The 55,012-nt window shown below is 67.7% G+C and carries 57 protein-coding genes (2 of these 57 only partly in view); 15 read left to right on the top strand and 42 right to left on the bottom strand.

Features of this window, described 5'->3' with window-relative positions:
• Positions 1-388: the 3' end of an RNA polymerase sigma factor RpoH gene (rpoH, locus tag QPK29_RS09250; RefSeq protein WP_056122746.1), read on the top strand. 503 nt of this gene lie to the left of the window's left edge; only the last 388 of its 891 coding nucleotides appear in the window; its start codon lies off the left edge, out of view; the stop codon is at positions 386-388.
• A 47-nt stretch (positions 389-435) separates the two neighbouring features.
• Here rpoH and QPK29_RS09255 read toward each other — a convergent pair whose 3' ends face one another.
• On the bottom strand, positions 436-1,041 hold the full coding sequence (locus QPK29_RS09255) for a UbiX family flavin prenyltransferase (RefSeq protein ID WP_371768705.1): 606 nt from the start codon (positions 1,039-1,041) through the stop codon (positions 436-438).
• 182 nt (positions 1,042-1,223) lie between these two features.
• Here QPK29_RS09255 and QPK29_RS09260 point away from each other — a divergent pair, with 182 nt between their 5' ends.
• Entirely contained in the window at positions 1,224-2,795 is a 1,572-nt protein-coding gene (locus tag QPK29_RS09260; RefSeq protein ID WP_371768706.1) for a UbiD family decarboxylase, read from the top strand.
• Between the two features lie 117 nt (positions 2,796-2,912).
• Here the strand turns inward: QPK29_RS09260 and QPK29_RS09265 are convergent, their stop codons facing one another.
• The 14 genes from QPK29_RS09265 to QPK29_RS09330 all read right to left on the bottom strand — a co-directional run bounded on the left by QPK29_RS09265 (position 2,913) and on the right by QPK29_RS09330 (position 17,426).
• Positions 2,913-3,635: an enoyl-CoA hydratase/isomerase family protein gene (locus tag QPK29_RS09265; RefSeq protein WP_371768707.1), complete on the bottom strand. Its 723-nt coding sequence runs from the start codon at positions 3,633-3,635 to the stop codon at positions 2,913-2,915.
• Positions 3,628-5,949, bottom strand: coding sequence for a xanthine dehydrogenase family protein molybdopterin-binding subunit (locus tag QPK29_RS09270; RefSeq protein ID WP_371768708.1), 2,322 nt, complete (start codon positions 5,947-5,949; stop codon positions 3,628-3,630). Before QPK29_RS09270 ends, QPK29_RS09265 begins: the two co-directional genes overlap by 8 nt.
• Positions 5,946-6,428: a (2Fe-2S)-binding protein gene (locus tag QPK29_RS09275; protein ID WP_056122734.1), complete on the bottom strand. Its 483-nt coding sequence runs from the start codon at positions 6,426-6,428 to the stop codon at positions 5,946-5,948. The genes QPK29_RS09270 and QPK29_RS09275 overlap by 4 nt, the downstream gene beginning before the upstream one ends.
• 32 nt (positions 6,429-6,460) lie before the next feature.
• A complete protein-coding gene (locus tag QPK29_RS09280; RefSeq protein ID WP_371768709.1) occupies positions 6,461-6,970 on the bottom strand; it encodes an SRPBCC family protein in 510 nt (169 codons plus the stop codon).
• Positions 6,971-6,995: 25 nt separating this feature from the next.
• Positions 6,996-7,796 (bottom strand): FAD binding domain-containing protein, encoded by an 801-nt coding sequence (locus tag QPK29_RS09285; protein ID WP_056122728.1) that lies wholly within the window; start codon positions 7,794-7,796, stop codon positions 6,996-6,998.
• Positions 7,797-7,806: 10 nt separating this feature from the next.
• Positions 7,807-8,592, bottom strand: a complete 786-nt coding sequence (locus QPK29_RS09290) for an alpha/beta fold hydrolase (protein WP_371768710.1) — start codon at positions 8,590-8,592, stop codon at positions 7,807-7,809.
• Positions 8,589-9,929 carry a fumarylacetoacetase gene (fahA, locus tag QPK29_RS09295; protein ID WP_371768711.1) on the bottom strand — a complete coding sequence of 447 codons (1,341 nt, stop codon included), beginning with the start codon at positions 9,927-9,929 and terminating at the stop codon, positions 8,589-8,591. Before fahA ends, QPK29_RS09290 begins: the two co-directional genes overlap by 4 nt.
• A 1-nt stretch (position 9,930) precedes the next feature.
• Positions 9,931-10,458 (bottom strand): VOC family protein, encoded by a 528-nt coding sequence (locus QPK29_RS09300; RefSeq protein ID WP_056122720.1) that lies wholly within the window; start codon positions 10,456-10,458, stop codon positions 9,931-9,933.
• Positions 10,459-10,480: 22 nt separating this feature from the next.
• On the bottom strand, positions 10,481-11,671 hold the full coding sequence (locus QPK29_RS09305) for an FAD-dependent monooxygenase (protein WP_056122717.1): 1,191 nt from the start codon (positions 11,669-11,671) through the stop codon (positions 10,481-10,483).
• Between the two features lie 121 nt (positions 11,672-11,792).
• Positions 11,793-12,746, bottom strand: coding sequence for a LysR family transcriptional regulator (locus QPK29_RS09310; protein WP_056122714.1), 954 nt, complete (start codon positions 12,744-12,746; stop codon positions 11,793-11,795).
• Between the two features lie 61 nt (positions 12,747-12,807).
• On the bottom strand, positions 12,808-13,458 hold the full coding sequence (gene leuD, locus QPK29_RS09315; protein ID WP_160409643.1) for a 3-isopropylmalate dehydratase small subunit: 651 nt from the start codon (positions 13,456-13,458) through the stop codon (positions 12,808-12,810).
• Positions 13,458-14,879: a 3-isopropylmalate dehydratase large subunit gene (leuC, locus tag QPK29_RS09320; protein WP_371768847.1), complete on the bottom strand. Its 1,422-nt coding sequence runs from the start codon at positions 14,877-14,879 to the stop codon at positions 13,458-13,460. The genes leuD and leuC overlap by 1 nt, the downstream gene beginning before the upstream one ends.
• On the bottom strand, positions 14,876-16,270 hold the full coding sequence (locus QPK29_RS09325; RefSeq protein WP_371768712.1) for an MFS transporter: 1,395 nt from the start codon (positions 16,268-16,270) through the stop codon (positions 14,876-14,878). Before QPK29_RS09325 ends, leuC begins: the two co-directional genes overlap by 4 nt.
• 31 nt (positions 16,271-16,301) lie before the next feature.
• Positions 16,302-17,426 (bottom strand): porin, encoded by a 1,125-nt coding sequence (locus QPK29_RS09330; RefSeq protein WP_371768848.1) that lies wholly within the window; start codon positions 17,424-17,426, stop codon positions 16,302-16,304.
• 399 nt (positions 17,427-17,825) lie between these two features.
• Here QPK29_RS09330 and QPK29_RS09335 point away from each other — a divergent pair, with 399 nt between their 5' ends.
• Entirely contained in the window at positions 17,826-19,415 is a 1,590-nt protein-coding gene (locus QPK29_RS09335) for a methyl-accepting chemotaxis protein (RefSeq protein ID WP_371768713.1), read from the top strand.
• 37 nt (positions 19,416-19,452) lie between these two features.
• Here QPK29_RS09335 and QPK29_RS09340 read toward each other — a convergent pair whose 3' ends face one another.
• Positions 19,453-20,337: a dienelactone hydrolase family protein gene (locus tag QPK29_RS09340; protein WP_371768714.1), complete on the bottom strand. Its 885-nt coding sequence runs from the start codon at positions 20,335-20,337 to the stop codon at positions 19,453-19,455.
• Positions 20,338-20,375: 38 nt separating this feature from the next.
• Positions 20,376-21,515, bottom strand: a complete 1,140-nt coding sequence (locus QPK29_RS09345) for an acyltransferase family protein (protein WP_371768715.1) — start codon at positions 21,513-21,515, stop codon at positions 20,376-20,378.
• Positions 21,516-21,648: 133 nt separating this feature from the next.
• Here QPK29_RS09345 and QPK29_RS09350 point away from each other — a divergent pair, with 133 nt between their 5' ends.
• The 3 genes from QPK29_RS09350 (at position 21,649) to ggt (ending at position 24,489) form a co-directional block, all read left to right on the top strand.
• Entirely contained in the window at positions 21,649-22,245 is a 597-nt protein-coding gene (locus QPK29_RS09350) for a glutathione S-transferase (protein ID WP_371768716.1), read from the top strand.
• A gap of 79 nt (positions 22,246-22,324) precedes the next feature.
• Positions 22,325-22,729, top strand: coding sequence for a hypothetical protein (locus tag QPK29_RS09355; RefSeq protein WP_371768717.1), 405 nt, complete (start codon positions 22,325-22,327; stop codon positions 22,727-22,729).
• Positions 22,726-24,489, top strand: coding sequence for a gamma-glutamyltransferase (gene ggt / locus QPK29_RS09360; protein WP_371768718.1), 1,764 nt, complete (start codon positions 22,726-22,728; stop codon positions 24,487-24,489). The genes QPK29_RS09355 and ggt overlap by 4 nt, the downstream gene beginning before the upstream one ends.
• 13 nt (positions 24,490-24,502) lie before the next feature.
• On the opposite strand, the gene QPK29_RS09365 is transcribed toward ggt, so the two are convergent.
• From QPK29_RS09365 to QPK29_RS09395, 7 genes are all read right to left on the bottom strand, one after another.
• On the bottom strand, positions 24,503-25,930 hold the full coding sequence (locus QPK29_RS09365; RefSeq protein WP_371768719.1) for a hypothetical protein: 1,428 nt from the start codon (positions 25,928-25,930) through the stop codon (positions 24,503-24,505).
• Positions 25,927-26,799 (bottom strand): ABC transporter ATP-binding protein, encoded by an 873-nt coding sequence (locus QPK29_RS09370; protein ID WP_371768720.1) that lies wholly within the window; start codon positions 26,797-26,799, stop codon positions 25,927-25,929. Before QPK29_RS09370 ends, QPK29_RS09365 begins: the two co-directional genes overlap by 4 nt.
• On the bottom strand, positions 26,796-27,188 hold the full coding sequence (locus QPK29_RS09375) for a GntR family transcriptional regulator (protein ID WP_371768721.1): 393 nt from the start codon (positions 27,186-27,188) through the stop codon (positions 26,796-26,798). The genes QPK29_RS09370 and QPK29_RS09375 overlap by 4 nt, the downstream gene beginning before the upstream one ends.
• Positions 27,189-27,362: 174 nt before the next feature.
• Positions 27,363-27,944 (bottom strand): TerD family protein, encoded by a 582-nt coding sequence (locus QPK29_RS09380; RefSeq protein WP_056122682.1) that lies wholly within the window; start codon positions 27,942-27,944, stop codon positions 27,363-27,365.
• 20 nt (positions 27,945-27,964) lie between these two features.
• A complete protein-coding gene (locus QPK29_RS09385; RefSeq protein ID WP_056122679.1) occupies positions 27,965-28,660 on the bottom strand; it encodes a TIGR00266 family protein in 696 nt (231 codons plus the stop codon).
• A 172-nt stretch (positions 28,661-28,832) separates the two neighbouring features.
• Positions 28,833-29,408, bottom strand: a complete 576-nt coding sequence (locus QPK29_RS09390) for a TerD family protein (protein ID WP_056122676.1) — start codon at positions 29,406-29,408, stop codon at positions 28,833-28,835.
• Positions 29,409-29,451: 43 nt separating this feature from the next.
• The gene (locus QPK29_RS09395; RefSeq protein WP_056122673.1) at positions 29,452-30,522 is read right to left on the bottom strand and encodes a DUF475 domain-containing protein; all 1,071 of its coding nucleotides are present in this window, start codon (positions 30,520-30,522) and stop codon (positions 29,452-29,454) included.
• Positions 30,523-30,644: 122 nt separating this feature from the next.
• On the opposite strand from QPK29_RS09395, the gene QPK29_RS09400 reads away from it, so the two are divergent.
• Positions 30,645-31,559, top strand: a complete 915-nt coding sequence (locus QPK29_RS09400; RefSeq protein ID WP_056122671.1) for a LysR family transcriptional regulator — start codon at positions 30,645-30,647, stop codon at positions 31,557-31,559.
• 48 nt (positions 31,560-31,607) lie between these two features.
• Positions 31,608-32,954 carry a hemolysin family protein gene (locus QPK29_RS09405; RefSeq protein WP_056122668.1) on the top strand — a complete coding sequence of 449 codons (1,347 nt, stop codon included), beginning with the start codon at positions 31,608-31,610 and terminating at the stop codon, positions 32,952-32,954.
• A 21-nt stretch (positions 32,955-32,975) separates the two neighbouring features.
• On the opposite strand, the gene QPK29_RS09410 is transcribed toward QPK29_RS09405, so the two are convergent.
• Both QPK29_RS09410 and QPK29_RS09415 read right to left on the bottom strand, forming a co-directional pair.
• Positions 32,976-33,269 carry a hypothetical protein gene (locus QPK29_RS09410; protein WP_056327996.1) on the bottom strand — a complete coding sequence of 98 codons (294 nt, stop codon included), beginning with the start codon at positions 33,267-33,269 and terminating at the stop codon, positions 32,976-32,978.
• 154 nt (positions 33,270-33,423) lie between these two features.
• Complete coding sequence (locus QPK29_RS09415) at positions 33,424-34,248, bottom strand: AraC family transcriptional regulator (protein WP_056327999.1); 825 nt, start codon at positions 34,246-34,248, stop codon at positions 33,424-33,426.
• Positions 34,249-34,333: 85 nt separating this feature from the next.
• On the opposite strand from QPK29_RS09415, the gene QPK29_RS09420 reads away from it, so the two are divergent.
• Complete coding sequence (locus QPK29_RS09420; protein WP_160409649.1) at positions 34,334-34,951, top strand: glutathione S-transferase family protein; 618 nt, start codon at positions 34,334-34,336, stop codon at positions 34,949-34,951.
• Here QPK29_RS09420 and QPK29_RS09425 read toward each other — a convergent pair.
• Positions 34,884-35,810, bottom strand: coding sequence for a DMT family transporter (locus QPK29_RS09425; protein ID WP_400189752.1), 927 nt, complete (start codon positions 35,808-35,810; stop codon positions 34,884-34,886). The two genes, QPK29_RS09420 and QPK29_RS09425, sit on opposite strands and share 68 nt — an antisense overlap.
• Positions 35,810-36,868: a TlpA family protein disulfide reductase gene (locus QPK29_RS09430; RefSeq protein ID WP_371768723.1), complete on the bottom strand. Its 1,059-nt coding sequence runs from the start codon at positions 36,866-36,868 to the stop codon at positions 35,810-35,812. The genes QPK29_RS09425 and QPK29_RS09430 overlap by 1 nt, the downstream gene beginning before the upstream one ends.
• Positions 36,869-36,933: 65 nt before the next feature.
• Here QPK29_RS09430 and pdxR point away from each other — a divergent pair, with 65 nt between their 5' ends.
• The 5 genes from pdxR to QPK29_RS09455 all read left to right on the top strand — a co-directional run bounded on the left by pdxR (position 36,934) and on the right by QPK29_RS09455 (position 41,865).
• Positions 36,934-38,307: a MocR-like pyridoxine biosynthesis transcription factor PdxR gene (gene pdxR / locus QPK29_RS09435; RefSeq protein WP_371768724.1), complete on the top strand. Its 1,374-nt coding sequence runs from the start codon at positions 36,934-36,936 to the stop codon at positions 38,305-38,307.
• A gap of 102 nt (positions 38,308-38,409) precedes the next feature.
• Positions 38,410-38,880, top strand: a complete 471-nt coding sequence (locus QPK29_RS09440) for a nuclear transport factor 2 family protein (RefSeq protein WP_371768725.1) — start codon at positions 38,410-38,412, stop codon at positions 38,878-38,880.
• Between the two features lie 11 nt (positions 38,881-38,891).
• Entirely contained in the window at positions 38,892-39,971 is a 1,080-nt protein-coding gene (locus QPK29_RS09445) for a sensor histidine kinase (RefSeq protein WP_371768726.1), read from the top strand.
• Positions 39,968-40,696 carry a LytR/AlgR family response regulator transcription factor gene (locus QPK29_RS09450; RefSeq protein ID WP_371768727.1) on the top strand — a complete coding sequence of 243 codons (729 nt, stop codon included), beginning with the start codon at positions 39,968-39,970 and terminating at the stop codon, positions 40,694-40,696. The genes QPK29_RS09445 and QPK29_RS09450 overlap by 4 nt, the downstream gene beginning before the upstream one ends.
• The gene (locus tag QPK29_RS09455; RefSeq protein ID WP_371768728.1) at positions 40,693-41,865 is read left to right on the top strand and encodes an acyltransferase family protein; all 1,173 of its coding nucleotides are present in this window, start codon (positions 40,693-40,695) and stop codon (positions 41,863-41,865) included. Before QPK29_RS09450 ends, QPK29_RS09455 begins: the two co-directional genes overlap by 4 nt.
• Before the next feature lie 126 nt (positions 41,866-41,991).
• Here QPK29_RS09455 and QPK29_RS09460 read toward each other — a convergent pair whose 3' ends face one another.
• The 8 genes from QPK29_RS09460 to QPK29_RS09495 all read right to left on the bottom strand — a co-directional run bounded on the left by QPK29_RS09460 (position 41,992) and on the right by QPK29_RS09495 (position 50,422).
• Positions 41,992-42,612, bottom strand: coding sequence for a PEP-CTERM sorting domain-containing protein (locus tag QPK29_RS09460; RefSeq protein ID WP_371768729.1), 621 nt, complete (start codon positions 42,610-42,612; stop codon positions 41,992-41,994).
• Positions 42,613-42,641: 29 nt separating this feature from the next.
• On the bottom strand, positions 42,642-45,146 hold the full coding sequence (locus QPK29_RS09465) for a cellulose binding domain-containing protein (protein ID WP_400189753.1): 2,505 nt from the start codon (positions 45,144-45,146) through the stop codon (positions 42,642-42,644).
• A gap of 168 nt (positions 45,147-45,314) precedes the next feature.
• Positions 45,315-46,394: an AI-2E family transporter gene (locus QPK29_RS09470; protein WP_371768731.1), complete on the bottom strand. Its 1,080-nt coding sequence runs from the start codon at positions 46,392-46,394 to the stop codon at positions 45,315-45,317.
• 30 nt (positions 46,395-46,424) lie between these two features.
• Positions 46,425-47,024: an SCO family protein gene (locus tag QPK29_RS09475; RefSeq protein ID WP_160409759.1), complete on the bottom strand. Its 600-nt coding sequence runs from the start codon at positions 47,022-47,024 to the stop codon at positions 46,425-46,427.
• Between the two features lie 8 nt (positions 47,025-47,032).
• Positions 47,033-47,932, bottom strand: coding sequence for a heme o synthase (cyoE, locus tag QPK29_RS09480; RefSeq protein WP_371768732.1), 900 nt, complete (start codon positions 47,930-47,932; stop codon positions 47,033-47,035).
• Positions 47,929-49,086, bottom strand: coding sequence for a COX15/CtaA family protein (locus QPK29_RS09485; RefSeq protein WP_056122631.1), 1,158 nt, complete (start codon positions 49,084-49,086; stop codon positions 47,929-47,931). The genes cyoE and QPK29_RS09485 overlap by 4 nt, the downstream gene beginning before the upstream one ends.
• 6 nt (positions 49,087-49,092) lie before the next feature.
• Positions 49,093-49,722 (bottom strand): SCO family protein, encoded by a 630-nt coding sequence (locus QPK29_RS09490; RefSeq protein ID WP_056122628.1) that lies wholly within the window; start codon positions 49,720-49,722, stop codon positions 49,093-49,095.
• Entirely contained in the window at positions 49,700-50,422 is a 723-nt protein-coding gene (locus QPK29_RS09495) for an SURF1 family protein (protein ID WP_371768733.1), read from the bottom strand. The genes QPK29_RS09490 and QPK29_RS09495 overlap by 23 nt, the downstream gene beginning before the upstream one ends.
• Before the next feature lie 40 nt (positions 50,423-50,462).
• Here QPK29_RS09495 and QPK29_RS09500 point away from each other — a divergent pair, with 40 nt between their 5' ends.
• The gene (locus QPK29_RS09500) at positions 50,463-50,663 is read left to right on the top strand and encodes a twin transmembrane helix small protein (RefSeq protein WP_056122623.1); all 201 of its coding nucleotides are present in this window, start codon (positions 50,463-50,465) and stop codon (positions 50,661-50,663) included.
• A 150-nt stretch (positions 50,664-50,813) separates the two neighbouring features.
• Here the strand turns inward: QPK29_RS09500 and QPK29_RS09505 are convergent, their stop codons facing one another.
• The 6 genes from QPK29_RS09505 to coxB all read right to left on the bottom strand — a co-directional run.
• Complete coding sequence (locus QPK29_RS09505; RefSeq protein ID WP_056122619.1) at positions 50,814-51,671, bottom strand: cytochrome c oxidase subunit 3; 858 nt, start codon at positions 51,669-51,671, stop codon at positions 50,814-50,816.
• 68 nt (positions 51,672-51,739) lie between these two features.
• On the bottom strand, positions 51,740-51,961 hold the full coding sequence (locus QPK29_RS09510) for a DUF2970 domain-containing protein (RefSeq protein ID WP_056122616.1): 222 nt from the start codon (positions 51,959-51,961) through the stop codon (positions 51,740-51,742).
• Entirely contained in the window at positions 51,961-52,539 is a 579-nt protein-coding gene (locus QPK29_RS09515) for a cytochrome c oxidase assembly protein (RefSeq protein ID WP_160409655.1), read from the bottom strand. Before QPK29_RS09515 ends, QPK29_RS09510 begins: the two co-directional genes overlap by 1 nt.
• A gap of 7 nt (positions 52,540-52,546) precedes the next feature.
• The gene (locus QPK29_RS09520) at positions 52,547-52,666 is read right to left on the bottom strand and encodes a cytochrome oxidase small assembly protein (RefSeq protein WP_229411904.1); all 120 of its coding nucleotides are present in this window, start codon (positions 52,664-52,666) and stop codon (positions 52,547-52,549) included.
• 7 nt (positions 52,667-52,673) lie between these two features.
• The gene (gene ctaD, locus QPK29_RS09525) at positions 52,674-54,281 is read right to left on the bottom strand and encodes a cytochrome c oxidase subunit I (RefSeq protein ID WP_371768734.1); all 1,608 of its coding nucleotides are present in this window, start codon (positions 54,279-54,281) and stop codon (positions 52,674-52,676) included.
• Between the two features lie 96 nt (positions 54,282-54,377).
• On the bottom strand, positions 54,378-55,012 hold the 3' portion of the coding sequence (coxB, locus tag QPK29_RS09530) for a cytochrome c oxidase subunit II (RefSeq protein WP_056122610.1). Its footprint extends 559 nt past the window's final position; 635 of the gene's 1,194 nt are visible here — the last part of the coding sequence; its start codon lies off the right edge, out of view; it ends in the stop codon at positions 54,378-54,380.

The raw sequence follows: 55,012 nt of genomic DNA on the forward strand, positions 1-55,012 counted from the left end.
CAAGATGCTCGACGTGAAGCGCGAAGAAGTGATCGAGATGGAAACGCGCCTGTCCGGCCGCGACATCGCGCTGGAAGCGCCGACCGACGACGAAGACGACAAGTTCTCGCCGATCGCCTACCTGTCCTCGGACCAGCAGGAACCGACCAAGGTCCTGGAAGCCGAAGAAGTGGTGCGCCTGCAATCGGAAGGCCTGGAAACGGCCCTGTCGAAACTCGACCCACGCTCGCGCCGTATCGTGGAAGCGCGCTGGCTGGCCAACGACGACGGCTCGGGCGCCACGCTGCACACGCTGGCCGAGGAATTCGGCGTGTCGGCCGAGCGCATTCGCCAGATCGAATCGGCCGCGCTGAAGAAGATGAAAACCGCGCTGGCGGCTTACGTGTAAGCCATCCTGTCGGCTACCAACAAAGGCACCTTCGGGTGCCTTTTGTTTTATTGGTCACCCTCGCGGGCGGGATGGTTGCGCGGCGGGTTCCAGCGCGTCACCGTCTGCGTGTCGAGGCCGAACAGGTCGAGCACGCGTCCCAGGGTATGGTCGACCATCTGGTCGAGCGACTGCGGCCGCGCATAGAAGGCCGGCACCGGGGGATACACGATGGCGCCGGCTTCGGTGACCGTCGTCATGGTGCGCAAGTGACCCAGGTGCAGCGGGGTTTCGCGCAGCATCAGGACGAGGCGCTTGCGCTCCTTCAGCATCACGTCGGCCGCGCGCGCCAGCAGGCTGCCCGTCACGCCGGTCGCGATCTCCGACATCGTCTTGATCGAACAAGGCGCCACGATCATCCCTTGCACCTTGAACGAACCGCTGGAGATCGCCGCGCCGATGTCGGTGTTCGCGTGGGTGACGTCGGCGAGCGCCCGCACGTCGGCCACGCTCAGGTCCGATTCATAGGCCAGCGTGACCTGGGCCGACTTGCTCATCACGAGGTGTGTTTCGACGTCGAGTTCGCGCAACAACTGCAGCAGGCGGATGCCGTACACCACGCCGGAGGCGCCGCTGATGCCGACGATGAAACGGGGACGGGTTGACGCATGCATGATTGATGATCGCTGGTGAATAATCGATGGAAGCGCCGATGGTAGCAGACCGTTGCACACCACGGACGACCACCGAAATTAATTAGATTTTTCGATGAATCGATCATTTATTGTTGCTTCAGTTCTATGCGCGGGTGCATTAGATTCGCTGTGATAGCCACCATGACCCTCTGGAGACCACAGTGAATTCCCATTCCGATTTCAGCACGTCCGCTCAACGGCCGGCCGGCCCCGGTCCGGACCTCGAGCGTTTCGACCTGCGCCGCTTCGCCGCCTCGCTCGATGCGAGCGAGTTCGAGCGCCATGCCGGGCCGGTCGAGCTGGCCGACGTTGCCCGCCTCCTCGAAGGCAACCCGAAAGCCGTGCTGTTCGAACAACCCGGCGCCGACGCGATCCCGCTGTGCGGCAACCTCGCGGGCAGCCGGCAGCGCCTCGCCGCCGCCTTCGGCACGACCACCGACAAGCTGCTGGCGGAAGTGCTCGCACGCTTGCGCAAGAAAGCCGCCATCGAGCAGGTGTCGCGCACGGCGGCGCCGGTCCAGCAGGTGGTCCTGACCGGCGGCGACTGCGATTTCACGAAGCTGCCCGTCCACCTGCAGCACGGTCTCGACGGCGCCCCCTACATCTCCTCCTCGATCGACTTCACGGTCGACAGGACGACGGGCTGGACCAACGTCGGCGTGCGCCGCCTGATGCTGCGCGGCCGCCGCACCGCCGGCATCGACCTGATCGCACCGTCGGACCTGCGCGCGATCTACCTCGAGCACGCCGCGCGCGGGGAACCGCTGCCGATCGCCTTCGCCGTCGGCACGCACCCGATCGACCACGTCGCGGCGACGATGCGCTTGCCGACCGACGAACTCGAACTGCTGGCCTCCCTGCGCGGCGAGACGCTGGGCGTCGTCAAGTGCGTGACCAACGACCTGCTGGTACCGGCCGACGCGCAATTCATCCTCGAAGGCTACCTTGACCCGAACGGCCACGTCGAACCGGAAGGCCCGTACGGCGAGTTCCTGGGCTACTACGGCGGCGTCAAGCGCAACCCGCTCTTTCACCTGACCGCGATCACCCATCGCCGCGACGCCGTGTTCCAGACGTCCACGATCAGCGGCCGCGACATGGACACCACCGATACCGCCCAGCTGTGCGCCCTGCGCACCGAGGTGACCGTGTGGCGCGCGCTGGAAGTCGCCGTGCGCGAAGTGAAGGCGGTGTACGCCAGCGCCGCCAACGGCGGCATGTTCAACGTGCGCATCGCCATGCGGCAGCGCGTCCCGGGCGAGGCGCGCAACGCCATCGCCGCCGTGTTCGCATGCCTCGCCAACGTCAAGCACGTGTTCGTCGTGGATCCCGACATCGACGTCTTCTCGGACCGGCAAATGGACTGGGCGCTGGCCACGCGCTTCCAGGCCGACCGCGACCTGGTCGTGCAGGACCGCATGCGCGCGATGCCGCTCGACCCGTCGCTCGCCGGCACCCATCACACGGCGAAGGCCGGCTTCGACCTGACCCTGCCCTTCCTGCGCCCGGGCACGAGCCGCTCGATCGAGCACCGCGTGCCCGCTGCGCCGACCTTCGAGGGCGCGCGCTTCGATTCGCTCGACGCGGCGCTGCGGCACGGTCCCAAGCTGTTCGCGGAACTGATGGCTGCCGTCGGCAGCCGCGACGGCCGCGAGATCGTGCGCTGGCTCGAAGACACGGGCGCGACCCGCGCCATCGGCCGCGACGACGAGGGCCGCTACCACTACGCCTGACCGCCACCGCCCGCCTCGGCCGTCCGGCAAAAACCGGACGGCTTTTTTGCGTCCGCACGGGACGAAAAAAGCCCCATACGCTCGCGCGCACGGGGCTCAAGGCACTACCGGGGGAAGTTAGAACCGGATCGACAGCGCCGTCGCCGCCAGGTGACCGGCGAAGGCGCTGGCACTGGCCGGCGGCATGCCCGGCGCGGCGGCCAGGAACTGTTTCACGGCGCGCAGGGTGACCGCGCTGTTGCCCAGCATGGTGTCGGCCAGCGCGGCGGCGGCGGCATCCAGCCGGGCCGCGGGGACCACGTGCGACACCAGCCCGGCCGTACGCGCATCCGCGGCGTCCAGCGGCGCGCGGCCATATACCATGTGCGCCAGCGTCTTGACGGGCACGCGGTCCGCCAGCGCCGCCATCACCAGCGTCGGCGGAATGTCGCGCTCCATCTCGGGAATCTGGAACACGGCGTCGTCCGCGCACACCACCAGGTCGGCCACGCACGCCAGCGCGCAGCCCGCGCCCACGGCGCGCCCGCGCACGACGGCGATGACGGGCACCGGCACCGCCTTGATGGCGTCGTAGAGTTCGAGCGGCGGCAGCGCGACCTTCTGGCGCACCGTCTCGGCCGACGGCCTGGCGCCCAGCGTCGGGATCGGCGAATCGCGGCCGGTGCAGAAATCGGGGCCGGCCGCGCCGAGGCGGACGAGCTTGACATCGTCGTCGATGCCGCGCAGCGCGGCGACGATCGCCGCGCCCATCGGGGCGGTCAGCGCGTTGCCCTTGTCGGCGCGGTCGAGGAGGATGTCGAGGACGGCGCCGTCGCGCCGGATGTGGACGTGTTCACTCATGTGCAGGACTTTCTCGGTGGATGGCATTCCAGATGACCGCCGGCGTGGCGGGCATGTCCAGTTCCTCGGGGGCGTCCTCGCCGAGCGCGTCGGCCAGGGCGTTGAAGATGACTGCGGTGGCCGGCGTGATGCCGCTCTCCCCGCCCCCCTTCACGCGCAGCGGATTGCCGGCGGTCGGGTCCTCGGCGAATACGAGCGAGACCGGCGGCACGCGGCCGGCGCGCGGCACGCCGTAGTCCATGTACGAGCCGGACATCACCTGCCCGCTGTCGCGGTCGACGTAATACCCCTCCGACAGCGCCTGCCCGATACCCTGCGCCAGGCCGCCGTGCACCTGGCCCTCGACGATCAGCGGATTGATCGGCTGGCCCACGTCGTCCACGGACGCGTAGTGCAACAGTTCGACCTCGCCCGTATCCGGGTCGATCTCCAGTTCCATCACCGCGGCGCCGGTCGGATGCGCCGCCATGCGGCCGTTGAACTCGGCGTCGGACGCGAGCGGGGGCTTGCCCGCGCTTTCCAGCCTGGCCGCCAGTTCGAACAGGCCCAGGCGCGTGTCGCCGGCAATGAACGTCCCGTCCTCGAAGCGGACGGTTGCCACGTCGACGCCGAGCAGGTCCGCCAGCGCCGCCTTGCCCTGCGCCACGACATGGGCCGCGTTCTGCACGATCAGGGTGCCGCCCAGGCGCATGCTGCGGTCCGAGTGCGTACCGCCGCCGACGCTCACGAAAGCGGTGTCGCCCGTGCGCAGCCGCACGGATTCGGGCGGCACGCCCAGCTGCGCCGCCACGACCTGGGCGAACGTGGTCGCGTGGCCCTGGCCCTGCGTCTGCGTGCCGGACACCAGATCGACCACGCCCTCGGCGAGTACCCGCATCTCGATACGCTCGCGCGGCGCGCCGACGGGGGCCTCGACATAGTTGGCCAGGCCGATGCCGCGCAGCCTGCCGCGCGCGGCCGACGCGGCGCGGCGCGCCGCGAAGCCGTCCCAGTCGGCCAGTTCCAGCACGCGTTCCATGTTGCCGATGAAGTCGCCGCTGTCGTACGTCAGGCCCATCGCGCTGCGGTACGGCAACCGGCTGCGCGGCACCATGTTGCGGCGGCGGATCTCGACCCGGTCGATGCCGAGGCGGTGCGCGGCCAGGTCGAGCAGGCGCTCCATCATGTGGTGCGCTTCCGGCCGGCCGGCGCCGCGGTAGGGCGCCGTCGGCGCCGTGTTGCTGAGCGCCGCGCGGATGTGCACGGCCGCTACCGGCACGTGGTAGACGGTCGTCATGATGCGGGTGCCGTTCGACATCGGCACGTACGACACGGTGTGCGCGCCCACGTTGCCCAGCCACTCGTGGTCGGTGGCGAGGATGCGGCCCTCGGCGTCGAAGGCCATGGCGGCGCGCAGGACGGCGTCGCGGCCCTGGTAATCCGCCAGGAACGCCTCGCTGCGGTCGCTCGTCCACTTGACCGCGCGGCCGCAGCGGCGCGCCGCCCAGACCACCGCCAGCTGCTCGACGTTGACCGAGCTGCGCGGGCCGAAGCCGCCGCCGACGTCCGGACAGATCACGCGCACCTTGTCGGCCGGTGCGCGCAGCGCGCCCACGAGCGACATCTTCTGGCGCACCGCGCCCTGGCTGCCCGAGATCAGCGTGTAACTGCCCTCGGCGGGATCGTACACGCCGATCGCGGCGCGCGGCTCCATCTGGCAATTCACCACGCGGCTGTTATGGAAATCGCGGCGCACGACGAGGTGGGCATCGGCGAACAGCCGCTGCGCGGCCGCGCGGTCGCCCAGCTGCACCTCGAAGCACAGGTTGCCCGGCGCATCGTCGTACAGCTGCGGCGCGCCGGGGGCCAGTGCGTCGTCGGCGCGCACGACGGCGTCGAGCACGTCGTAGTCGACCATGATCATCTCGGCGGCGTCGCGTGCGCGGGCCGCCGTGTCGGCGACCACCATCGCCACGGCCTCGCCGACGTGGCGCACGTTGTCCACGGGGAGCGGCAGGTGCAGGCGGCTGTAGGCCGGCGCGTGCAGCGCATCCCGGAACGCCGGCGCCGTGGGGTCGATCGCGTCGAGCGGCATCGGCACGTGCTGCATGCCCTGGAAGCCGTCCGCGAGGTAGTCGGCGCCCGTCAGAACGGCGATCACGCCGGGTGCGGCCAGCGCGGCACCGATGTCGATGGAGACGATGCGCGCATGCGCGTGCGGCGAGCGCAGGAACGCGGCGTACGCCTGGCCCGGCACGTCGATGTCGTCCGTGTAGCGGCCGTTGCCCGTCACCAGGCGCCGGTCTTCCAGGCGCGGCAGGGGTTGGCCGATCATGCCGCCACCTCCGGATACAGCGCGCGCGCCGCGTGGCGCACCGCCTCGATGATGTTCACGTAGCCGGTGCAGCGGCAGATATTGCCTTCCAGCGCCGTGTGGATGGTCTCGTCGTCGAGCGCCGCCGGGCGCTCGCGCAGGAAGTACTCGATCGCCATGATCATGCCGGGCGTGCAGAAGCCGCACTGCAGGCCATGGCATTGCACGAAGGCCTGCTGGACGGCGCTCAACCGGCCGTCGCGCTCGAGATCCTCGACGGTGCGCACGCTGCCGCCGTCGGCCTGCGCCGCCAGTACCGTGCACGACTTGACGGCCGCGCCGTCGAGGTGGACGGTGCACGCGCCGCACTGGGTCGTGTCGCAGCCGACGTGGGTGCCGGTCAGGCCCGCTTCGCGCCGGAGGAATTCGACCAGCAGCGTGCGGTCCTCGACCTCGCGCCCGACCTGCCGGCCATTGACTTGTATGTTCACTTGTACCACTTGTCACCTGCCTGTTCGTGTTCGATGCCGCGTCAGCCGCGCTGCCACCATTTCTTCGGTGCCGCTTCGGCCCCCTCTTCCGGCGCGGCCGCTTCGACGGGGGGCGCCAATTGTTCGCCGAAGCGCTTGAAGAACTCGTCCGCCATGCGGTTGGCCACCGACGCGACGAGGCGCGAGCCCACCTGGGCCAGCTTGCCGCCCACTTCGGCCGTGGCCGCATAGGTCAGTTCGGTGCCGCCGTCGGGCGCGTCGGCCAGCGTGACGACGGCCTGCATCTTGCCGAAGCCGGCGATGCCGCCCTCGCCCCTGCCGGCGATACGGTAGCCCTCGTCGGGGCGGCGTTCGGACAGCGTCAGGCTGCCCTTGAAACGCGCCTTGACGGGACCCACCGCGGCCTGCACCACGGCTTCGTATTCGTCGTCGCTGCGCGCGCCGAACGATTCGCAGCCCGGCACGCAGGCCTGCAGCACCGCCGGGTCGTTGAGGGCTGCCCACACTTCGTGACGCGGCGCCGCGATCACCTGGGTTCCGTTGAATTCCATGCTTGTCTCCTTGTGGATGCCGGCGTCACGCGCCGGTCATGGCCGCGACCGCGCGGCGGGTGAATACCTCGACGAGGCTGGCGCGATAGCGCGCGGGAATGCGTTCGTCGTCGAGCATCCGGCCGGGATCCATCGCCACGCCGGCCAGCGCGTCCACCGCGCAGTCGCGCGCCAGCGCCTGCTCGGCCTCGTGCCAGCGGAACACCGACGGCGCCGCGCCCGTCACGGCGACCCGCACGCCGGCGTCGCCGTCGGCGACGAACACGCCCGCGAGCGCATAGCCCGACGCCGGATGGCGGTACTTGCGGTAGGCCGCGCGGCGCGGCAGCGGGAATTCGATCGCGACGACGAGTTCGCCCGGGCCCAGCGCGGTCTCGAACATGTCGACGAAAAACGCGTCGGCCGGGATGCGGCGCGCGCTGGTCACGACCGTCGCGCCCAGGCCCAGCACGGCGGCCGGGTAATCGGCGGCAGGGTCGTTGTTGGCCACCGACCCGCCCATGGTGCCGCGGTTGCGCACCTGCGGATCGGCGATCAGCCCGGCCAGGCCGGCCAGCGCGGGAATCGCGCCGCGCACGACGCCGCTCGCGGCCACTTCGGCGTGGCGGGTGGCCGCGCCGATGCGCAACAGGTTTCCCTCCAGCGTGATGCCGCGCAGTTCGTCGAGGCGGGTCAGGTCGACCAGGTAGGCCGGCGCGGCCAGCCGCTGTTTCAGGGTCGGCACGAGCGTCATGCCGCCGGACAGCGCCTTGGCATCGGGATGCTCGTCCAGGATGGCCAGCGCCTGCGCGAGCGTGGCCGGCCGGACATAGGAAAATGCGTACACGTTGTCTCTCTCAAGGCTGTTGCAAGAAATCGCCGACGGCGCGCGCCAGTGCCAGGGGCACCTCGAGCATCGGGTAATGGCCGCACCCGTCCAGCACCTCCAGCGCCGCGTTCGGGTACCAGGCGAGCCAGGTCCGCTCCATCAGCTCGCGCGTCAATGTCGGGTCGTGGGCGCCCGCCAGCACCATGACCGGCACCGGGTTGCCGCGCACGCGCTCGGAAAAGTCGACCGTGCCCCAGTCGCGCAGGTAGCCGGAAAACGCCTGCGGTGCCGTACACGCGGCCGAATCGAGCGCCTGGCGCCGCAGCCACACGGCGGGCAGCCGGCGGCCGGTCGAGAAATCGAGGATGAACTGGCGCTGCGCGACGTCGTGCGCGGCCTTGTCGAACATGGCGAGGCGCTGCGCGTCCATGCGCGATCCGCAGGCCGGCACCGCCGTGAGCGCGACCATGCGCTCGATCCGGCCCGGCGCCGCCGCCAGCAGCACGCGCTGGATCGCCACGCCGCCCATCGAATGGCCGACGAGCGAAAAGCGCCCCCACCCGAGCGCGGCGGCGAGTTCCAGCGCGTCCACGGCTGCTTCCTCGAAGGTATAGTTGCCGAGGGTGGCCCTGGCACGGCCGTAGCCGCGGTAGTCGAAGAACACCCAGGTGGCGGCATCCGGATCGAGCCCTTCGCAGAACGCGCGCCAGTCGCCGGAATGGCCGAAGGCGCCGCCGAACACCATTACCTTGCGCGGTCCGCGCCCGAATTCGTGGCCGAACTGCGCCAGCTGCGTCGTCGTCGGGGCGGTCATCGCGGCCTCCCCGCGGCGGCGACGGACAGCGCCGGCTCGATGCGGCCGCGGCATTCGCCAAACCCGATCGACACCGCACCCGGCCGTTGCGCACGGGCGCGCAGGACGATCTCGTCGCCATCCTCGAGCGCCGTACGGAACTCTTCCGGCCCCACCTTCAGCGGATCGGCGCCGGCATTGGTCAGCTCCGTGATGCAGGCGCGCGCGGCATCGTCGGCGCCGGAAATCGTGCCGCTGCCGATCAGGTCTCCCGGCCGCAGGTTGCAGCCGTTGCTCGCATGGTGGGCCAGCATCTGGCCGAAGGTCCAGTACAGGTTCTGCAGGTGCGTGCTCGTGATGCGCAGCGGTCCCTCGCCGGCCGCGCGCCGGGACGGCGTCGACAGCCAGGCTTCCAGCGCGATGTCGATGCCGCCTTCGGCCCGGTCGCCCGCGTCGGCCAGATGCGGCAGCGGAGCCGGGTCGCCGTCCGGGCGCGCCGGCGCCGGCAGGCGGAACGGTGCCAGCGCTTCCTGGGTCACGATCCACGGCGAGATCGACGAGATGAAACTCTTGCCGAGGAAGGGGCCGAGCACCTGCTCCCACCACTGGATGCTCTTGGCCGACCAGTCGTTCAGCAGGCAGTAGCCGAAGATGTGGTCGGCGGCCGCGCCGAGCGGGATCGGCTGGCCCAGCACGTTACCCTGGCCGACGAAGGCCGCGAGCTCCAGCTCGAAGTCGAGCATCGGCGCCGGGCCATATTCGACCGCGCCGTCCGGGTTGCGGTACTGGCCGAGCGGACGGCGCACGGGCGTCCCGCTGACGCGGATCGACGACGCGCGGCCGTGATAGGCGATCGGCAGCGACTTGAACGCCGGCGGCAGCGGGTCCTTCAGGCCCTTGTAGCGGCCGTGGCGTTCCGTATGGTGCAGCGACGTGAGGAAGTCGCTGTAGTCGCCGATCGCGCACGGCATCTGCATCGTGGCGCGCGCCATCGGCACCAGGATGTGTTCGCGCATGGCTTCGGCGCGGGCACGGCGCGCCCCGTCGCTGCGCAGCAGCTCGGACAGCGCGGCGCGCAGGGCCGATGCGTAATGCGGGCCGAGCGCCATCAGGCCGTTCAGGCGGCCGTCGGCGCAGGCACGCGCGGCCTTGGCGGCGTCGCCGTCGAGCAGGCCGGCGCCGAGCAGCGCATCGAGGTCGGCGATCTCGTCGCCGATCGCGACGCCGGCGCGCGTGCGGCGGGCGTCGGAGAACACGCCGAACGGCAGGTTCTGGATCGGGAACTCGGCGTCGGGCACGTTGGCGGACGCCACCCAGGCGCGGCGCGCGGGGTCGTGGGTCGGGTTCAGGTGCGCCATGTCAGTCCACCGCCCGGGCGGCGCGCGCCGCCTTTTCCGCGGTCCAGTCGTCGAGCTGGCCGCGCGCCTCGCTGCGGAACGCCGCGTGCTGCGCGGGCGTGCCGGTCGGCGTCGTGAACTCGAGGCGGAAGCCGTTCGGATCGAAGAAGTAGATCGACTTGACGAAGTGGTGGTCGACCGGCCCGATCACGTCCACGCCGGCGGCCTGCAGGCGCGCCTTCATGTCCTCCAGGCCGGCCAGGCTGTCCACGCGCAGCGCGATGTGGTTGACCCAGGCCGGGGTGTTGGCCGAGGGCTCGGCGCGGACGCCGTCGCCGAGGTCGAAGAAAGCGATGTTCGAACCGTCGCTCATCTCGAAGAACAGGTGAACGTACGGGCAGTACTCGCCGGTGCTGGGCACGCGGTCGAGGCGGATGACGTGCACCAGCGGCAGGCCGAGCAGGTCTTCGTAGAAGGCCCGGGTTTCCTCGGCGTCGCGGCAGCGCCAGGCGAAGTGATGCAGTCCGCGCACGGCGGGCGGCTTGGTCATGATGTCTCCTTGTACGGTTGGCTTACAGGGGAACGGCGTCGACGTCGTACTGGAACAGCCATTCGTAGCGTTCCTTGACGCGGTCCTCGCTCCATTCGGTGCCGACGTAGGCGGCGGCGCCCTCGGCATGGCCGAGCGCCGGGTTGTGGAAGCGCGCGGCGTTCGCCGCGGAGCCGCGCACGATGCGCGCGGTGCGCTCGTGGCGCGCGGCCTCGTAGCTGCGCAGCGCCTGGGGAACGTCACCGCGGTACTGGTCCAGCGCGCGCGCCAGGACATAGCCGTCCTCGAGGGCCATGCCCGCGCCCTGGGCCAGGAACGGCAGCGTGGGATGGCAGGCGTCGCCCAGCAGTGTCACGCTGCCCTGCGACCATTGCGGCATCGGATCGCGCACCATCAGGGCCCATTTGTACGGCACGTCGATGGCGCGGATCATCGCCTGCACATCCTCGTGCCAGCCGGCGAAGTCGCGCAGGCACTCCTCGTGCGTACCGCGCTCGGACCAGGACTCGACTTCCCAGCCGCCGCCCTCGACGGCGCCGACGAAGTTCACGAGCTCGCCGCCGCGCAGCGGGTACTGGATCACGTGCGCGCCCGGCCCCACCCAGTTGCTGCCGTACGGTTCGCGCATGTGCGCCGGCAGGTCGGAGGCGCGGATCACGCCGCGCCATGCCATGATGCCGGAGAAGCGCGGCGCGTCCGGTCCGAACAGCGCTTCGCGGGTCCGCGAGTGAACGCCGTCCGCGCCGATCACGAGGTCCGCGACCACGGTCGTGCCGTCGGCCGCATGCACCGTCACGCGGCCATCGTCGTGCTGGCGGTGGCCGTCGACCTTGACGCCGAGCCGGATCGCGTCCGGGCTGCGCCGGCGCACGCCGTCGGCCAGCACGGCGTGCAGGTCGGCGCGGTGCAGCGTGAAGTAAGGATAGCCATAGCGCTCGCGCGACACGGCGCCGAGGTCGAACAGCGGCCAGGCCTGGCCGGTGTTCCACAGGCGCACGCGCTTTCCGGCCGGCTCGGAGGCGATGCGTTCCAGTGCCGGCCCGAGACCGAGCCGGTACAGCACGCCGGTGGCGTTCGCGCTGAGCTGGACGCCCGCGCCGATCTCCTTGAGTTGCGCGGCCTGTTCGAGAACGGTGACGTGGAAGCCCCGGTCGAGCAAGGCATTGGCGGCGGTCAGGCCGCCGAGGCCCGCCCCGATGATGACGATGTTCATGTGCTGTCTCGCTGAGTTCTTGTGCGACCCAATATAAAGAAAGGGCCTGGCGAGCGGAAGCAAAAAGAATTTATCGTTTAATCGGGAAAATCGAACAATATAAACAGTATGTATCGAAGCGTCAGGATGCCGGGGTGGCGCGCTTGCGGCTCTTCTTCAGCACGGGATTGCCGCCGCTGAATTCTTGCGCGACCTGCTCGAACACGGCCGAGAGCTGGGACAGCGTCTCGTTGCTGGCGCGGCCGGCGCGCGTGATGCAGTAGAACGGCAGCTCGATGGCTGGACGGATCGGATGCAGGCGTACACGGTAGCGCTGGCACGCCGCCGCCGAGATCGACGGCACCACGGCCACGCCGAATCCCGCCTCCGCCATCGCGATCGCCGTCTCGAGGTGGCCGACGAACGTGCGTTTGCCGGTGGTGACGGCGGCCGCGCCGAGGCTTTCTTCGACCATGCGCTGGATCGGCGTGTCGCCGAGGAAGCAGATCAGCGGGACGCCCTGCAGCGCGCGCCAGGTTTCCTGCTCGGCGCTGAAGTCCGGCCAGTCGGTCTCCTGCAACCCGGTGGCGAGCATCAGCTGGGTGGGGAAGATCTGCAGCCGCTCGACGCCGGATTCCTTGCGGAAGAACGGGCCGAAGGCGGCGTCCAGCGCACCGTCTTCGACCATGCGCAACAGCTCGGACGGCGTGCTGTCGACGATTTCCACGCGCACCAGCGGGCACAGGGTGGCGAAGCGGCCGAGCACCGCCGGCATCAGGCTCACGGCGATGTGCGGCATCACGCCCACGCGCAGCAGGCGCTGTTCTTCGCGCCCGATCTTGCGCAGTTCGAGCGCCGCGTTCTCGATGGTCTCGACGATATGCGCCGCAGTGGGCAGGAACATGCGCCCCGCCTCGGTCAGGGCGACCGAGCGCGTCGTGCGGTCGAGCAGGCGGCACTGCAGCTGGGTTTCGAGTTCGCGGATGATGGCGGACAGCGCAGCCTGCGACAGGTGCAGGCGTTGCGCGGTCTTGGTGAAGCTGGCGGCCTGCGCAACGCCGAGGAATACCTTGAGCTGCCTGAGGGAGAGGTTCATGACGCATACCGCCGGCCGCTGCCGGCAACGGATTCCGAAGCCCCCATTCTAGCAGCGCGGATCAGGTCTGGATCGACGCGGCCAGCCACGGGTAGCGGGCCAGCCGCTCGCGCTCGAACGCGGCGATGCGCTCGCGCCGGCGCAGGGTCAGGCCAATCTCGTCCAGGCCGCCCAGCAGGGCGTGACGCGCCGCGGGTGCGATGTCGAACGATGCCGCGAAACCGCCCGGCCCGGTCACGCGCTGGTGCTCGAGGTCGACGCGCAGGCGGCAGCCGCCCTCGCTTTCCGCCGCCGCGAACAATATGTCCAGCGCCGCGTCGCCCAGCTCGACCGGCAGCACCCCGTTCTTCGTGCAGTTCTGGCGGAAAATGTCGGCGAAGCCCACCGCGACGAGCACGCGAAAGCCGTACTGCAGCAGCGCCCAGGGCGCGTGTTCGCGCGAGCTGCCGCAGCCGAAATTGCGCCCGGCCAGCAGGATCGTCGCAGCGCGGTAGCGCGGCTGGTTCAGCACGAAATCCGGGTTCGGCCGGCGCATGGCCGGATCCTGGCCCGGTTCGCCCGGATCGAGGTAGCGCCAGCTGTCGAACAAATTGGGGCCGAAGCCCGTCCGCGCGACCGACTTCATGAACTGCTTGGGCAGGATCGCGTCGGTGTCGACGTTGTCGCGTCGCAGCGGCGCCGCCAACCCGTCGACGACGGTGAACGGTTCCATCACCGTCCTCCCCGCGCGAAGGCGCGCACGTCGACGAAGCGGCCGGCCAGCGCGGCCGCCGCCGCCATCGCCGGGCTGACGAGATGGCTGCGTCCCCCGGCGCCCTGGCGCCCTTCGAAATTGCGGTTCGACGTCGACGCGCAGCGTTCGCCCGGGGCGAGACGGTCGTCGTTCATCGCCAGGCACATCGAGCATCCCGGCTCGCGCCACTCGAAGCCGGCCGCCGTGAAGACGCGGTCCAGGCCCTCGCGTTGGGCCTGCTCGCGCACGAGTCCCGAACCCGGCACGACGAGCGCCTGGCGCACGTTCGGCGCGATGCGGCCACCCGCGGCCGCGAGCACGGCGGCGGCCGCGCGCAGGTCCTCGATGCGGCCGTTGGTGCAGGAGCCGATGAAGACCCTGTCGATCGGGATATCGGCGATGCGGGTGCCCGGCACGAGAGCCATGTAGTCGAGTGCCGCTTCCATCGCGCGGCGCCGCCCGGCGTCGCCCTCGTCGTCCGGGTCGGGCACGGCGGCGCCCACCGGCGCCACCATGTCGGGCGACGTGCCCCAGGTGACCTGCGGCGCCACCGCGGCGGCGTCGAACGCGAGCATGCGGTCGAAGCGCGCGCCGGGATCGGACACGAGGCCGCGCCAGACCTTCACCGCCGCGTCCCACTGCACACCGGCGGGTGCGTACGGCCGCCCGCGCAGGTAGTCGAGCGTCGTGTCGTCCACGCCGACCAGCGCCGCGCGTGCCCCCGCCTCGATCGCCATGTTACACAGCGTCATGCGGCCTTCCATCGACAGCGCGCGCACGGCAGCGCCGGTAAATTCGAGCGCGTGCCCGGTGGCGCCCGCGGTGCCGATGCGGCCGATCAGGTACAACGCGAGGTCTTTCGGGCTGCAGCCGGGTGCCAGGCCGCCGTCGATCCGCACGAGCATGGTGCGGCTCTTGCGGGTGGCCAGCGTCTGCGTCGCCAGCACGTGCTCGACCTCGGACGTGCCGATGCCGAACGCGAGCGCGGCCAGCGCGCCGTGCGTGCTCGTATGGGAATCGCCGCACACGACGACCATCCCCGGCAGGGTCAACCCCTGCTCCGGCGCGACCACGTGCACGATGCCCTGGCGCCGGTCCAGCATGCGGAATTGCGGGATCCCGTTGTCGTCGCAATTGCGCGCCAGCGTCTCCACCTGCAGCCGCGAGAGCGGATCGGCGATGCCGCCGGCACGGCCCGCGGTCGGCACGTTGTGGTCGCACACGCCGAACGTGGCGCCGGGGCGCCATACCGGGCGTGCCCCCGCGGCCAGGCCCGCGAACGCCTGTGGACTGGTGACTTCGTACACGAGGTGGCGGTCGACGTACAGCAGCGCGCCGCCGTCCTCGTCCAGGTCCACGAGGTGCTCGTCCCAGAGCTTGTCGTACAGGGTGCGCATCAGGGTGCGATTTCCTCGAGTGATTTCTGGCGTGTCTCCGTCATGCCGAGGGCCGCCAGCAGACCGAGCACGCAGACCCCGGCAAACATCAGGAACACGGGAGCGACGCCCTTGGTACCGAGCACCACGCCGACGATCGCAGGGCCGGCCGCCGAGGCGGCGCGGAACCAGGACGTCGCCAGCGCCGTGCCGACGGCGCGCATCCGGGTCGGATAAATCTCCGGCGTGTAAAGGAACAGCAGGATGGTCGTCGTGCCGATCACGGCGTATGCGGTCGACCCCAGCAGCATCACGCCGTACGCCGACGGCGCGCCGGTAAAGTACAGTGCGGCGAGCAGCACGCCGGCGATCGAGAACGACGACATCACCCAGCGGCGGCGGCCCACGCGGTCGACGAGGAACGCGCACGCGAGGACGAAGATCACGCTGAGCACGTTCGACATCGACGCGAGGCGCAGCGCCTGGCCGAGCGGCAGGTGGTACACGGTCTTGTACAGGCTGGGCATCCAGTTGTTCAGGCCGTTTGCCACGAAGTAGGCGGTGCCCCACAGCGCCCACACGACGAACGTGCGCTTGCGGTAGAACGCGGAAAACAGTTCGCGCACGCCGGCCTTCCTGGCTGCCTGCGCGGGCACCCGCGGACGTGCCTTGACCTCGATGCGCTTGTCCGTGCTCGCCTCGATACGCTCGATGATGCGCTCGGCCTCGTCGAAACGGCCCTTGCCGATCAGCCAGCGCGGCGACTCGGGCAGGAACCAGATGAAGCCGACGATCAGCAGGCCGGGAATCCCGCCCACGAGGAACATCGACTGCCAGCCGACGTGGGGCACGAGCAGCGAGCCCGCCTGGGCGGCGGCCAGCAGGCCCAGCGGGAAGATCAGTTCGTACAGCAGGAAGAAGCGGCCGCGGTTGTGCGCCACCGACAACTCGTTGATGTAGACGGCCGCGACCGGATTGCCGCCGCCCACGCCGATACCCTGGATGAAGCGGCACACCATCAGTCCGTTGAAGTTGCCCGTCGCGGCGCACGCCAGGCTCATCACCGACATCAGGAGAATCGTCCAGAACTCGCTCTTGACCCTGCCGATGCGCTCGGCCAGCCAGCCGAAGAAGATGGCGCCGACCAGTTGGCCGATGTAGCCGGTGGCGATCAGCAAGCCGATTTGGCCGGGCGCCAAATGCCACATGCCGATCAACACCGGCAGCACGTAGGCCAGCGACAGCGCGTCAAAGGCGTCGAAGAACGTGGCGCTGCCCATGACGACACGGGCCCGGACGTGCCAGCGCGAGATCGGCACGCTTTCCATGCGGGCGATGAGGGCGGCGCCCCCGCCGTCCTGGTCGGCCGCTGCCGGGCTGGACGAAACCTTGACGTCGGTAATGCTGGATAACATGTGGCACCTTCTGTGATGAATACGAATCGGATCAGAACTGCACTTGTACGCCGGCGCGCGTCAGGGTCTGGGTGCGTCCGCTGGACGGCGTGTAGCCGAAGGCCGTCGCCCGGGCGCCGGGACCGGACGCGTGGACGTAAGCCGCGCCACAGTAGATCTGGACGGTCGGGCTCAGATACTGGCTCAGGAATGCGTTGTACTGGTTATACGTGATGGCTTCGAACGTGGAATGCGCCGTCGACAAGCCGAGGATGCGCGTCTTGCGTCCGCCGCTCAGGTCCGTGTTCACGCCAGCCTGCAGGTTACGCTGGATCACTTCGCCGCGCGCATTCTCGAGCTGGACCTGGGTAATGGTCGCGTGCGGGACGAAGATGCCGACCTGGTAACTGGCGCCCAGCACGCCGGTGCTGAAGCGGTCGGCATTGAACTGCGCGCCCGCCAGGCTCTGGCCGAGTACGTTCGTGACGCCGAAGATCGATTTCAGGTCGGCCGTCCGGTTGTGGAACATCGAGTACGAGCCGGCCAGCTTCAGGGCTGCGTTGTTGTAGCGGAAGCCGACCGAGTACGTACGCGACCGCGAGAAATTGGACGGATCCTCGCCGAAGCCGTTCATCACACCCACCTGCAGGCCCGCCATCACGGGCGTCTCGTAGCGGATGGCATTGTCCATGCCGAAGATGTTGGCCAGATTGTCGAGGTTGCCGGGCGAGTACGACCACGAGATGCCGGGCACACTGTTGTTCAGCACGCCCACGTAGTCGTAGGCGAAGTCGGGCATGTGGCCGAGGGTCAGCGTGCCGAAGCGCGTGCTGGACAGCCCGACCTGGGCGTAGCGGTTGAAGAACTTGTTCGGATTGGCCTGGTTGCCCAAGTCGGAATTGAAGCCAGTCTCGAGCTTGAAGAAAGCGTTCAGCCCGCCGCCCAGGTCTTCGGTGCCGCGAAAGCCGAAGCGGTCGGGCGAGCGCTTGCCCGCGTTGACGGCTTTCAGCGATTGGCCGCCGGCGTTGTTCACGTAATCCAGGCCTTCATCGACGCTGCCGTAGAGCTGGACATTGGTTTGAGCAAGCGCGGCGCCACAACTCAGGACACCCGCTACCAGTGCAAGGACGTTCGGTTTGATAATTTGTCTCCGGTATTTATAAACAACTGCGCACAATTTCATTGATTGTCGCGTTGGCCCGCCCACGCATTTCGTGTCGCTGCGCTCGTTGCAAGCGGGTCGTCGCCACGATTTCCCTCATGTGACGCCGAATCAATATAGGGCAAAAGTCAAGCAAGAATAAGCAAAAAGATTCTATTGATAAATCGAATAATTTTGACAATCGCTCCTATCAAATCAAAGACCTACCCTTTGGACTTATCCGAAAACCCGCATAATCACAATCTTTGTCTGCATCCCGTGCGCCACAGTTTTCACAAAATTTATACGAGGCATTTGCGTTTTCACCGCTCGCTGCGGCATCATTCATATTTCAAACAAGAAATTTTTCGTTGGATCGCGAAACAAGTTTTTTCTATTAATTGATAGATTTTTTCGATAAGTCGAGGTGGGGAAATGACGGGATGGTTGGCCAAGATGAATATTGCCGGACGGCTTGCCGTGGGCTTCGGGCTGGTGTTGGGCCTGGGCGTACTGACCACGGGCTTCAGCATTTGGCGCATGCACGACATCGCCCTGGCGGCGCAGGCGATGGCCGCGCCGCTGGCGAAGGAGCGCCTCATCGCCGAATGGAATATGCAAGTCTTCGGCGCGATCCGCCGCACCGGGGCCATCGTCAAGAGTAACGATCCCGGCGTCGCCGCATATTTCAAAGGTGAGATGGACGAGGCCATCAAGCGCTCGGCGGATCTCGCACGCCAGATCGAACCGCTGCTGACCACGCCCGACGAAACCGCCCTGCTGCGCCGCATCGACGCCCAGCGGCAGCGCTACCGCGCCATCACGGCCGCGGCGATGAAAGCCAAGGCCGCCGGCGACACCGCGCTGGCCGAGCGCCTCCTCAACGAATCCTTCGTGCCGACGGCGCGAGGCTACCAGGACTTGCTGGAGGCGCTGCTGGCCCTGCAGCATCGCCAAATGGATGCGCAAAACCATGACATCCTCGCCATCGAGGCCCGCAGCGCTCGCCTGTCCATGGCCCTGACGGCGGCTGGCGTGCTGGCGGGTGCCGCCTGCGCGTGGCTGCTGGCCGCCGGCATCGTGCGCCCGCTGCGCGCGGCCGTGGGAATCGCCCGTACGGTGGCGGCCGGCGACCTGACCCAGGCCATCGCCGTGCACGGCCGGGACGAGACCGCGGCCTTGCTGCGCGCGCTGCGCGACATGAACGACAGCCTGGCCGCGATCGTCGGCCGCGTACGCGACGGCACCGAGACGATCGCGACCGCATCCAGGGAAATCTCCGCCGGCAACCTCGACCTGTCGAGCCGCACCGAACAGCAGGCCAGCGCCCTGGAGGAAACGGCGGCGTCGATGGAAGAGCTGACCTCGACCGTGCAGCGCAATGCCGGCCACGCGCAGGAAGCGAACCAGCTGTCACATGCCGCGTCGAAGGTGGCGGGCGAAGGCGGCGCCGTGGTCGGCCAGGTGATCGCGACCATGGCGGACATCGATGCGTCGGCGCGCAAGATCGCCGAGATCACAGCGGTCATCGACGGCATTGCCTTCCAGACGAATATCCTTGCCCTGAACGCCGCCGTCGAAGCGGCGCGTGCCGGCGAGCAAGGGCGCGGCTTTGCCGTGGTGGCGGGCGAGGTGCGCAACCTGGCCCAGCGTGCCGCGGCCGCCGCCAGGGAAATCAAGGACCTGATCGGGACATCGACAGCTCAGGTCGAAACCGGCACGCGGCTGGTCGGCCAGGCTGGCGCGACGATGGACCAGGTGGTCGCCAGCATCGGCCGCGTCAACGCCATCGTGAACGACATCGCCGCCGCGAGCCGGGAGCAAAGCAGCGGCATCGGGCAGGTCAGCCAGGCGGTGACGCAGCTGGACGCGGTCACGCAGCAGAACGCTGCCCTGGTCGAGCAGTCGGCCGCGGCGGCGGCGGCGATGCAGGAACAGGCGGCGCGGCTGGCGCAGGCGGTCCAGGTATTCCGGATCGGCGCGCCAATCGCCGCGCCATCGGGCACCGTCCGCCGCATTGCCTGAAGCCGAATGCCGACCTGACTGTTCGAAACAGGCTCCGCTACGCCAGCTTCGCCTTGAAGAACGCCATCGTCCGGCCCCACGCCAGTGTCGCGGCCGCTTCGTCGTAGCGCGGCGTCGTGTCGTTATTAAAACCGTGCTCCACGCCCGGGTAGACGACGTGTTGATAGTCGACGCGGTTCGTCTTCAGCGCGGCCTCGTACGCGGGCCAGCCGGCCAGGATGCGCTCGTCCTTGCCGGCGTCGTGGATCAGCAGGGGCGCGCGGATGCGGGCGACGTCGGCCGCGGGCGGCTGCATGCCGTAGAACGGCACGGCGGCGGCCAGGTCCGGCAGCTGCGTCGCGAGGTAGTTGGCGATGCCGCCGCCATAGCAGAAGCCCACCACGCCCACCTTGCCCGTACCCTGAGGCAGCGCGGCCAGCGCATGAAAGGCGGCGATGAAGTCCGCGCGCGTCTTGGCCTGGTCGAGCTTGGGGAAGAGTTCGCGGGCCTTGTCCTCGTCGCCCGGATAGCCGCCCAGCGGGTACAGCGCGTCCGGGGCGAAGGCGACATAGCCGTCGAGCGCGACGCGGCGGGTAACGTCCTCGATGTGCGGATTCAGGCCGCGGTTTTCGTGCACGACGAGGATCGTCGGCAGCTTTCCTTTCGCGTGCGCCGGCTCGGCCAGGTAGCCGTGCACCTTGCCATAGCCCTGCGGCGACGGGAAGTCGACGTACCGCGTCTTCAGGCGCGCGTCCGCGGGCGCGACGAGCGGCGCGGCGAACGACGGCGACAACTGCGCCAGCAACGCGGCCGCTGTCGTGCCGCCGGCGGCATAGCGGCTGGCACGCGACAGGAAATCGCGGCGCGACACGCGGCCGTGCACATAGCCATCGAACAGTTTCAGTACCTCGGGGTCGAAATCCGCTGCGGTCAAACGTGTCATGTCCAGCCTCCTGTCGGGTCCAAGAGCGCCAGCATACTTCAGATCCGGATGACGATGCGCCGCTTGAACAGCTGCCATAGCCCCGCCCCCAGCACGAGCAGCAACAACGCCGAATACGCGGCCGAGGCCACCCGCGCTTCGGGAATCGCCTGCGCCAGCCACGCGGCCAGCAGGTCGTGCAAGCTGCCCGCCCCGAGCGGCAGCTGCATCGCCGTATCGATCAGCGTGATGCCGACGAAGGCCAGCGTCGCATTGGTGCCGAAGGCGAGCACCGGCCGGGTCCACGCGGGCGCCTCCTGGCCGGGCGGCACGACGCGCATCAGCACGAGCAGCGACAGCAGCGTGAACCCGCCGGACGCCAGCGCAAAGCTGGGCGTCCACAGTTTTTTCACCATGGGCACGAGCGGATCGAGCAGGAAGCCGGCCAGCAGGCAGGCCACGCCGGCGATGGCGAGGGCCGTCAGCGTGGCGCGCTTGTGCGACCGCATCAACAGCAGCGATGCCGCCACGCCGAACAGCACGTTGACGAGCGCGCCCAGGGTGGAGACGAGACCTTCCGGATCGAAGGTGACGACGGCGCCGGTCGTCCCCCACGGCCACAGGTGCGGGACGCCGAACACGGCGCGGTCCACGACGGCCGGCAGCGCGTGCATCGAGTCGAAACACGCGCGCCCGCAGCCGGGCGCATCCCACGCGAGCAGCAGCGCGGCATAGCCGGCCAGCAGCGCCACGCTGGCCGCCACCGGCACCGAGACGCGCAGGCCGTCGCGCCGCAACGCCAGCACGCAGCCCGTGCCCACGATCGCATAGCACAGTCCGATGCGCTGCAGGATGCCCGGCAGGCGGACGTGGGCGAAGTCGAAGCCCGGCAGCAGGTTCAGCACGACGCCGAGCGCGACGAGCACGGCCGAGCGGCGCAGCACGTGGCCGACGAGAGCCGTCCTGCCCTGCCCCGCGCGCCGCGCGAGCGCATACGGCAGCGCGGCGCCCGCGCAGAACAGGAAGGCGGGAAAGATCATGTCGGCGATGGCGAAGCCGCGCCAGTCGGCATGCGTCAGGAACGTGAAGCGCCGGTCCCAGCCGCCCGCGTACGCGACCATGATCATGCCCATCACGGCCAGGCCGCGCAGCAGGTCGATGGCAATCACACGCGGCGTGGAAAGTGCCGGCTTTTCCATCCTGTTCCCCATGTATGAAATCGATTTCAAATATGCGCCGGCGGACGCGCATCGTCAAGTCATGATGCATAACGCACATCATTGTCCAGAAGGAAATAGAATGGAAGACCACCGCAACCCACCAGGAGATCTCATGCAACTCATCGGCATGCTCGATTCACCGTTCGTCCGCCGCGTCGCCATCTCGTTCGATCTGCAGGACATTCCGTTCGAACACAAGGCGCTGTCCGTGTTCCGCAACTTCGACGAATTCTCCGCCATCAATCCGACAGTCAAGGCGCCGACGCTCGTGCTGGACGACGGTTCCTTCCTGATCGATTCCACGCTGATGCTCGAATACGGCGACGCGCTGGCGGGCAACTCCCTGCTGCCCACCGCCCCGGCCGCGCGGGCCAGGGCGCTGCGTGCCATCGGCCCGGCGCTGGCGGCGTGCGAAAAGACGGCGCAGATCGTCTACGAGTATTCGCTGCGTCCGCAGGAAAAACAGCACCAGCCGTGGCTCGACCGCGTGCAGCAGCAATTGTTCGCCGCGCTCAGGCTGCTGGAAGCGGAGACGGACGCGTTCGACATCGCCGCACTCGACCAGGCCGCGGTCACGGCCGCCGTCACGTGGTCGTTCGTCCAGTTGAACGTGGCGCAGATCGTGAAGCCCGATGACTTCCCGCGCCTGGCCGCCTGGACCGCGCGCGCGGAAGCACTGCCGGTGTTCCAGCGCTACCCGCTCGTGTGAGCGCCACCGAGCGGCAAGCGCGCCGGCCTCGACTGGCGATTTTGCTATGATTGGTTTCACACCAACAACCGGACGCTCCATGAAACTGCCGTCCCTGGCCGCCCTCGCGGCGGCCGTGTCGATGCCGATCCTGGCCGGCTGCGCCGCCCCTCCGCCGCAAGACGCCGTGTACCCGCTCCGGCCCGAGCAAAGCGTCGTCCTCGCGCGCGGCACCGTGCTCACGTACGACAGTTACAGCGACAGCCGCTGTCCCGCGAACACGCGCTGCGTCTGGGCCGGCCGGCTGATCTTCCGCTTCCTCATCGACGGCCCGAACGGCGCCGAAGAATTCACGCTCGGTCCCGACCAGCCGACGGCCACGCCCGCGTCGCTGCACGGGGCCCGCATCACCCTCGACACGTCCGCGATCCCGCCCGCGCGCGCGGCCGGCACGCTGCGCCCCAGCGACATCATTCCCGTCACGCTCAAGATCTCCGCCAAATGACCACGTCGACCACTTCCGCCAAAACCCTCGCCTGCGGCCTGATCCTCTCCATCGTCCTGGCACCGCCGCTCGCGCTGGCCAAGACCCCGGTCGCGACGGGCACCGGCGGCGCCGTCGCCACGATCAGCGAAAAGGCGTCGGCCTCCGCGCTCGCGATCCTCAACAAGGGCGGCAACGCCATCGACGCGGCCGTCGCGGCGGCGGCCACGCTGGGCGTCACCGATCCGTTCAGCTGCGGCATCGGCGGCGGCGGCTTCATGGTCGTGTACCTTGCGAAAGACAAGCGCGTCGTCACCATCGACCACCGCGAGACGGCGCCCGCGTCGTTCAGCCCATCCGTCTTCCAGGAAAACGGCAAGGCGATCGATTTCGACACGGCCGTCGCCAGCGGCGCATCGGTCGGCGTGCCGGGCACCGTGCGCGGCTGGCACGAGGCGCTGGAGCGCTACGGCACGATGTCGTTCAAGCAGGTGCTGGCGCCCGCGATCCAGGTCGCGACGAAAGGCTTCCCCGTCAGCGACACCATGCACGGCCTGATCGTCGAGAACGAGAAAAAATTCGGCATGTTCGAGACGACGAGCAAGCTGTATCTCAAGAACGGCAAGGCCCTGCCGGCCGGCACCGTCGTGAAAAATCCGGACCTCGCCAAGGCCTACCGCGAGCTGGCGGCGAAAGGCTACAAGGTGTTCTACGAAGGCCCGCTGGCGCAGGCCGTCGTCGCGGCCGTCAACCGCCCGCCCGTCACGGCCGGCGTCCAGGTCCGCCCCGGCACGATGAGCCTCGCGGACATGGCCAATTACGAGGCGCGCATCCGCCAGCCGATCCGCTCCACCTACCGCGGCTACGACATCTACGGCATGCCGCCGCCCAGCAGCGGCGGCGTGACGGTCGCCGAAGCGCTCAACATCCTGGAAGGCTTCGACCTGAAGGCGATGCCGCGCGCGAACGTCGAACACCTGTACCTGGAAGCAAGCCGCCTCGCCTTCGCCGACCGCAACGCCTTCCTCGGCGACCCGGAATACGTCGACGCGCCCATCGAAGGCGTGCTGTCGAAGCAGTTCGCCGCGCAGCGCCGTTCGCTGATCCGGCCGGACCGCGCGGCCGGCGTCGTCCCCGCCGGCGACGCCTTCCTGTACGAGAACGACCAGAGCTTTCCGCTGCGCCCGCAGCAGAACCTGATCATGAAAGAAGGCACGCACACGACGCACCTGACGGTGTCGGACAAATGGGGCAACGTCGTGGCCTACACGTTCACGATCGAGTCGTGGGGCGGCAGCGGCATCGTCGTGCCGGGCTACGGCTTCCTGCTGAATAACGAGATGACCGACTTCGATTTCACCGGTCCGGCGCCGAACGTCCCCGAAGCGGGCAAGCGCCCGCGCAGCAGCATGGCGCCGACGCTCGCCTTCAAGGACGGCAAGCCCGCCTTCACCATCGGCAGCCCGGGCGGCGCGACGATCATCACGACGGTGCTGCAGACGATCGTCAACTACATCGACCTCGGCATGACGATGGACCAGGCCATCGACGCGCCGCGGCTATCGCAGCGCAACGCGAAAGAGACCTCGGTCGAACCGGGTTTTGCCGGCACCCCGCAGGCCCAGGCGCTGGAACAGTTCGGCCACAAGTGGGAAGCGAAGCCCGAGGAGATCGGCGCCGCGAACGCGATCGTGTTCAATCCCGACGGCACGGTGACGGCGGTCAGCGAAGGCCACCGCCACGGCATCGGCACGGCGCTCGTGCAGAAGCGCGCGCACTGAATCCACACCTTGATCAACCCAGCCGGCCGGCGGGAAAGGCCGGCGGCGCGGCGAGCATGCGGCGCCAGTCGAGCCGCAATTGCACGAGGCAGACGGCCAGCGAGATTTCGATCAGCCACGGCCACGCCGTCGTGCCGGTCAGCTTGCCGAGGGCCACGGCCGCGAGCGCCTGCACGAGCGCATACGCGCCGGCGCGCAGGCCCAGCGCCAGGTTCCAGCCGCCGCGGACGCTCGCGTAATCGCCCAGCAGCCCCATCATCGCCACCTGGCCGGCCAGGCTGCACAGGCCGAGCTGGCGCAGCAGCCCATCCGGTCCCGTGCCCAGGACGAACGACGCGCCCGTCAAGGCTGCCGTCAACAACACCCACACCGAGAGCGCCTGACGCAGCAGCCGCGTGGCGAGGCGGCGGTTCAGCAGCGCGGCGTTGCCGGCCAGCGGCGTCAGGCGCAGCAACGCCTGCTCGCCCTGCGTGCGGCGCAGCTGCTGGCCATACTGGGCCGTGCTGAATGCGACGACGAGCGCCATCATGCCCGGCCCCGCGTCCAGTAACACGCCGGCGAACGATTGCGCCGCCGCGCCGCGCGGCACGGCCAGCACGATGTGCACGATGACGCTGACGACCACGACCACGACGATGGCGCCGCCCCAGGAAGTCCAGTGCGCCATCGGTCCCAGCGCATGCATCAGCATCGTGCCCGGATCGGCGCGCCGGCGCTCGCAACGCAGCGCGACGCGGTACAACGACAAGTTGCCTTGCCACACCATACCGTCGGGCATGGGCTGTTGTTGTTCCTTGCGGAAGGCGAAGTGGTTCAGGCGCCTGATCTGGTCGCCGCGCCGCGCCAGGAAGGCGTCGCCGCCGGCCGGATACATCCAGCGCAGGCCCCACACCGCGGCGGGCAGGACCAGGATGCTCATGACCCAGAAGGCGGCATTGCCCGTCATCCGTTCGACCCACGCGGGCGGCAGCATGAAGTGCACCAGCCACGGTCCGTTGCCGCCCAACACGAGCAGGACCACGACGTACTTGTTCCCCGCCATCATCAACGCCATGCACAGCGTGCCGAGCGCGACGATCGGCAGCACGGCCCAGTTGCCGAGGCCGTACGCGATGCCGAGCGTGGCGATGCACAAGTACGCGGCCGTCATCTGCACGAGGCGGCGGCGCTGGCGCGGCAGCAGCCATGCGTTCATTGGCGAATTCAGGCGGATGGAACCGGGCACGAAGAGGAAAGTCCAGATGAACGCCAGCGCCATGAAGACGACGGCGATGGCAAAGCGCAGCGCCTGCAAGGGAGACAGGTTGCCCAGCACGGCCACGATGATGCCGCATGAGGCGATAGCGCCGGCCACCAGGTAAACGCCGCGCAGCGAGCCCGGTTCGCGCTGCGCCGCGGCCGCGCGCCAGATCGTCCGAAAATCCTGCAGCGCGGCGTTCATTGCGTCACCTCGATGAACAGGTCTTCCAGCGTCAACGGTTCCACGCGCACGCCCGGCTCGCGTGCGAGGCGCGCGACGTCGTCGCCCGGCGCCTGCACGATCACGCTCGTCATGGCCCCCTCCTGGCGCCGCCGCACCTCGCCCGCCAGCGGCGCGCCGGGCAGCGTGGCGGCGGGCACGACGACGCGGCGCGCGCCTTCCAGCAGCGCGTCCGTCTGGCCCTGCAGCGCGATGCGGCCATCTTTCAAGAACGCGAGGTCGAACGCGACGCGCTCCAGGTCGGACAGGATGTGCGTGGAGAACACGACGGTCGTCCCACGCTCGATCACCTGGTCGACGAGCTCGCGCAGGAAGGCGCGCCGGCCGACCGGATCGAGCGCGGACACGGGTTCGTCGAGGATCAGCAGTTCCGGCTCGTGCGCCAGCGCGCGGATGATGGCCAGTTTCTGCTGCTCGCCGCCGGACAGGCGCTTGATCGGCTTGTTGCGCAGCTCGGGGCCGAAGTCCCAGCGCGACAGCAGGCCGTCGACCTTGCCGGTGTTCCAGCGCGGGTACATCGCGCGGAAGTAGTCGAACATCTGCACGGGCGTCAGCCAGTCGAACAAATCGGTGCGCTGCGGGACATAGCCGATGCGGCCCCGCGCGTCGTCCGACAGCCCGGCCACGTCTTCGCCGAACAGCGTCACCGAGCCGCCGTCGGCCTCGCGCAACCCGAGCATGCATTCGAGCAGCGTGGACTTGCCGGCGCCATTGCGGCCCAGCAGGCCGACGACCTGGCCGGGCGCGATTTGCCAGCCGAGATCGGCAAGCACCCGCTGGCTGCCGAAGTACTTGCTGACCGAGGACATGCGAACGATGGCGGCACTCATTTTGTTTCCTTCAGAATGGTTGCGAACAGGGACAGGACGGTTTCTGGATCGAGCTCGAGCTGGCGCGCCTCGACGGCGGCGCGCTCGAGCGTGGGACGGAGCAGGCCGGCGCGGTCGGCCGGCTGCGTGGATGCGGACTCGGCGACCACCATGCCGAGGCCGCGCCGGCGCGCCAGCACGCCTTCCATCTCCAGCAGGCTGTAGGCCTTGGAGACGGTCATGGGATTGAGCGCCAGCGCCTGCGCGATCTCGCGCACGGACGGCATCTCGTCGCCGGGGCGGAGCTGGCCGCTCGCGGACAGGCGGCGCACCTGCTCGACGAGCTGGCGGTAGATCGGTTCGGACGAGCCGGTCGCGATCGAAAACAGGCTGGCAGTGTGTGCGGGCATGATGTCTACTGTATTAATTGAGTAATACAGTACGCCGACGGTGTATCGTCGTCAAGCGATATTTACAAAAAAAGACGGCTCCGCGAGGGAGCCGTTAAAGGGCGTGGGCGCCAAGCCGCCCACGTTGGATCTGCGGACGGAGACTGGTCCGCAGGGACGACAAAAAACGTTACATCAGAGGTGCGGGACGATCAGCGGCATGAGGTCGTCGAAGGTACGGCCGGTGCCGTTCTCGCCGATCGCATGCATCTTCCACTCGCCGTTATGGCGGTACAGCTTGGCCATGATCTGGGCCGTGTGCGAGCCCTGCACCGACAGGTCGTAGCGCGCGATTTCCTTGCCGTTGCTGGTATCGAACAGGCGGCAGAACGCGTTCTGGACCGTCGAAAAATTCTGGCCCGTGAAGCTGTTGACGGTGAAGACGAGCGACCTCACGCTCTCCGGCACCGTGCGCAGGTCGACGACGATCTGTTCGTCGTCGCCGTCGCCGGCACCCGTGCGGTTGTCGCCGGTGTGCGTGATGCTGCCGTCGCGGCTTTTCAGCTGGCGGAACCAGACCACGTCGACCGGGCGGTTCGATTCGTCGAACATCACGACGGAGGCGTCCAGGTCGACCGCCTGGCTCTTCGCGCCGAAGCCGAAGAAACCGCCGGACTTCGCGACGTCCCAGCCGAGGCCCATCGTCACGCGGGACAGGGCGCCGCCGGCTTCCTTCTCCAGCGAGATCTTCTGGCCCTTCTGCAGATTGACTGCCATTTGAATTACTCCTTTGCTTGTCAGCGTCCGGGCGCCTGCACCCACGCCTTGAACGTGGCGCGGTTGCGCGAACAGACATAAATCTTGCCGCGACCGGAGAAGCGCAGGACGAGGCCCTCGCCGCTGGTCTGGCTGTTGATCAGGTTACCCAGGAAGCCGCCGCTGGTGCCGGTCGTGATCGAGACCTCGTAGTGCAGGGTGCTGTCCCAGGCGACGACGTGCGAGTTATCGATGATCGCGTCCTTGCCCGGTTCCACATCGAGCACGTTCATCGAGCCGAAGCCGGAGACGACGACCTGTCCGCTGCCCGAGGTCTCGGTCACGAAAAAGCCGCCGCTCTGGGCGAACAGCGCGTTGCCGAGACTCTGGGTACGCACGCGCAGGTCGACGCCGGAGCTGGCCGCGACGAATGCGCCGTCGCTGATGATGAACTGGTTCGGGCCGCAGTCGACCACCTGCATGGCGCCCGGCAGCGTGGGAGACAGCAGGCAGTCGCCGTCGCCGCGGGTCGCTTCGATGTGCTGCTGGAAGAACGACTCGCCGTTGGCGAAGGTGCGCATCAGCGCGCTGCCCAGGCCCCCCTTCATCTTGCCCTTGAGGTCGAGCGTCGATTCCATCATGACCATCGCATCCGATTCGCAGTAGATGGTCTCTCCGCGCTTCAGCGACACATGCAGGAAGGGATCGACGTCCCCGGTCACGGTAAACACTGGCATTTGGCTTCCTCTGGTGGGGCCTCGCGCAACCTGCTGCGCGTTGCATTGGCGGTCTGCGATGCTCGCTGTACTCATGTACAGCTGCGCTTCTCGACCACCACTGCTGCCGCTCGCGACGGTTGCACGAGGCCCTTTAGCACCACCCCATTCCTGGAATGGTTGGGTTAATAAATTAGACGCTCACGCCATAGTTCTTGGCGAGGGGGCCGAGGCCGCCGTTGAAACCCTGGCCCACTGCGCGGAACTTCCAGTCCGCGCCGTTACGATACACCTCGCCGAAGATCATGGCCGATTCGGTCGAACCGTCTTCGGACAGGTCGTAGCGGGCGATCTCGCTGTCGTTGGCCGCGTTGATGCAGCGGATGAACGCCTTGCCGACCATGCCGAAATTCTGGCGGCGCGTATCGCCCTCGTGGATCGTCACGGCCAGCACGATGCGCTCGACGTCGGCAGGGACCTTCGTCAGGTCGATGCTGAGGGTCTCGTCATCGCCCTCGCCGGCGCCGGTGCGGTTGTCGCCCGAGTGCGTCACCGAGCCGTCGGACGACTTGGCGTTGTTGTAGAAGATGAAGTCGGCATCCGAGCGGACCTTGCCCGACTGGTTCAGCAGGAACGCGACGCCGTCCAGGTCGAACGCGGCGCCATCGGTGGCGCGCACGTCCCAGCCGAGGCCCAGTTTCAGGCTGGACAGGCCCGGTGCTTCCTTCGACAGGTTGACGTTACCGCCTTTTTGCAAGCTGATTGCCATGATGATTCTCCTTCAGGTTGATAAGTACTGCCTTTTTCACGCTTCATTCGACGTGGGCGAACTCTTTGCTGCCCACACCCAACGCTTCCTGCTTCTTGCGATACCGGATCGACGACCATACCGAGGCACCGATGAAGGCGACACCCGCCAGGCCCGTGACCAGTTCCGGCACGTGGAACTTCATACTCGCCAGCATGATCAGGGCCAGGATGCCGATCGCATAGTGAGCGCCGTGCTCCAGGTACACGAACTGGTCGAGCGTGCCCTTTTCCACCAGGTACACCGTCAGCGAACGCACGAACATCGCACCGATCGCCAGGCCCAGCATGATGATCACGACGTCGTTGGTGATGGCGAACGCGCCGATCACGCCGTCGAAGCTGAACGATGCATCCAGCACTTCCAGGTACAGGAAGCCGCCGATACCGCCTCGCTTGACCATCTCGCCGACGTCGCCGCCGCCCTCTTCCGACTTCTCGAGCAGGTTCGACAGCACGTCCACGCCGACGTAGATCAGGATGCCCCACAGGCCCGAGATCAGCACGACCATCTTCTGGGCTTCCGGCACCAGCGACAGGCTGGCCATCAGCGCACCGATCGAGATCATCACGGCGATCGACGACACCTTGCCGAGCGAGCCGAGCTTGGCTTCGAAGTGGCCGAGCCAGTGGTGTTCCTTCTCTTCATCGAACAGGAAGTTCAGGAAGACCAGCAGCAGGAACATGCCGCCGAATGCCGCCACTTCCGCGTGGTGGTTCGTCAGGTGCATCGAGTACTGCTTCGGATCCTGCAAGGCCATGTTCCACACGTCCATCAGGCCCAGGTCGGCCGCCACCGCGACGATCACGAGCGGGAACAGCAGGCGCATGCCGAACACGGCGATGATGATGCCGACGCCCAGGAACAGCTTTTTCCAGAACGCGTCCCACGTTTTCAGTACGGAGGCGTTGACCACCGCGTTGTCGAACGACAGCGAGACTTCCATGACCGCGAGAATCGCGGCGATACCCATCGCCGTCAGCGCACCGGCCACGCCGGCATGCTCGTAGCCCCACCAGGCCGAGCCCAGCAGGCACAGCGCCGTGACGATGAATGACACCCTAAAATGCTTCATTCTTATGTCCCTTCTTGGGATATGTGTTGTTGACAAGGCGCAGTGTAGAGGCGATGATCCAATCAAAAAAGCGAAGATAACAAGAGAATCACTTCGAAAAAACCTGCGTTATTCACGTGATAATGAAATCCGACATCAATTTCCGCCACCTGTACTACTTCTGGGTCGTGGCCAACGAAGGCGGCATCACGCGTGCCGCCGAACGACTCGGCCTCGCCGTGCAGACGGTCAGTTCGCAATTGACGCTGCTGGAGCAAGCGCTGGGCAAGACGCTGTTCGCGCAGCAGGGCCGGCGGCTCGTGCTGACGGAAGCGGGCCGGCTGGCGCTGGGCTATGCCGACCAGATCTTCTTGCTGGGCGAGCAGATGCAGGAAGCGCTGAACGAGTTCGACAGCGGCCGCACGCGCCTCACGGTGGGCATCTCGGACTCGCTGCCGAAGCTGTCGGCCTACCGCATGCTGGAAGCCGTCACGCGCATGGACCGCCCCGTACGCATCGTCTGCTACGAAGACCAGTTCGAGGCGCTGCTGGCCGATCTCGCGCTGCACAAGCTGGACGTCGTGCTGACCGACCGCGAAGTGCGCGCCGGCGCGACCCTGAAAGTGTTCAGCCACCAGCTGTTCGACAGCGAGATGGTGGTCGTGGGCACGCCCGTGCTCGCCCAGCGCTACGGCGGCGCGGACGATGCGTTTCCACAGAATCTGAACGGCGCGCCGTTCCTGCTGCCGGCGCGCAATAATGCCCTGCGGGGCAAGATCGACGAGTGGTTCGTGCAGCACCACGTGCGGCCGGACGTGGTCGGGGAGTTCGAAGACAACGCGCTGCTCAACACATTCGGCCGGCGCGGCCTGGGCCTGTTCTTCGCGCCGGCCGCGCTGGCGGACGACGTCGCCGAGCAGTTCGGCGCCGTGCGGGTCGGGCTTGTTCCGACGGTGCGCGAACAGTTCTACATGATCTCGAGCGACCGCAAGATCATGCACCCGGCGGTCGAGGCCATCCTGGCGGGATCGCGAAAAGCGACGCCCCCGGCGGCCTGACCGTTACAATGCAGCTCGGCTTTTGCCTTTCGAGTAAACATACCTTCTATGCAAAACGTATTGCTCGTCGTTCTCGCGCTGCTGCTGGTGGCGCTGAACGGCTTCTTCGTGGCGGCCGAATTCGGCATCGTCACCCTGCGCAAGACCCGTGTGCGCGCCATCGCCAAGACCGGCGGCCTGCGCGGACGTATTCTCTACAAAGTCCACAGCCAGCTCGACGCTTATCTGTCCGCCTGCCAGCTGGGCATCACGCTCGCGTCGCTGGGCCTGGGCTGGGTTGGCGAACCCGCGTTCGCGAACCTGCTGGAACCCGTGTTCTCGCTGGTCGGCGTCACGAGCCCGCAGATCATCCACGGCGTGTCGTTCGTCGTGGCGTTCAGCGTGATCTCGTTCCTGCACATCGTCGTGGGCGAGCTGGCGCCGAAGTCGCTGGCGATCCGCGTGCCGGAAGCGGTGGGCCTGTGGAGCGCCATGCCGCTGTACGGCTTCTACTGGGCGATGTACCCGGCCATCTGGCTCCTCAACGCGAGCGCCAACCTCGTGCTGCGCGTGGCGGGCCTCTCGGGCGTGGGCGGTCACGAGACGCATTACTCGAACGACGAACTCAAGCTGATCCTGCGCACGAACACGGGCACGCCGGGCGAGCGCTTCACGCACGACGAGCGCCACATCCTCGCGCAGTCGCTGGAGTTCGCCCAGCACACGGTGGCGGACCTCATGCGTCCGATTAACGAGGTGAGCGCGCTGTACGCGAGCCGCTCGCTCGAGCAGAACCTCGACACGATGCGCCGCAACCGCTTTTCGCGCTACCCGTATTTCGACGAGGACGGCGAGGAAGTGCTGGGCGTGATCCACCTGAAGGACCTGTTCTTCGCCGAGCAGTCGGGCAAGGACGTCGACGACCTGACGGATTACCTGCGTCCCGTCGAACTGATCTCGGCGCGCACGCCGGCAATCGAGCTGTTCCGCCGGTTCCGCGGCGGCGCCCCGCACTTCGCGCTGATCGGAGAGAAAGGCAAGCGTCCGGTCGGCTTCATCACGCTGGACAACCTGCTGGGCGCCATCGTCGGCGAGATCCGCGACGAGTTCCGCCTCAACGAAAACGACTGGCTGCCGCAGGGCGACGGCACCTACATCGGCAAGGCGAGCCTGCCGATCGTCTCGCTCGAACGCGTGCTCGGCATCGACATCAACAACGAAGAGATGGGGCTCGATGAAGTCGAATCCGTCGGCGGGCTGTTGATGGCCAAGCTGGGGGATATTCCCAAGCAGGGGCAGCGGATCGAGTTTCCCAGGTTCGACGTCGTGGTCAAGAAGACCAACGGGCCGCGCATCCTGCTGGTGAAAGTGATTCCGCAGCTGGAGCGCGGGGCGGACGAGGATGATCTGGACTGACGGTGTTCGATACAATCATGTTCATGCGGGATCGACATAGCGCGCGGCTTCCGCCGGGAAGGCAAACGCATACAGCCACCAGCATTCGGCGACGATGACCAGGGTAGCGCCGGCCGCGAGTGCGGCGTCCGTCGCGTTACCCGCCTTCATGCCATCGATGAGGAAGCACAGGGCGGCGAGGTTGATGAGGATCAGCAGCGCGATATAGGCCCCACCGATCCAGCGAACGACCGCCATGCGACGGCGCGCAGTCACCATGATCGTCAGTGACCACATGGACAACGCGAAGAATACCGAGAAGACGACTTCACCCATTGTCCCGTCGCCTCTGGGCGTTTCTCGTTGAGCGTACGCTGCCAGGCGTAGGCCGCCAACAAGCAAAGACGGCACGGCAAACGTCGTGATGAGCTGCACGATCTTCCAAGCGACGGGCTTGCGGTCAACGGCACGATCAGTTGCGTTGCCCAATTCAAACCCCACCCGCCTGCCGCGCCTCTTCCCGATACCGCCCCGGCGACTTGCCCACGAGCCGCCGGAAATCCGACGTGAAGTGCGCCTGGTCGAAATACCCGAGCCCCTGCGCCAGCGCGGCCAGGTCGACGTCGCCTCCCTGCGCCAGGCGATCCGCCGCCTCGTGCAGGCGAAACCGCCGGATCACCCATTTCGGGCTCACGCCCACGTACTCGCTGAACAGCTGCTGCAGGCTGCGCACGCCCATCTGCGCGACCGCCGCCAGTTCCTCCACCTGCGTCAGCCCGGGCGTCGATTCCACCGCACGCAGGATGGCCGCGATCCGGTCGACCTGCGGATCGGGCGCCGGCAGCACGGTTCGCAGCAGCGCCCCCGCCGCCTCGATCATCGCGGCGTCGTCCAGCGTATCCAGCACCGCATCCTGCACGGCCGCCGCGTCCCACGGGAACACGTCGCCCAGCGCCAGCACCTTGTCCGTGATCGTGTGCAGCGGCCGGCCCAGCAGACCGCGGAAAGCGCCCGCCCGGAAGCGCAGGCCGCACACCTTGCCCGCGTCCTGCAATGTGTAATCGAACGAGCCCGTCGTCAGGCCCCAGATGCCCGTACGGGCGCGGTCGAACACGATGTGCACGCACGGGTAAGGCAAGGTGCGCTGCGTGTGTGCCGGGCGGCCCTGCAAGTCCCACTCGACGATCCAGTAGTGGTCGAGGAACGGCGCCAGGTCCGGCGGCGGCAGGTAGCGGCCGAGCCGGAACATCTTGCCGGCGAGGGCCGGCCCGACGACGCCCTTGGCGCGGTCGGTGACGGTGGGGAGATGGCTCATCGGGGCATTCTAGCATTCGCGTTTTTCCAAGACCGCGGCGGCAGGCAAGCCTAATCTGTCGGCTCACCGCCATCCCGAGGACCCCATGAACCCGACCCTGTTCCACGCTCCGAATTCGCGCTCCGGCGCCGCCCGCATCCTGCTCGAAGAACTCGGCGCCCCCTACGACCTGCACGTGCTGAACCTCAAGAAGAACGAGCAGCGCGCGCCGGAGTACCTGGCCATCAACCCGATGGGCAAGGTCCCCGCCATCCGCCACGGCGATGCCCTCGTCACGGAGCAGCCGGCCGTCTTCATCTACCTGGCCGACCTGTTCCCGCAAGCGGGTCTCGCGCCCGCGCTGGGCGATCCGCTGCGCGGTCCTTACCTGCGCTGGCTCGCGTTCTACGGTTCGTCGTTCGAGCCGGCGATCACCGACCTCGCGATGAAACGCGAGCCCACGCCGCCGATGATGTGCCCGTACGGCGACTTCGACACGATGCTGGCCACGCTGACTGCCCAGCTGCGCGCCGGTCCGTACCTGCTGGGCGAACGCTTCTCCGCCGCCGACGTCCTGTGGGGCATCTCGCTCGGCTGGGCCACGATGTTCAAGCTGGTGCCGGAACTGCCCGAGATCATGGCCTACATCGACCGCGTCAGTTCGCGTCCGGCCGCGCGCCGGGCCGCGGAAGCGGATGCGCTGCTGGCCGCCGCGCAGGGTTGATCAGTCCCGTCGCCAGCGCCGTCCCCAGTACGATCAGGACGCTGCCGGCCGCCATCGCGGTCGTAAAAGTCTCGCCGAGGAACAGCACGCCCCACAGCACGCCGAACGCGGGTACGAGGAACGGCACGGCCATCGTCCGCGCCGCACCCACGCGGGCGATCAGGCGGAAGAACAGCACGTACGCGAGCGCCGTGCAGAGCGCGCCCAGGCACAGCAGCGCGCCCCACGCACGGGGCGACGGCAGCGTGGCCGGATGCAGGGCCAGTGCTGCCGGTGCCAGCATGAGCGCGGCGGCCAGCTGGCTGCCGGCGGCGAGGGCCAGCGGCGGCACGGTCGCGAGATAGTGCTTGCTGAAGTGGGCGGAAAACGCGTACAGCATCGTGGCCGCGACGCATGCCAGCACGGCCCATCCGGTTGCGATTGCACCTGCGCCGGGCGTGAAGCCGGTGTTGTCCGCGGCGAGCCACACCACGCCGCAAAAGCCGAGCGCCAGCCCGGCGGCACGCGTGCGGCCGATGGCCTCGCCCAGCCACACGCGCCCGATGACGGCCGCGTACAGCGGCGTGGCCGCGTTGAAGATCGCGGACAGGCTCGCGTTGATGCCCAGCGCCGCCAGCGCGAACAGCACGAACGGCAGCGCGGAATTCGTCAGGCCCACCAGCAACACCGGTTTCCAGTGCCGGCGCAACGCACGCCGGTCGCCGCCGAGCAGCGGCAACAGCAACACGGCGGCGATGGCGGCGCGGGCACCGGCCAAGGTCATCGCGCCGAACTCGCCGGCGCACACGCGCATGAACAGATACGATGCGCCCCACAGCGCGGCCAGCGCCGTCAGGCAGGCGAGATCGCTCTTCTTCATCATTGCCCCCTCACCGCGCGCAGCGCCGCATCGAGGCCGCGTTCTTCCGGTCCCAGCACGCGCGCCACGCGGCCCTCCGCATCGACCAGCACGACGCTCGGGATCGCGCGGATGCCGAAGGCGGCGAAAGCGGCGCCGTCGCGGTCGAGCGCCACCCGCGGCGTGCCGGGATGGGCCTTGGCGTAGGCCGCCAGTTCGGCGGTCGACGTCCACAGCGGCGCGGCGACGGCAAGCCAGTCCACGCCGCCCCGTTTCATCAGGCGCGTCGCGTCCTCGCGCACGCGCCGGCAGGCCCGTGCGGTGGCGGGACGGGTCTCGCGCAGATACGTTTCGCACCACGGCGAAAAGAACACGAGCCCGCGCGGCTTGCCGGCCGCGCCGGCCGGGAGATCGAGGCCCGCCACCTTGTCGCCGACCCGGAACACGCGCGCCGCCTGCGCTTGCGGTGCCAGCGCGACCGGTCGCGCCGGCGCCGCCGCGACCCGGCCTCGCGCGGCCCGGCCTTGCGCGGCCCGCTCCAGCGCCGCATGCAGGGCCGCATCGTCGAGATAGCCTACGTAGGCGATGCGGCCGTCGGCGCCGATCAGCACGTGCTGCGGGGTCACGCGCAGGTTCAGGCGGCGCCCCAGGCTGCCGTCGTCGAGCGCGACCGGCATCGTGAGGCCGTGGCGGGCGCGGTAGGCGCGCACGTCGGCCTCGGTGTCGCTGAAACCCGCATTGACGGCGATGACGTCGATGCGCTTGCCGTACTGCCGGTGGATGCGTTCGAAGCCCGGCATCTGCTGCAGGCACGGCGCGCACCACGTGGCCCAGAACTTCAGGTAGACGGGCCGCCTGCCGTAGCGGGTGGCGAGGTCGATGGTGCCGCCGTCGAGCGTGCGCAGGACGGCGGCCGGCGCCGGCTGGCCGATCAGCGGCTGGCCGGCGTGCGCGGCGCGGGCGGCGCCGTCGTCCGCGGCCCCGCAGGTCGCGCAGGCGAACAGCGCGGTGGCCAGGGCGGAGATGAAGTGGATGAGGGTCATGGGATCCTTCATGGTGACGGTGGATGAGGCTTTCATCGTAGTGACCACTTGGATCAGGGCAAAGACGCAAGAATTGCCTGAATCCCTGTACCATTTACTGCATGGACCTTTCGATAAACATCGACCGCTTCGCGCGCACGCCCGTCGCCGGCCAGATCGCCGCCGCGATCGGTGCCGCCATCCACGACGGCCGCCTCTCTCCCGGCGCCCGGCTGCCGTCCTGGCACGACCTGGCCGTGCAGCTGGGCGTCGCGCGCGGCACCGTGCGCGCCGCCTACGACAGCCTGCGCGACCAGCAGCTCATCGTCACCGCCGGCGCGGCCGGGACGCGCGTCGCGCGGCAGGCGGTGCGTGCGGGGACGGCGCCGGAACGCCCGGCCGCCCCACCGCCGCGCCTCGCCGCACCGGTCCCGTTCCAGGTCGGCGTGCCGGGCCAGGACGTGTTCCCGTTCAAGACGTGGTCCCGCATCATGGGCCGTGCCGCGCGCGCCGCGGCCGCGCAGCCGCTGGGGTATCCCGATCCGCGCGGCGAACCGGTGCTGCGCGCCGCCATCGCGGCCTACCTCGGCATCGCGCGCGGTATCGCGTGTCACCCGTCGCAGGTGTTCGTCGCGAACGGCCATGCCGCCGCGCTCGGCCTCGCCCTGCGCGCGCTGCGCCTGGAAGGACGCAGCGCGTGGGTCGAGGATCCCGGCTATGCGTCGGCGCGCGCCGTGCTCGCGCAATACGGCGTGACGCCCGTCCCGGTGCCCGTGGATGCCGAAGGCCTCGACGTGGCGGCGGGCATCGCATCCGCTCCGAAGGCGGCGCTGGCGGTCGTCACGCCGGGGCAGCAGGCACCGCTGGGCATGACGTTGTCGCTGGCGCGCCGGCATGCGCTGCTCGACTGGGCGGCCGCGCGCAACGCGTGGATCGTCGAGGACGACTACCTGGGCGAGCTGCAGCTGCAAGCCCGCGCCACGCCGGCGCTGGCGGCGCGCGACCATGCCGGCCGCGTGCTGCACATCGGGACCTTCAGCAAGACGATCGCCCCGGCGTTGCGCGTCGCCTTCCTCGTCGTGCCGCCCGCGCTGGCGCCCGCCGTCGCCGACGTGGCCGACGTCGCCGCGGCGGCGCCGGCACCCGCGATCCAGTTCGCCATCGAGGAATTCCTGCGCGACGGCCACTACCTGCGCCACCTGCGCCGCATGAAGCGCGTGTACGCCGAGCGCCGCGCCGCGCTGTGCGCCTGCCTGCGCGATCTCGGCCTGGCGCATGCCGAGGCCGGCCTGTCCGTGCTCCTGCCGCTGGCGGATGGCGTCGACGATGCCGCGCTGGCTGCGCACGCACGCACGGTGGGTCTCGCGCCATCCGCCCTGTCGTGGTGGCGCGCACAAAAAGACGACGCGCCCGGCGGCCTGCTGCTGGGCGTGACGAACGTGCCGCCCGGGCGCGCGCAGGCCGCGTGCGCGGCGCTGGCCGCGCTGCTGCGCTGAGCCGCTACCGGTTCGCCGCACGGCGCACACGGTCCGGCGCAGCGTGCTGGCCCGCACGCGCGAACGCTTCTATCGTGGTGTCTTTCCATATCGGGAGGCGCCATGCGCACCTTGTTTTCTCTCTTCCTCGCCCTCTGCCTCGCCGGTCCGGCGCACGCGGCCAATGCCGAAGACGCGGCCATCCGCCAGCTCGTGCAGCAATTCCAGACCGCCATCGTCGCGCGCGACGGCAAGACGCTCGGCTCGCTGTTCGTGCAGGAAGGCGGCAGCTGGTGGTCCGTGCTGGACGAACCGACGTATGCGGCGGCAAAGGCGCGCAATCCGGCCGCGCAGCGCCTGGAGCCGTCGACATGGCAGGCGTTCGCCGAATTCGTCGCGCACAGCGCCAGGCCGATCGAGGAACGCTTCTACGACCTGCGCGTCCGCACGAACGGCACCGTCGCCTCCGTGTGGTTCGATTTCGACTTCCTCGCCGACGGCAAGGTGACGAACCGCGGCAGCGAAACGTGGCAGCTCGTGCGCACCGACGATGGCTGGAAAATTGTCGCGATGCTGTATTCCGTCCACCAGTGACGCGGGCTAGAATGGCCGATCCGTCCATACGCCACGCCGCCGTGAAAGAAGACACGCCCCTGCTCGTCCCCGTCCTCGCCGCCCTGCCGGTGTTCACCTGCATGGTGATCCTCGGCCTGCCTGCGCTGGGCCACGGTTACGCGCCCATGTTTCGCACGCTGTTCTTCGTCGCTTGCGCCGTCTGGACCGTGCCGCTGGTCCTGCTGCAGCGCGCGTTGTGGCGCCAGGGCCGCGCGTGGTGGGCGATGACGCTGATCCTGCTCGCGGCGTCGTATGCGATGGCGGTCGCGAACTCGCTGCTGGGCCAGTGGCTGTCGATCGCGCTCGGGCTGGAGACGGGCTACCACTGGGACGACCTCCTGCGCGGCCTGGACGGCTGCTGGCTCGCGCTGGTCGCGTTCTGCGCGATGCATGCGGTGACCGTGTACTACCTGTCGCTGCAGCGCACCCGGCTACGCCTCGCGCAGGCGCTCGCGGACGCGCGCGACGCCGAACTGCGCGCGCTGCGCCTGCAGGTCAATCCGCACTTCCTGTTCAACACGCTGAACGCGGTGTCGGCCCTCGTCGCGGCCGGCGCCAACCGCGACGCGAACCGCATGCTCGCCCGCGTGTCCGATTTTCTCCGTGCCACGCTGGCGCACGACGGCCGCCACGAGCACACGCTGGCCGAGGAACTGGCGCTGACGGAAGCCTATCTCGACATCGAGAAGGCGCGCCTCGGCGAACGCCTGCAACTGGCGATGCATGCGGGGCCCGACCTGCTCGATGCCGCCGTGCCCTACCTGATGCTGCAGCCGCTCGTCGAGAACGCGGTCCGCCACGGCATCGCGCCCATGGCCGGGGTGTCCTCCGCTGCGGGGCGCATCGACATCCGCGTCGCGCGTGTGGACGACCGCCTGCGCGTGGACGTGCGCAACGACGGCACGCAGCCGACGCAAGCCGGCGGCGGCATCGGCCTGGCCAACGTTGCGAACCGCCTGCGCCATTTGTACGGCGACGCCCAGCGCGTGGACGCGGGCTGGCGCGACGACGGCCGCTTCCACGTGTCGCTGACGTTGCCCCTCAGGGTGAACACTGAGGTGGCGGCATGATGCGCGTCGCGATCGTCGACGACGAACCGCTGGCCCGGCTCGCCGTGAAGGCGCGGCTGGCGCGCCACGCGGACCTGGAACTGGTGGCGGAATACGGCGACGGCGACACGGCCGCCGCCGGCCTCGCGGCGATCCGGCCCGATCTCGTGTTCGTCGACGTCGAGATGCCCGGCAAGAACGGCCTCGACATGCTGGCCGCCCTGCCCCGCGCCACGCGTCCGCTGGCGATCCTGCTCACGGCCCACGACACCTTCGCCGTGCGCGCCTTCGACCTGGCCGCCCTCGACTATCTGTTGAAACCCGTCGACGACGACCGCCTGGACGACGCACTGGACCGCGCCCGCACGGCCATGACGCACCTGCGCCCAGTCACGCCGCCGGCATGGACGCGCACCTTCACCGTGCGCGTGGGCACCCGCACGGTGCTCGTCGAGGCGGCCGACGTCGAGCGCATCGAGGCCGACGGCGACTACGCCACGCTGCACGCCGGCGGCAAGACCTACCTGGTGCGCGAACCGCTGCAGGAACTGGCCCGGCGCCTCGATCCGGCCCGGTTCCAGCGCGTGCACCGGTCCAGCATCGTGCGCCTGGACGTGGTCGCCGAATTGCGCGCGCTGACGAACCGCGACGCCATGCTGCGCCTGCGCGACGGCACCTTGCTGCGCGCGAGCCGTACCTACATGCCGGCGCTGACGCAGGCGCTGGCCTTCCATACACACCCATGACCCAATCTGCTTCCACTTACCGCCTGCGCGGCCTCGACCTGCTGCGCGCCGCCGCCATCCTGCTCGTCCTGACGAGCCACTACACGGGTTTCGTCAGCCACGCACCCACGTTCGGGGTCGTCGGCAAGGTCGGCTGGGCCGGCGTCGACCTGTTCTTCGTATTGAGCGGCTACCTGATAGGCAACCAGCTGCTCGCCCCCGCCGCGCGCGGAGAATCCCTGTCGCTGAAGACCTTCTTCGTGAGGCGCCTCCTGCGGACGCTGCCCAATTACTACGTCGTACTGGTGGTGTACTGGTTGTTCCCCGGCGCGCCGCTCGGCGGTTCGGGCATGGCGGCGCCGTGGCGCTTCCTGACGTTCACGCAGAACTTCGGGCTCGCCTACGGCCAGACGTTTACACACTCCTGGTCGCTGTGCATCGAGGAGCAGTTTTATCTGCTGCTGCCCCTCGTCGTGCTGGCCCTCGCGCGCATCGGCTTTCCCGTGCGGCTCGCGTGGGGCCTGCTGGCGGGCGGCATCTGCGCGGGCATGGCCACGCGCGCCGCGGCGTATGCGCTGCACGGGCACGATGCGTTCATGGCCGAGGTTTATTATTCGAGCTTCTGCCGCGCCGACGAACTGCTGCCCGGCGTCGCCATCGCCCTGCTGCGCAACGTCCATCCGCACGCATTCACTCGCCTGCTGCGCCATGCGAACGCGCTGTGCGCGGCGGGCCTCGCGCTGAGCGTCGGCATCCTGACCTGCATCCACCTCGACTGGCCAACGACAGCCGTCACGTCGACGTTCGGCTTCTCGCTGCTGGCACTCGGCTTCGGGCTGCTGACGTGCGCCGCGCTGTCCCCCGCCTGCATCCTGAACCGCATCGACATCCCCGGCGCGTCGCAGCTCGCGCTGTGGTCGTACGCCGTCTACCTCGTGCACAAGCCCGTGTTCATGGCGCTGCGGCCGCACGTCGAGCGCCTGCACATCGATGCGGGCGCACCGCTCACCGTCGTCGCCGTCATGGGCGCGGGCATCGCCGGCGGCTGGGTGCTGTACCGCTGCGTGGAGACGCCGTTCATGCGCCTGCGCGCACGCCTGACGACCGCTCATACCGCTGAACACGCGTTCCATCGCACGGCAGATGATCGCGCACCTTCCTCGCACTGTTCCTGTTCGGGCTCTACGTGAGCGTGAACCGCGGCGCGTGGCGGACGTCGTGGCCTTCCGCGGCAATGCCACGATGGCGCCGTGCTCGGCGGGCATCTGTGGAACCGGCACGCCGTGCCGGCCCGACGATTCAATGCCGGACCGGCCTCACGCCGCCGAGCCAGGCGCCTTGCGGCGGCGCGCGCGGCCCAGGATCAGGGCGAACGCACCCAGGCCGAGCACCAGCGGGCTGGCCGGCTCGGGCACCGTGCCGCCGGGGGGAACGGAAGCGGCGGTGGTGAAGTCGTCCATGACGAACCAGCCGGTATCGCGCGTGATGGTCAGCGACGACACGTTGTCGAATGCCGCGGCCGCCCACGTGTAGCTGCTGCCGATCGCGACCGGACCGGTCGTGCCGATGAGGTTATTGGCGGCGTCATAGGCGGCGATGGCGATCCACGACGCCTTGTCCGCAGCACCGTCCGGCGCCGCGAACCACGCGCCGGCAAAACTGAACGGCGTGGCGCTGCCGATGGTGGCGCCATCGGAGCCGAAGCCGTTCACGGCGAAATGCGTGCCGCCGTGGGCGCCGTTGCCGTAGCCGTCGATGCCGGTGTCGCCGGCAAACCAGTCGTCGCTGAAGGTCAGGCCGGCGTACGGATTGATGTCGCCCAGGCCGGCGAAGTCACCGTCCGTGGCCACGTCCTCGAAGCCGAGGATACCGGCGTTGGCGGCGCCGGCCAGCATCAGGCTGGCGCTGGCAATCAATGCGAACAGAGTCTTTTTCATGGTGGGTATCTTTGCTGTGTCAGGGTTCGTTATTTGCAGATGTCGCCGGTCACTTTCGGGATCGTCGCGTTCAGCGCATCCTGGCCCGCGATGACGAAGCCGAGCGAGGCCGTGCCGCCTGGCGCGATGTCCTTGTTCCAGCCGCCGCCGTCCGACGCGGTGAATGTCGGCGCGCTGCCCGTCACGACCCCGTTCCACGCGCTGCCCGACACGAACGTGCCGTCGCTGTAGGTCCAGGACACTTCCCAGCCATGCAGCGTCTCCGTACCCTGGTTGGTGATCGAGACAGTGGCGATGCCGCCGCCCGACCAGGTGCTGGAGAGTTCGTACGTGCACACGGCGGTGGGCGCCGGCTTGACGGGAACTTGCGGCACCACTTGCACGTCGCCGCTCGCGTCGATCTTGCCGTAGGCGATGCCGCGGCCGTTGGTGCTCATGTATACCAGGCCATACGTGTTCATGTCGCCGGTGACCCAGCGTCCCAGCGTGCCGCCGTATTGATGGGCGTCGTCGTTGACGCGGTCCCAGTGGGCGCCCATGTCGATCGAGCGCAACAGGCCTCGCGACGTGCCCACCATACCCCACATGTAGAGCGTCGGATAGCTGGCGCCAGGTGCTTCCTTGCCCAGGCCCATGGTGCCGCAGGAGCCGATCCCGCCGACGCTGGTGAACGTGGCGCCCGAATCGGTCGAATGGGAGATGCCCTTCGAACCTACGCAGGCCCACACGTCGCCCTCGATGCCGGGCGTGGCGCGCACGAGGCTGTTGCCGCCGGCCGGCAGGGTGGCCGTGGCGTTGAACGACACGCCGCCGTCGGTGCTGACCAGCATCTTGCCCATGCCGATGTCGTAGACGTAGAACTTGGCCGGGTTGACCCGGTCGGCGACCGGATAGGCGTCCTTCACGGACAGGCCTGCCACCGGCGCCCAGTTGGCGCCGAAGTCGGTCGAGCGATACGTGGTGGTCGAGCCGTCCGGGCTGTGCAGCAGCACGGCGCCATCGGCCGACAGCGCCAGGTTCCCAAACTTGCCGTTCATGGTCGGCGCCTTTTGCCAGCTTGCGCCCGTATTGGTCGAGATGTACATGGCGTTCGAGCCGACCCGCGCCATGACGTGCGTCGCCTTCGGCGCCACGGCCAGGCCGGTCGTCGTGCCGACGCCTGGGGAATGGCGCAGGGCGTACTGGGACGGATCGGGCTGGGTGAAGCCGTCGTAGTCGCCGATGACCGACACGAACGGGCCGCCCGGGATGGCCTCGGCGGCGAACGAACCGGTCTCTTCCATGCCTTTCACGTCGAACTTCCAGACGCTCGTCGTTGCGTCGAGATCGGTGGTCCTGAACACGCCGTTACCCGAGATCACCCACGCGGTCTTCGAATCGAACGGGTCGAACTCGACGTCGCCGGCCCAGTGGATCGAGGATTCCTTGACCCAGTCGATACCGTTCGGGTCGATCTCCATGCCGCGTTGCATCAGGTCGACCCAGGAGCGGCCGGCGTCGTAGGAGGTGAAGATGTGGTCGCCGTACCCGTCCGGGTTCCTGTGCTGCAGCCAGTACATGTTGGTGGTCGACGCGATCAGGTGCTTCGGATTGCCCGGGTCGACGCTGATGCCGGCGAACGCATTGGTCATGCCTGCCGGCGTGATGTTGGTCCAGGCGCCGCCGACCATGTTGTATTCCCAGACCTGGCCCGTGGTCATCGGTTCGCTGTCGCTCTGGCCGTGCGGTCCGGCGCCGTTGGCATAGGTCAGGTACAGGCGGCCCTTGTTCGTCAATGCCGCGCGCTGCGGCATCAGGTTCGCCGGCGCACCCGCGACCGGGGCGAAGGTGATGCCGCCGTCCTTGCTCATGTACAGGTTCGGTCCGACCGAGCCGTAACGCGATACGCCGACGACAATGCGCTTGGCCGTCCCGCCGCTGACGCTGGTCGGATCGAGCAGCACGAAGCTGATGCCGTTGCCGTTGGGCGTCGAGGCCACGTTCAGCCCGTTCACATGAGTCCAGGTCGCGCCTGAATCGACGCTCTTGAACAGGCCGTTGTCGCGCGTACCGACGAACAGGACGTTGCTCGAGCCCGGGTCGACCTGCAGTCGTTCGCCGTTCGAGCGGCCCATGCCATTGCCGTGGGCCTTGAACTGGGCCGTCACGTCGACCAGGTCGAAATGCTGGCCGTAGTCGGTGGAGCGCATGATCACGGTCTTGCCGTTGCTGAAGTAGCTGGTGCCGGCCAGCATATAGACGGTGCCCGGGTTGCGCGGGTCGACCGCGATCGACTCGACGCCCATCAGGCCGGTATCGCTTTCGCTGATCCAGTCCGTCAGCGCGACCCAGCGTTCGTTATGGGCATCCCAACGGTAGGAACCGCCCACGTCGGTGCGGGCGTAGATCACGCCGCGCTCCAGTTTGCTGGGAACGACACCGCTGACAAAACCGCCGCTGCCCATGGCGACGTTATCCCAGCGGTATGTCTCAGCGTTCGCGCCCAGCGAGAACAGCAGACCCAGCGTCAGGGCCAGCGTGCTTTTCAGTTGCATCATCGTCTCCGTTTTGTTCGAGAAGGTCCCGACGGCTTGCAGCGCCTGCGTGAACGCGGGTCGGTAACCGTAGTAGGTCGAACAATTATGTATGTACGAGACGAGCGTTAATAGTCCATTAATCAACAGCGTGACTAACGAAATACCATATCATTTCCGCAAGGAAATTTACTTTGGCAAGACGCCGTTGCCGTTCTGCCTGACGATCGGATCCTTCGTATGGGTCCACCCGCTCATCAGCGAGTAGCCCACCGCGAGCAGCGTGGGCCCGATGAACATGCCGACGAAGCCGAACGCGATCACGCCGCCCAGCACGCCCAGTAAGGTCAGCAGGAACGGCAGGCTGGAGCCGCGGCTGATGAGCATCGGGCGCACGACGTTGTCGACGCCGCTGATCAGGAAGAAGCCCCACACGAGCATGAAGATGGCCCATCCCGTCTCGCCCTGGGCGAACAGCCAGATGGCCGCCCCGCCCCACACGATCGGCGGCCCGACGGGAATCAAGGAAGACACGAACACGAGTACGGACAGCAGCGGCACGGCGGGCACGCCCGCGATGAAAAAGCCCAGCGCGGCGACGAGCGCCTGCGCCAGCGCCGTGCCGAGCAGGCCGTACATCACGCCGCGCACGGTCTGGCTGACGGTCTCCGCGACCGATTCCGCCTCCTCGTCCATGATGCGGTGCATGGTGGCCTTGATGACGGCCATCAGCGCCTCGCCGTCGCGGTAAAAGAAGAAGCTGACGAATGCGGCGAGGCTCATTTGCGCGACGCCCGCGCCCAGCATGATGCCGCCGGACAGCAGCGCGTGCCGCGCCGGTTCGACCATGCGCCGCGCGAGTTCCATCATGCGGTCGCGGCTGGCGACGAGCTGGCGCAGGTAGTTGTCGAGCTGGTCGCCGACGAGCGGGATGTCGCGGATCCACTTGGGCGGCAGCAGTTCGCCCTGGTTCAAAGCGGCGCGGATCTGGTCGAACGACGACGCCACGTTGTCCGCGAGGTTGTACGCGACGAGCGCCAGCGGGATGATCACGAGCAGCGTGAGACTCAGCGTCATCGTCAGCGCGGTGAGCGTGCGCCGGCCGCGCAGGCGCAGCAGCAGGCGCTGGTACAGCGGCCAGGACGAGATGACGACGGCGGCCGCGAACAGGATCGCGGCCAGGAAGGGTTGCAGGACGTAGAGGCAGCCGAGCGTCAGTAAAATGACCACGCCGGCGCGCGTGTAGTTTCTACCTGGCCGCTTGTCCATGCAATCCCGATAATCGAATCGTTAAGATTATCAGGATAATAACGCACGCAGATCGTGCACGATAGGATCGGGGCCCTGGCCGTGGCGGATGAACAGGCGCAGGCGGCCGTCGCGGTCGAACACGTAGCTGCCGGCCGTGTGGTCGATCGTGTAGCTGCCCGGGTCCGTGCCCGGCACCTTCGAATAGAACACCTTGAATTCCTTGGCCGTCTTCGCCGTCTGCTCGGGCGTGCCGCGCAGGCCGAGGAAGCGCTTGTCGAACGCGGGCACGTAGTTGGCCAGCAGTTCCTGCGTGTCGCGCTCGGGGTCGAGGGTGATGAACAGCACCTGCACCTGGTCGGCCAGCGGTCCCAGTTTCTGCATCACGGTGGCCATTTCCGCCATCGTGGTCGGGCACACGTCCGGGCATTGCGTGTAGCCGAAGAAGACGACGACGGCCTTGCCCTTGAAGTCGGCCAGCGTGCGCGGCTTGCCGGTGTGGTCGGTCAGCGTGAAGCCTTTTGCGTAATCGAGGCCGGTGACGTCCGTGTTCTGGAAGGATTCCTTCTGCTTGCCCGGCAGCTTGTCGCATGCGGCGAGGGAGACGGTCAGCGCGCAGGCGGCGACGAGGACGGACAGCAGTTTTTTCATCATCGGGTCTAGAGGTAGTGTTTCACGTAGTGGTCGACGAGCAGCGCGGCGAACAGCAGCGACAGGTAGACGATGGACCAGGCGAAGGCCTTGCGCGCGACCTGGTCGCTGTAGTGCTTGTGGACCATCCAGCCATGACGCAGGAAGATCGCGTTCAGGACGATGGCGGCCGCCAGGTACACGATGCCGCTCATGCCGACGGCGAACGGGAACAGCGTGCAGGCCGCCAGCGCGACGGAATACAGCCACACCTGCTGGCCCGTGTACTGCATGCCGTGCGTGACGGGCAGCATCGGCAGGCCGGAACGCACGTAGTCGTCGCGGCGGTACATGGCCAGGGCCCAGAAGTGCGGCGGAGTCCAGACGAAGATGATCAATACGAGCAGCCAGGCTTCCATCGGCACGGTATTCGCGACGGCGGCCCAGCCGAGGGCCGGCGGCATCGCGCCCGACAAGCCGCCGATGACGATGTTCTGCGGCGTGTTGGGTTTCAGCAGGACCGTGTAGATCAGCGCATAGCCGACGAAGGTGACGAACGTCAGCCACATCGTCAGCGGATTGACCATCGTGTACAGGATGCCCATGCCGGCACCGCCGATGATGGCGGAAAAGATCAGGACCTGCGTGGTCGACAGCTCGCCCATCGCGGTGGCGCGGCGCGCCGTGCGGGCCATGCGGGCATCGACTTCCGCCTCGATCAGGCAGTTGACGGCGAACGCGGCGCCGGCCAGCAGCCAGATGCCGATCGTGCCCCAGGCGAGCACGTGCCAGCCCGGAAAGCCGTCGGTGGCAAGGAACATGCCGATCACGGCGCAGAAGACGGCCAGCTGCGTGACGCGCGGCTTGGTCAGCGCCCAGTACTGCGCGACGCGGCTGGACGGTTTGTGGATGGCGGTTTGCGTAATCATGGGTGGCTCGCGGACGTCGCCGCCTCACGTCGTGGACTGCGCAGCGCCAGCTCGAGTTGATACTGTACCTTGTAGTTTAACATGGTCACCAGAAGGACGAGGCCAGCCGCCCCCGCGTTGTGGAGCACGGCGATCGGCAACGGGAAGTTCAGGAACACCGTCGCGATGCCCGTCGTTGCCTGGGCGATAAGCACCAGCGCCAGGTTGCGCGCCGTCCCGTGCAGGCCCGGCAGACGCCACGCACGCCACGCCGTATAGCCCAGTACGAGGACGACGACGAGCGCGAAGTTGCGGTGCACCCAGTGGATCGCCGTCAGCGCGGAAAACGGCAGGTAGTGTCCGGCCGCCGTCTTGCCCAGCTCGCGCCACAAGGTGAAGCCATGTTGCCAGTCCATCTCTGGGACAATTTGTCCATTACAAAGCGGGAAATCGTTACATGCGAGTGTCGCGTAATTGGTACTCACCCACCCGCCCAATGCCAGTTGGACAAGCAGCACGGCGCCGGACAGCCAGGCCAGCGGACGCAGCTTGCGTAGCACGGTGGGCGGGGCAGCCGGCGGCGCGGCCAGCAGGTTGTCCTCGCGTCCACCCAGCCACACGGCCAGCGCCAGCAGGGTCAGGCCGAACAGCAGGTGCAGGGTGACGATGACCGGCTGCAGTTTCAGGGTGACGGTCCACGCGCCGAACGCGCCCTGCACGCACACCCACAGGAACAGCAGGGTCGGCAGCGCCGGGCCATGCGTGGGCCGCACACCGCGTGCCCGCGCCTTGCGCCATTCCAGCCACGACGCCACCATCAACCCGATGATCAGGAAGCCGATGCCCATCGCGAGGAAGCGGTGGATCATCTCGATCCACGCCTTCACTTTCGTCACGGGTCCGGTAGGCATCAGCGCCTCGGCCGCGGCGATGTGTTCGTGCGCGAGGAACGGGTTCGCTTCGCCGTAGCAGCCCGGCCAGTCGGGGCAGCCGAGGCCGGAGTCCGTCAGGCGCGTAAAACCGCCGAAGACGATCAGGTCGAACGTGAAGAACGCGATCACCCACGCCAGCTTGCGGTATTTATGGGTGCCCGTCGCCGTCCACACGAGCGCGAGCGGCACGCTGGCCGCCAGGATGCCGGTCAGGGCCAGCAGGATGAAATTCGAGACTTCCATTGCGCTTTAGCCGACGGCCGACGCCTTCAACAGCTTGTTGATGTCCTTGTACACCTTGCGCACTTCCTGCAGCTGCGGATCCTTCGGGAAGCGCATCATCAGGTGGCCCAGCGGGTCGATCAGGTAGATGTGGTCGGCCGGTGTCGTACCCGTGTCGGCCGGCAGCCAGGACGCGACCGTCGCGCCATCCGCGCGCAGCATGTGCGTGCCGTCGTATTCGCGGATGATCAGCGTGTCCAGCGGTTCCCGGTCGGTGATGAGCCAGACGCGCTCGATGCGGTCGGCTTCCTTCCCTTGCATCAGGCGCAGCTGGCGCAGCGCGAAGAGCTGCTTCCGGCAAGAGTCGGGGCATGCGCCCGGCCCGACCATCAACATGACCCACTTGCCCTTGAACTGTTCCAGCGCCTGCGGACGGCCGTCCAGCGTGGTCGTCGCCATCGCGGGGACCGGATGGGCGCGCTGGTCGATCAGGGTGCCGTAGTTGTTGCGCTTTTCGGGCTTGATGACGTAATAGGTGAAATACGACGCGATCATCGGCGATGCGCACACGAGCAGCACCAGCCACAGCATCCAGCGGCCGCGCTTGCGAACGCTCTTCGGGTCGATTGCCGGTTCAGCCAGCTTGTTTGGTTCCACTTCGAAATCCTGTTATCACAAAAAATAGAAAGGCCATCGCCGCCAGCGCATACCACTGGAACGCGTAGCCCTTGTTGCGGTCGACGTCGACCGCGGGGGCGGGCCATGTGCGGGTGAGGTCGGAACCGTCCGCATTCGTCTGCTCCACCAGCACGGGCAGCGTGCGCAGGCTGCTCGCCTGGGCGAAGCCGGCCGGGTCGACATTCTGGACGATGGCGCCGGGCCGGGGCGGCGGCGCCTTGCCGAGTTCCATCACGCGCGCCGGATGCAGGATCGCCAGGCCTTCGATGGTCGTGCGGCCGCTTGGCGTCGCCACCTGCGGCACGCGATCGTGCACGGCCGGATCGCGCGGGACCCAGCCGCGCGCGACGAGGACGACCTCGTCGCTACCCGCTATTCTAAACGGCATCAGCAAAACGAATCCGGTACGGCCTTCGAGCGGCCGGTTGTCGAGGAACAGCGGCCAGTTGGAGACGAATTCCCCGGTCACAACGACACGGCGATATTCGACGGCGGCCGGATCGACCGGCGTCCCGTCGAGCACGAGCGGCGGCAAGGCCGTACGCTGCGTGAGCCGGGCCTGCAGCATCGTCTTCTCGGCCGCGCGGCGCACCTGCCAGTTGCCGAGCAGGATGCCGACCGCGACCAGCACGAGCGTCGCGAGGAAAGGAATGGTTCTGAAACGGAAGCGCAGTCGCATACAATGATCGTACAACCCAAACAAACTCTACCGGCCGCCCATGAAAACCGTCGTCGCCATCGCCTTCGTGCTCATCATCGGCAGCCTCGCCTCCGCCCTGTTCTTCCTGATGCGCGACAAGGGCCGCAGCAACCGCACCGTGCAGGCGCTGGCGATGCGGGTCGGGCTGTCGATCACGTTGTTCCTGTTCGTGCTGTTCGCGTACAAGATGGGGTGGATTCAGCCGAAAGGACTGCACTAACAAAAACGTCGTTCCCGCGCAGGCGGGAACCCATGCTGAAGGCCCGGAGTCGATTTGCTGGAAACAGCGCGGTGCATCCAACTGACGGGGTTCTGTTGTTCAGTATGGGTTCCCGCTTTCGCGGGAACGACGGTCTCAAGGCTACCTTAATTACAGCCAGTACACGACGACGTACAGCCCCAGCCACACGACGTCGACGAAGTGCCAGTACCACGCCGCACCTTCGAACGCGAAGTGATGTTCCGGCGTGAAGTGGCCGCGCAGTACGCGGTACAGCACGACCGACAGCATGATCGCACCCATCGTCACGTGAAAGCCGTGGAAGCCCGTGAGCATGAAGAAGGTCGAGCCGTAGATGCCCGAGGTCAGCTTCAGGTTCAGTTCGCTGTACGCGTGGTGGTATTCATACGCCTGGAAGCCCATGAAGATGGCGCCCAGCAGGATCGTCGCGAACAGGAACAGCGCGGTGCGGGCGCGGTGGCCGGCGCGCAGGGCGTGGTGGGCGATGGTCAGGGTCACGCCCGAGGTCAGCAGCAGTGCCGTGTTGATGGTCGGGATCGGGAACGGGCCCATGGTGCTGAACTGCTCCACGGTGCCGGCCGGGCCGATGTTGCCCCAGTGACCCGAATAGTCCGGCCAGATGACCTTGTGGTCGAGGTCGGACAGCCACGGCATCGAGATCGCTCGTGCGTAGAACAGCGCGCCGAAGAAGGCGCCGAAGAACATCACCTCGGAAAAGATGAACCAGCTCATCGACCAGCGGTAGGACAGGTCGACACGCTCGCCGTACTTGCCGGATTCCGACTCGCCGATGGCGTCGCCGAACCAGTTATAGAGCACGATCAGCATGGCGACGATGCCGGCGGTGCACACGCCCGGTCCCCAGGCGGTGCCGTTGACCCAGCCGGAAGCGCCGGCCATCGTGACCAGCATCGAGATGCCGGCTGCCATCGGCCAGCGCGATGGGCCGGGGATGAAATAGTACGGCGCGGAATGGGGCGAACTCATATATATCTCCTCAATCAAGCATTGTTTCGAATGTCGGGTACTTCCCCGCCTTCGTATTGCTGTGTGTTTTAACTTTTTGCCACGACCATGCGCACGACGAACACCAGGATGCCGATGAACAGCGCCACCCCGATCAGCCCGCCCACGATCACGTGGATCGGGTTCAGGTTGGCCGCGTCGTGCTCGTAGTCGCGGCGCTTGCGCACGCCGAAGAACGACCAGAACACGGCCTTCATCGTGGCGCCGAACGACGCGGTTTTTACAGGTTCACGTTGGTCGTCGTTGGCCATTATTTTTGCGCCGTCACGGCGCCACCGATTTCAAAGAACGTGTACGACAGCGTGATGTTCTTCACTTCGCGCGGCAGCTTCGGGTCGATGAAGAACACGACCGGCATCTGGCGCGCCTCGTGCGGTTTCAGCACCTGCTCCTTGAAGCAGAAGCACTCGACCTTTTTAAAATGCGGCGCCGCGGACTGCGGCGCGTAGCTCGGAATGGCCTGCGCCTTCACCGTACGGCCCTGCGTATTCACGACTTCGTAGACGACGGTCGCCATTTCGCCCGGGTGCACGTCGATGCTGCGCTGCGTCGGGCGGAAGCGCCACGGGCCCTGGGCGTTGCCGTCCAGTTCCACCGTGATCGTGCGCGCCAGGTCGACCTGGGTGTTGGCGGGCCGCGCCACCGTGCCGTCCTTCTGCGTGAGCACGTTGATGCCGAGCGCCTCGCACACCTGGCGGTAAATCGGCACCAGCGCATAGCCGAAGCCGAACATGATGCCGGCCACGACGATCAGCTTGATCAGCGTGGTGCGATTCAGCCGCAGGCGGCCACTGTCCTCGTGGCGGCCTGCATTCGTTTCCGCTTGCATGACAGCCTCAGTTCAGCCACAGGCGCTTGACGAACAGCACGACGAAGAAGAACAGCGCGAGCCCGGCCAGCCACAGGGCCGTGCGCCGGTTGTTCTTCCTGATCTGCTGCGAACGATCATCGTTCATCGCGATCTCACTTCACCAGCGGCGGCGTTTCGAAGGTGTGGAACGGCGCCGGGCTCGGCACGGTCCACTCCAGGCCCTCGGCGCCTTCCCACGGCTTCGCTTCGGCCGGCTTGCCGCCACGGATGGTCGGCAGCACGACGAAGAACAGGAAGTACACCTGCGACAGGCCGAAGCCGAACGCGCCGATCGAGACGATCTGGTTGAAGTCCGTGAACTGCACGGCATAGTCGGCGTAACGGCGCGGCATGCCGGCCAGGCCCAGGAAGTGCATCGGGAAGAACGTCAGGTTAAACCAGAACAGCGAGTTCCAGAAGTGAATCTTGCCGCGCAGTTCCGGATACATGTGGCCGGTCCACTTCGGTGCCCAGTAGTAGAAGCCGGCGAACAGGGCGAACAGCGAGCCGGCGACCAGCACGTAGTGGAAGTGGGCGACGACGTAATACGTGTCCTGCACCTGGATGTCGATCGGGGTCACGGCCAGGATCAGGCCCGTGAAGCCGCCCATCGTGAACACGAAGATGAAGCCGACGGCAAACAGCATCGGGGTCTCGAACGTCATCGAGCCCTTCCACATCGTCGCGACCCAGTTGAACACTTTCACGCCGGTCGGCACCGCGATCAGCATGGTGGCGTACATGAAGAACAGCTGGCTCGTCACCGGCATGCCGGTGGTGAACATGTGGTGGGCCCACACGATGAACGACAGGATCGCGATGGAAGCCGTCGCGTACACCATCGATGCGTAGCCGAACAGCGGCTTGCGGGCGAAGGCCGGGATGATCTGCGAGACGATGCCGAAGGCCGGCAGGATCATGATGTAGACCTCGGGGTGGCCGAAGAACCAGAAAATGTGCTGGTACATGACCGGGTCGCCGCCGCCGGCCGCGTTGAAGAACGAGGTGCCGAAGTGACGGTCGGTCAGGGTCATCGTGATGGCGCCGGCCAGGACCGGCATCACGGCGATCAGCAGGTAGGCGGTGATCAGCCAGGTCCAGCAGAACATCGGCATCTTCATCAGCGTCAGGCCCGGTGCGCGCATGTTCAGGATCGTGACGATGATGTTGATGGAACCCATGATCGACGACGCGCCCATGATGTGCAGGGCGAAGATCGCCATGTCCATGCCCGGGCCCATCTGCGTCGACAACGGCGCGTACAGCGTCCAGCCGGCGGCGGTGGCGCCGCCCGGGACGAAGAACGACGTCGCGAGCAGGATCGCGGCCGGCGGCAGCAGCCAGAACGAGAAGTTGTTCATGCGCGCGAACGCCATGTCGGATGCGCCGATCTGCAGCGGGATCATCCAGTTGGCGAAGCCGACGAACGCCGGCATGATCGCACCGAACACCATCACGATGCCGTGCATGGTGGTCAGCTGGTTGAAGAATTCGGGGCGGAAGAACTGCAGGCCGGGCTGGAACAGCTCGGTGCGGATCATCAGCGCCAGCACGCCGCCCGAGAGCAGCATGATGAACGCGAACCACATGTACAGCGTACCGATGTCCTTGTGGTTGGTGGCAAAGAGCCAGCGGCGCGCGCCGACCGGGTGGTCGTGCGCGTGGTCGTGGCCATGCTCATTTGTTCCGGTATGAGTGTGATCGATAGTAGGGGAAGTCATGTCAGTATCCTAGTCGTGCGGGACAGCAAGGCCGTGGTGCGGTGACGCGGTGACGGCCCGGTCCCTGTAATCCAAACGCTTGTTGCTTGTCTTGTCTTATTTGCCGCGGGCAGCCAGGACTTCGGAAGGCTGGACGATGTTCTCGTCGGCCTTGTTGGTCCAGTTATTGCGGGTATAAGTGATGACGGAAGCGATCTCGGAATCCGACAGCTGCTTCCACGCCGGCATCGCCGACGGATACTTACCGCTGTGCTTGCCATTCAGCAGCACGGCGATCTGTTCGGCCTTGGGACCGAGTACGACCGGCGAACCGACCAGCGCGGCAAATGCGCTCGGCACGCCCTGGCCGTTGGCCTGGTGGCAGGCCACGCAATTGGCGGCGTAGACTTTCTCGCCCTTCGTCTTGAGTTCGTCGATGGTCCAGACCTTGTTCGGGTCGTCGGCCAGCGCGGCCATGCGGGTCTTCTCGCCGTTCACCCATGCAGTGTAGTCTTCAGCGGAGACGACTTTCACGACGATCGGCATGAACGCGTGTTCCTTGCCGCACAGCTCGACGCAGTTGCCGCGGTACGTGCCGATCTGCTCGGCCTTGAACCACGTGTCGCGCACGAAGCCGGGGATGGCGTCCTGCTTGACGGCGAAGGCGGGAATCGTCCACGAGTGGATCACGTCGTTGGCGGTCAGCACGAGGCGGACCTTCTTGCCGACCGGGACGACGACGGGATTGTCGA

The sequence above is a fragment of the Massilia orientalis genome, assembly GCF_030411975.2.
Taxonomy (GTDB): domain Bacteria; phylum Pseudomonadota; class Gammaproteobacteria; order Burkholderiales; family Burkholderiaceae_D; genus Telluria; species Telluria orientalis.

Excerpts from the sequence above, each read along its gene's own strand:
- QPK29_RS09345 (WP_371768715.1), bottom strand. The coding sequence starts at position 21,515 with ATGGAAAAGCCGGCACTTTCCACGCCGCGTGTGATTGCCATCGACCTG.
- QPK29_RS09365 (WP_371768719.1), bottom strand. The coding sequence starts at position 25,930 with ATGAACGCCGCGCTGCAGGATTTTCGGACGATCTGGCGCGCGGCCGCG.
- QPK29_RS09395 (WP_056122673.1), bottom strand. The coding sequence starts at position 30,522 with ATGAAGCATTTTAGGGTGTCATTCATCGTCACGGCGCTGTGCCTGCTG.
- QPK29_RS09420 (WP_160409649.1), top strand. The coding sequence starts at position 34,334 with ATGAACCCGACCCTGTTCCACGCTCCGAATTCGCGCTCCGGCGCCGCC.
- QPK29_RS09515 (WP_160409655.1), bottom strand. The coding sequence starts at position 52,539 with ATGCAAGCGGAAACGAATGCAGGCCGCCACGAGGACAGTGGCCGCCTG.
- QPK29_RS09325 (WP_371768712.1), bottom strand. The coding sequence starts at position 16,270 with ATGTTATCCAGCATTACCGACGTCAAGGTTTCGTCCAGCCCGGCAGCG.
- QPK29_RS09290 (WP_371768710.1), bottom strand. The coding sequence starts at position 8,592 with ATGACCGCCCCGACGACGACGCAGCTGGCGCAGTTCGGCCACGAATTC.
- QPK29_RS09370 (WP_371768720.1), bottom strand. The coding sequence starts at position 26,799 with ATGAGTGCCGCCATCGTTCGCATGTCCTCGGTCAGCAAGTACTTCGGC.
- QPK29_RS09380 (WP_056122682.1), bottom strand. The coding sequence starts at position 27,944 with ATGGCAGTCAATCTGCAGAAGGGCCAGAAGATCTCGCTGGAGAAGGAA.
- QPK29_RS09270 (WP_371768708.1), bottom strand. The coding sequence starts at position 5,949 with ATGATCGGCCAACCCCTGCCGCGCCTGGAAGACCGGCGCCTGGTGACG.
- QPK29_RS09350 (WP_371768716.1), top strand. The coding sequence starts at position 21,649 with ATGCAACTCATCGGCATGCTCGATTCACCGTTCGTCCGCCGCGTCGCC.
- QPK29_RS09385 (WP_056122679.1), bottom strand. The coding sequence starts at position 28,660 with ATGCCAGTGTTTACCGTGACCGGGGACGTCGATCCCTTCCTGCATGTG.
- QPK29_RS09505 (WP_056122619.1), bottom strand. The coding sequence starts at position 51,671 with ATGAGTTCGCCCCATTCCGCGCCGTACTATTTCATCCCCGGCCCATCG.
- QPK29_RS09375 (WP_371768721.1), bottom strand. The coding sequence starts at position 27,188 with ATGCCCGCACACACTGCCAGCCTGTTTTCGATCGCGACCGGCTCGTCC.
- QPK29_RS09410 (WP_056327996.1), bottom strand. The coding sequence starts at position 33,269 with ATGGGTGAAGTCGTCTTCTCGGTATTCTTCGCGTTGTCCATGTGGTCA.
- QPK29_RS09390 (WP_056122676.1), bottom strand. The coding sequence starts at position 29,408 with ATGGCAATCAGCTTGCAAAAAGGCGGTAACGTCAACCTGTCGAAGGAA.
- QPK29_RS09500 (WP_056122623.1), top strand. The coding sequence starts at position 50,463 with ATGAAAACCGTCGTCGCCATCGCCTTCGTGCTCATCATCGGCAGCCTC.
- QPK29_RS09305 (WP_056122717.1), bottom strand. The coding sequence starts at position 11,671 with ATGAACATCGTCATCATCGGGGCGGGCCTCGGCGGCCTGACCGCCGCC.
- QPK29_RS09415 (WP_056327999.1), bottom strand. The coding sequence starts at position 34,248 with ATGAGCCATCTCCCCACCGTCACCGACCGCGCCAAGGGCGTCGTCGGG.
- cyoE (WP_371768732.1), bottom strand. The coding sequence starts at position 47,932 with ATGATTACGCAAACCGCCATCCACAAACCGTCCAGCCGCGTCGCGCAG.
- QPK29_RS09280 (WP_371768709.1), bottom strand. The coding sequence starts at position 6,970 with ATGGAATTCAACGGAACCCAGGTGATCGCGGCGCCGCGTCACGAAGTG.
- pdxR (WP_371768724.1), top strand. The coding sequence starts at position 36,934 with ATGGACCTTTCGATAAACATCGACCGCTTCGCGCGCACGCCCGTCGCC.
- QPK29_RS09450 (WP_371768727.1), top strand. The coding sequence starts at position 39,968 with ATGATGCGCGTCGCGATCGTCGACGACGAACCGCTGGCCCGGCTCGCC.
- QPK29_RS09475 (WP_160409759.1), bottom strand. The coding sequence starts at position 47,024 with ATGAAAAAACTGCTGTCCGTCCTCGTCGCCGCCTGCGCGCTGACCGTC.
- QPK29_RS09340 (WP_371768714.1), bottom strand. The coding sequence starts at position 20,337 with ATGACACGTTTGACCGCAGCGGATTTCGACCCCGAGGTACTGAAACTG.
- QPK29_RS09470 (WP_371768731.1), bottom strand. The coding sequence starts at position 46,394 with ATGGACAAGCGGCCAGGTAGAAACTACACGCGCGCCGGCGTGGTCATT.
- fahA (WP_371768711.1), bottom strand. The coding sequence starts at position 9,929 with ATGGCGCACCTGAACCCGACCCACGACCCCGCGCGCCGCGCCTGGGTG.
- QPK29_RS09485 (WP_056122631.1), bottom strand. The coding sequence starts at position 49,086 with ATGGAAGTCTCGAATTTCATCCTGCTGGCCCTGACCGGCATCCTGGCG.
- ctaD (WP_371768734.1), bottom strand. The coding sequence starts at position 54,281 with ATGACTTCCCCTACTATCGATCACACTCATACCGGAACAAATGAGCAT.
- QPK29_RS09440 (WP_371768725.1), top strand. The coding sequence starts at position 38,410 with ATGCGCACCTTGTTTTCTCTCTTCCTCGCCCTCTGCCTCGCCGGTCCG.
- QPK29_RS09335 (WP_371768713.1), top strand. The coding sequence starts at position 17,826 with ATGACGGGATGGTTGGCCAAGATGAATATTGCCGGACGGCTTGCCGTG.
- QPK29_RS09430 (WP_371768723.1), bottom strand. The coding sequence starts at position 36,868 with ATGAAAGCCTCATCCACCGTCACCATGAAGGATCCCATGACCCTCATC.
- QPK29_RS09465 (WP_400189753.1), bottom strand. The coding sequence starts at position 45,146 with ATGCAACTGAAAAGCACGCTGGCCCTGACGCTGGGTCTGCTGTTCTCG.
- QPK29_RS09265 (WP_371768707.1), bottom strand. The coding sequence starts at position 3,635 with ATGAGTGAACACGTCCACATCCGGCGCGACGGCGCCGTCCTCGACATC.
- QPK29_RS09510 (WP_056122616.1), bottom strand. The coding sequence starts at position 51,961 with ATGGCCAACGACGACCAACGTGAACCTGTAAAAACCGCGTCGTTCGGC.
- QPK29_RS09445 (WP_371768726.1), top strand. The coding sequence starts at position 38,892 with ATGGCCGATCCGTCCATACGCCACGCCGCCGTGAAAGAAGACACGCCC.
- QPK29_RS09300 (WP_056122720.1), bottom strand. The coding sequence starts at position 10,458 with ATGACCAAGCCGCCCGCCGTGCGCGGACTGCATCACTTCGCCTGGCGC.
- QPK29_RS09405 (WP_056122668.1), top strand. The coding sequence starts at position 31,608 with ATGCAAAACGTATTGCTCGTCGTTCTCGCGCTGCTGCTGGTGGCGCTG.
- QPK29_RS09355 (WP_371768717.1), top strand. The coding sequence starts at position 22,325 with ATGAAACTGCCGTCCCTGGCCGCCCTCGCGGCGGCCGTGTCGATGCCG.
- QPK29_RS09460 (WP_371768729.1), bottom strand. The coding sequence starts at position 42,612 with ATGAAAAAGACTCTGTTCGCATTGATTGCCAGCGCCAGCCTGATGCTG.
- leuD (WP_160409643.1), bottom strand. The coding sequence starts at position 13,458 with ATGGAACCGTTCACCGTCGTCGACGGGTTGGCGGCGCCGCTGCGACGC.
- QPK29_RS09310 (WP_056122714.1), bottom strand. The coding sequence starts at position 12,746 with ATGAACCTCTCCCTCAGGCAGCTCAAGGTATTCCTCGGCGTTGCGCAG.
- QPK29_RS09520 (WP_229411904.1), bottom strand. The coding sequence starts at position 52,666 with ATGAACGATGATCGTTCGCAGCAGATCAGGAAGAACAACCGGCGCACG.
- QPK29_RS09455 (WP_371768728.1), top strand. The coding sequence starts at position 40,693 with ATGACCCAATCTGCTTCCACTTACCGCCTGCGCGGCCTCGACCTGCTG.
- QPK29_RS09400 (WP_056122671.1), top strand. The coding sequence starts at position 30,645 with ATGAAATCCGACATCAATTTCCGCCACCTGTACTACTTCTGGGTCGTG.
- ggt (WP_371768718.1), top strand. The coding sequence starts at position 22,726 with ATGACCACGTCGACCACTTCCGCCAAAACCCTCGCCTGCGGCCTGATC.
- QPK29_RS09255 (WP_371768705.1), bottom strand. The coding sequence starts at position 1,041 with ATGCATGCGTCAACCCGTCCCCGTTTCATCGTCGGCATCAGCGGCGCC.
- QPK29_RS09495 (WP_371768733.1), bottom strand. The coding sequence starts at position 50,422 with ATGCGACTGCGCTTCCGTTTCAGAACCATTCCTTTCCTCGCGACGCTC.
- QPK29_RS09425 (WP_400189752.1), bottom strand. The coding sequence starts at position 35,810 with ATGAAGAAGAGCGATCTCGCCTGCCTGACGGCGCTGGCCGCGCTGTGG.